Origin of the sequence: Pelomonas baiyunensis (assembly GCF_043555935.1) — a bacterium.
Taxonomy (GTDB): domain Bacteria; phylum Pseudomonadota; class Gammaproteobacteria; order Burkholderiales; family Burkholderiaceae_C; genus Pelomonas; species Pelomonas baiyunensis.
Genome location: NZ_JBIGIB010000009.1, coordinates 1 through 46,010 on the forward strand (window position 1 = coordinate 1; position 46,010 = coordinate 46,010).

General features: G+C 69.0%; 40 protein-coding genes and 1 pseudogene. 21 read left to right on the plus strand and 20 right to left on the minus strand.

The window, feature by feature from the left end; all coding sequences use genetic code 11:
• Positions 1-231 precede the first annotated feature (231 nt).
• Both ACG01O_RS21840 and ACG01O_RS21845 read left to right on the plus strand, forming a co-directional pair.
• A pseudogene (locus tag ACG01O_RS21840) lies at positions 232-435 on the plus strand (transposase); the annotation flags it as partial.
• A 388-nt stretch (positions 436-823) separates the two neighbouring features.
• Positions 824-1,189 carry a hypothetical protein gene (locus ACG01O_RS21845; protein ID WP_394387700.1) on the plus strand — a complete coding sequence of 122 codons (366 nt, stop codon included), beginning with the start codon at positions 824-826 and terminating at the stop codon, positions 1,187-1,189.
• A gap of 1,036 nt (positions 1,190-2,225) precedes the next feature.
• Here the strand turns inward: ACG01O_RS21845 and ACG01O_RS21850 are convergent.
• The 5 genes from ACG01O_RS21850 to dnaA form a co-directional block, all read right to left on the minus strand.
• Positions 2,226-3,176, minus strand: a complete 951-nt coding sequence (locus tag ACG01O_RS21850) for a phosphorothioated DNA-binding restriction endonuclease (protein WP_394387701.1) — start codon at positions 3,174-3,176, stop codon at positions 2,226-2,228.
• Position 3,177: 1 nt separating this feature from the next.
• Positions 3,178-3,558, minus strand: a complete 381-nt coding sequence (locus ACG01O_RS21855; RefSeq protein ID WP_394387703.1) for an HIT family protein — start codon at positions 3,556-3,558, stop codon at positions 3,178-3,180.
• 160 nt (positions 3,559-3,718) lie between these two features.
• A complete protein-coding gene (gyrB, locus tag ACG01O_RS21860; protein WP_394387704.1) occupies positions 3,719-6,235 on the minus strand; it encodes a DNA topoisomerase (ATP-hydrolyzing) subunit B in 2,517 nt (838 codons plus the stop codon).
• A gap of 81 nt (positions 6,236-6,316) precedes the next feature.
• Positions 6,317-7,429, minus strand: coding sequence for a DNA polymerase III subunit beta (gene dnaN, locus ACG01O_RS21865; RefSeq protein WP_394387706.1), 1,113 nt, complete (start codon positions 7,427-7,429; stop codon positions 6,317-6,319).
• Between the two features lie 281 nt (positions 7,430-7,710).
• Positions 7,711-9,186, minus strand: a complete 1,476-nt coding sequence (gene dnaA / locus ACG01O_RS21870) for a chromosomal replication initiator protein DnaA (RefSeq protein ID WP_394387751.1) — start codon at positions 9,184-9,186, stop codon at positions 7,711-7,713.
• 285 nt (positions 9,187-9,471) lie between these two features.
• Between dnaA and rpmH the strand changes: the two genes are divergently transcribed.
• The 4 genes from rpmH to yidC are packed head-to-tail and all read left to right on the plus strand — an operon-like array spanning position 9,472 to position 12,157.
• Positions 9,472-9,606, plus strand: a complete 135-nt coding sequence (rpmH, locus tag ACG01O_RS21875) for a 50S ribosomal protein L34 (RefSeq protein WP_054021782.1) — start codon at positions 9,472-9,474, stop codon at positions 9,604-9,606.
• A complete protein-coding gene (locus tag ACG01O_RS21880; protein ID WP_394387707.1) occupies positions 9,545-10,135 on the plus strand; it encodes a ribonuclease P protein component in 591 nt (196 codons plus the stop codon). Before rpmH ends, ACG01O_RS21880 begins: the two co-directional genes overlap by 62 nt.
• Positions 10,132-10,446: a membrane protein insertion efficiency factor YidD gene (yidD, locus tag ACG01O_RS21885; protein ID WP_394387708.1), complete on the plus strand. Its 315-nt coding sequence runs from the start codon at positions 10,132-10,134 to the stop codon at positions 10,444-10,446. The genes ACG01O_RS21880 and yidD overlap by 4 nt, the downstream gene beginning before the upstream one ends.
• The gene (yidC, locus tag ACG01O_RS21890) at positions 10,439-12,157 is read left to right on the plus strand and encodes a membrane protein insertase YidC (RefSeq protein WP_394387710.1); all 1,719 of its coding nucleotides are present in this window, start codon (positions 10,439-10,441) and stop codon (positions 12,155-12,157) included. The genes yidD and yidC overlap by 8 nt, the downstream gene beginning before the upstream one ends.
• 182 nt (positions 12,158-12,339) lie before the next feature.
• Here yidC and ACG01O_RS21895 read toward each other — a convergent pair whose 3' ends face one another.
• From ACG01O_RS21895 to ACG01O_RS21905, 3 genes are all read right to left on the minus strand, one after another.
• Positions 12,340-12,963, minus strand: a complete 624-nt coding sequence (locus tag ACG01O_RS21895; protein ID WP_394387711.1) for a hypothetical protein — start codon at positions 12,961-12,963, stop codon at positions 12,340-12,342.
• Positions 12,964-13,457: 494 nt separating this feature from the next.
• Complete coding sequence (locus tag ACG01O_RS21900; RefSeq protein WP_394387713.1) at positions 13,458-16,130, minus strand: serine/threonine-protein kinase; 2,673 nt, start codon at positions 16,128-16,130, stop codon at positions 13,458-13,460.
• A 33-nt stretch (positions 16,131-16,163) separates the two neighbouring features.
• The gene (locus ACG01O_RS21905; RefSeq protein WP_394387714.1) at positions 16,164-16,715 is read right to left on the minus strand and encodes an ECF-type sigma factor; all 552 of its coding nucleotides are present in this window, start codon (positions 16,713-16,715) and stop codon (positions 16,164-16,166) included.
• 46 nt (positions 16,716-16,761) lie between these two features.
• Between ACG01O_RS21905 and mnmE the strand changes: the two genes are divergently transcribed.
• A complete protein-coding gene (mnmE, locus tag ACG01O_RS21910; protein ID WP_394387715.1) occupies positions 16,762-18,126 on the plus strand; it encodes a tRNA uridine-5-carboxymethylaminomethyl(34) synthesis GTPase MnmE in 1,365 nt (454 codons plus the stop codon).
• 21 nt (positions 18,127-18,147) lie between these two features.
• On the opposite strand, the gene ACG01O_RS21915 is transcribed toward mnmE, so the two are convergent.
• The 7 genes from ACG01O_RS21915 to ACG01O_RS21945 all read right to left on the minus strand — a co-directional run bounded on the left by ACG01O_RS21915 (position 18,148) and on the right by ACG01O_RS21945 (position 25,807).
• On the minus strand, positions 18,148-18,654 hold the full coding sequence (locus tag ACG01O_RS21915) for a hypothetical protein (protein ID WP_394387716.1): 507 nt from the start codon (positions 18,652-18,654) through the stop codon (positions 18,148-18,150).
• Positions 18,655-18,662: 8 nt separating this feature from the next.
• Positions 18,663-19,043 (minus strand): hypothetical protein, encoded by a 381-nt coding sequence (locus ACG01O_RS21920; protein WP_394387718.1) that lies wholly within the window; start codon positions 19,041-19,043, stop codon positions 18,663-18,665.
• A 61-nt stretch (positions 19,044-19,104) separates the two neighbouring features.
• Positions 19,105-22,305 carry an efflux RND transporter permease subunit gene (locus tag ACG01O_RS21925; protein WP_394387719.1) on the minus strand — a complete coding sequence of 1,067 codons (3,201 nt, stop codon included), beginning with the start codon at positions 22,303-22,305 and terminating at the stop codon, positions 19,105-19,107.
• Between the two features lie 10 nt (positions 22,306-22,315).
• Complete coding sequence (locus ACG01O_RS21930) at positions 22,316-23,425, minus strand: efflux RND transporter periplasmic adaptor subunit (protein WP_394387720.1); 1,110 nt, start codon at positions 23,423-23,425, stop codon at positions 22,316-22,318.
• Positions 23,422-24,045: a hypothetical protein gene (locus ACG01O_RS21935; RefSeq protein ID WP_394387721.1), complete on the minus strand. Its 624-nt coding sequence runs from the start codon at positions 24,043-24,045 to the stop codon at positions 23,422-23,424. The genes ACG01O_RS21930 and ACG01O_RS21935 overlap by 4 nt, the downstream gene beginning before the upstream one ends.
• A complete protein-coding gene (locus tag ACG01O_RS21940) occupies positions 24,042-25,196 on the minus strand; it encodes a TolC family protein (RefSeq protein WP_394387722.1) in 1,155 nt (384 codons plus the stop codon). Before ACG01O_RS21940 ends, ACG01O_RS21935 begins: the two co-directional genes overlap by 4 nt.
• 227 nt (positions 25,197-25,423) lie before the next feature.
• Positions 25,424-25,807 carry a hypothetical protein gene (locus ACG01O_RS21945; protein ID WP_394387723.1) on the minus strand — a complete coding sequence of 128 codons (384 nt, stop codon included), beginning with the start codon at positions 25,805-25,807 and terminating at the stop codon, positions 25,424-25,426.
• 133 nt (positions 25,808-25,940) lie between these two features.
• Between ACG01O_RS21945 and ACG01O_RS21950 the strand changes: the two genes are divergently transcribed.
• Both ACG01O_RS21950 and ACG01O_RS21955 read left to right on the plus strand, forming a co-directional pair.
• Entirely contained in the window at positions 25,941-26,138 is a 198-nt protein-coding gene (locus ACG01O_RS21950) for a hypothetical protein (protein WP_394387724.1), read from the plus strand.
• 150 nt (positions 26,139-26,288) lie between these two features.
• On the plus strand, positions 26,289-27,563 hold the full coding sequence (locus tag ACG01O_RS21955) for an alkaline phosphatase family protein (RefSeq protein ID WP_394387726.1): 1,275 nt from the start codon (positions 26,289-26,291) through the stop codon (positions 27,561-27,563).
• A 21-nt stretch (positions 27,564-27,584) separates the two neighbouring features.
• On the opposite strand, the gene ACG01O_RS21960 is transcribed toward ACG01O_RS21955, so the two are convergent.
• From ACG01O_RS21960 to ACG01O_RS21980, 5 genes are read right to left on the minus strand one after another with little or no spacing between them, the layout of a single operon-like run.
• A complete protein-coding gene (locus ACG01O_RS21960; RefSeq protein ID WP_394387727.1) occupies positions 27,585-28,505 on the minus strand; it encodes an SMP-30/gluconolactonase/LRE family protein in 921 nt (306 codons plus the stop codon).
• Complete coding sequence (locus ACG01O_RS21965; protein ID WP_394387728.1) at positions 28,492-28,983, minus strand: acyl-CoA thioesterase; 492 nt, start codon at positions 28,981-28,983, stop codon at positions 28,492-28,494. Before ACG01O_RS21965 ends, ACG01O_RS21960 begins: the two co-directional genes overlap by 14 nt.
• 17 nt (positions 28,984-29,000) lie before the next feature.
• Positions 29,001-30,062 (minus strand): aldose epimerase family protein, encoded by a 1,062-nt coding sequence (locus ACG01O_RS21970; RefSeq protein ID WP_394387729.1) that lies wholly within the window; start codon positions 30,060-30,062, stop codon positions 29,001-29,003.
• A gap of 1 nt (position 30,063) precedes the next feature.
• The gene (locus tag ACG01O_RS21975; protein ID WP_394387730.1) at positions 30,064-30,204 is read right to left on the minus strand and encodes a hypothetical protein; all 141 of its coding nucleotides are present in this window, start codon (positions 30,202-30,204) and stop codon (positions 30,064-30,066) included.
• Between the two features lie 4 nt (positions 30,205-30,208).
• Entirely contained in the window at positions 30,209-30,976 is a 768-nt protein-coding gene (locus ACG01O_RS21980) for an SDR family NAD(P)-dependent oxidoreductase (RefSeq protein ID WP_394387731.1), read from the minus strand.
• A 220-nt stretch (positions 30,977-31,196) separates the two neighbouring features.
• Here ACG01O_RS21980 and ACG01O_RS21985 point away from each other — a divergent pair, with 220 nt between their 5' ends.
• The 12 genes from ACG01O_RS21985 to ACG01O_RS22040 all read left to right on the plus strand — a co-directional run bounded on the left by ACG01O_RS21985 (position 31,197) and on the right by ACG01O_RS22040 (position 45,421).
• Positions 31,197-32,126: a dihydrodipicolinate synthase family protein gene (locus ACG01O_RS21985; protein ID WP_394387732.1), complete on the plus strand. Its 930-nt coding sequence runs from the start codon at positions 31,197-31,199 to the stop codon at positions 32,124-32,126.
• A gap of 129 nt (positions 32,127-32,255) precedes the next feature.
• Entirely contained in the window at positions 32,256-33,197 is a 942-nt protein-coding gene (locus ACG01O_RS21990; protein WP_394387733.1) for an arabinan endo-1,5-alpha-L-arabinosidase, read from the plus strand.
• A gap of 16 nt (positions 33,198-33,213) precedes the next feature.
• A complete protein-coding gene (locus ACG01O_RS21995; RefSeq protein WP_394387735.1) occupies positions 33,214-34,305 on the plus strand; it encodes an ABC transporter ATP-binding protein in 1,092 nt (363 codons plus the stop codon).
• 622 nt (positions 34,306-34,927) lie between these two features.
• The gene (locus ACG01O_RS22000; RefSeq protein WP_394387736.1) at positions 34,928-35,824 is read left to right on the plus strand and encodes a carbohydrate ABC transporter permease; all 897 of its coding nucleotides are present in this window, start codon (positions 34,928-34,930) and stop codon (positions 35,822-35,824) included.
• A complete protein-coding gene (locus tag ACG01O_RS22005; protein ID WP_394387737.1) occupies positions 35,821-36,657 on the plus strand; it encodes a carbohydrate ABC transporter permease in 837 nt (278 codons plus the stop codon). Before ACG01O_RS22000 ends, ACG01O_RS22005 begins: the two co-directional genes overlap by 4 nt.
• Positions 36,657-37,985 (plus strand): extracellular solute-binding protein, encoded by a 1,329-nt coding sequence (locus tag ACG01O_RS22010; RefSeq protein ID WP_394387739.1) that lies wholly within the window; start codon positions 36,657-36,659, stop codon positions 37,983-37,985. Before ACG01O_RS22005 ends, ACG01O_RS22010 begins: the two co-directional genes overlap by 1 nt.
• The gene (gene arfA, locus ACG01O_RS22015) at positions 37,985-39,523 is read left to right on the plus strand and encodes an arabinosylfuranosidase ArfA (protein WP_394387741.1); all 1,539 of its coding nucleotides are present in this window, start codon (positions 37,985-37,987) and stop codon (positions 39,521-39,523) included. The genes ACG01O_RS22010 and arfA overlap by 1 nt, the downstream gene beginning before the upstream one ends.
• Positions 39,520-40,464, plus strand: a complete 945-nt coding sequence (locus ACG01O_RS22020) for a glycoside hydrolase family 43 protein (RefSeq protein WP_394387743.1) — start codon at positions 39,520-39,522, stop codon at positions 40,462-40,464. Before arfA ends, ACG01O_RS22020 begins: the two co-directional genes overlap by 4 nt.
• A gap of 8 nt (positions 40,465-40,472) precedes the next feature.
• A complete protein-coding gene (locus ACG01O_RS22025; RefSeq protein ID WP_394387745.1) occupies positions 40,473-42,368 on the plus strand; it encodes a glycoside hydrolase family 97 protein in 1,896 nt (631 codons plus the stop codon).
• A gap of 26 nt (positions 42,369-42,394) precedes the next feature.
• Positions 42,395-43,147, plus strand: a complete 753-nt coding sequence (locus ACG01O_RS22030) for a FadR/GntR family transcriptional regulator (protein ID WP_394387747.1) — start codon at positions 42,395-42,397, stop codon at positions 43,145-43,147.
• Between the two features lie 188 nt (positions 43,148-43,335).
• Complete coding sequence (locus ACG01O_RS22035; protein ID WP_394387753.1) at positions 43,336-44,325, plus strand: LysR family transcriptional regulator; 990 nt, start codon at positions 43,336-43,338, stop codon at positions 44,323-44,325.
• A 580-nt stretch (positions 44,326-44,905) separates the two neighbouring features.
• On the plus strand, positions 44,906-45,421 hold the full coding sequence (locus tag ACG01O_RS22040; RefSeq protein WP_394387749.1) for an ExbD/TolR family protein: 516 nt from the start codon (positions 44,906-44,908) through the stop codon (positions 45,419-45,421).
• The last annotated feature ends 589 nt before the right edge of the window (positions 45,422-46,010 follow it).

Consider the following 46,010-nt stretch of genomic DNA (forward strand, 5'->3'; position numbering starts at 1 on the left):
AAACGAGTCAGCGCCGATGATAGTGCGGATTCCCGTGTGAAAGTAGGTCATCGTCAGGCTATTTATTGAAGCCAACCCCCATCAGTGCAAACTGGTGGGGGTTTTGCTTTTGCGGCGCGGGAAATCACGGGCGGGGATATGGCATTCGCTGGGTGCACACATCCCTGACCTGCAACCCGCCACCCGTACCAAGGCAATAGAGAAGAATCCGCGCAACCGAGAGGAAGCGCGATGCGCGAGAGCAGATTCACAGTCGAGCAAGTCATCGGGTTCATCAAACAGGCCGACGCTGGCATGAGCGTGACGGATCTGTGCCGCCGAGAAGGGTTCAGCTCTGCGACCTTCTACAAGTGGCGGGCCAAGTTCGGCGGCATGGAGGCCAGCGACGCCAAGCGGCTGCGCGAGGTCGAAGCCGAGAACAGCAGGCATCGCCGTGCACCGACTCCGCGGTACCACCCACCGAGATTGGCGCGCGCACTGCCGACTATGCATTGCGTGGGTGGCTGGTTGTGTTGGTTGCCCCTGCTGAGTTCTCGCCATGCGACCACCGGCTTTCGCGACGCCCTCTGTCCGGCCCGGAATGCCGCTGGTGATCGCGCCTGCCCCGCCCATTCGTCATCGTCTCGTTGGGCGGTGACAATGCTTAAAGCCTTGGATGACCCGATGCGCAGGGCGCAATCCTGTTAGCGCTTGAGTTGAATGAAGCTCATGCACAGGGTGTGCACCATGGCTGGCGGTCACGCCTCGAGCAAAACTACTCCGCGATGACGAACCACACCGCAAGCGCCCGCTGACGCGAGTGCAGCGCCTGACTCTCACCGCCATGTCCTTTTCCGCATCTGTGCAATTTGACGCTCAAGGTGGGCTGACGCTGAGCTTTAGCGCGCCGTCGGGTTCCAAATTATTGAGCCTGGGTCCATTTCGCAGTGTTTGCCGCCTGGAGGAAGCAGTTGCTCGGCTCTTGCTCAGTGCCCGAGCCGGAGCGCCATTTGTCATCGGCAGCAACGATGGCCTGCTCTTCCTATCCGCCAGCAATCACCGTTGGCGCTTGCCTGTCAGCCATCACGATGCCTCGCTGCACCTCGCCCATTGGGCAACGGCACTGCCCATGCTTTGGCTGGCCGATCAACGGCCGCACGAGCGGCGCCGGTTCGATCTGAGCGGCCCCTTGGCGCGGTTGATGGCGTAGTCGAGGGCGGTCGATGTCCCAGGGGCTCGGCAAACGCGTTGGCGATGAGCTGTACCTGCACCACAGCGCCCTGGCCCTGCACCCCGACAACCAGCTCCGCGCCCTAGCGCAGTCGACCCTCGCGGCCATTCCGCCCTCGGGCCACCCGGCGCCAAACGTCTTTAAGGTCAACCAGCGCCTGGGCCGCGCGTCCTGGCTGGCCTACCCCAATTTCGAGAACGACCCCTTTCCCGCCCTGGCTGTCAGCTGGTCATTCCACTGCAACTCTTTGGCCCCGCCCGCACTGCGCATCTACAGCGAGGGCATCAACCCGCCCATCCTGCACCGCAAAGAGCTGCTCGTCCCGCCCGAGCACCCGCAGCGCGCCGACTGGGCGGCGCTCACCGCCGCCGCCGAATCCTTGGGCCTGTTCGACGACATCAGCACCATCGGCTTTCGGCTGAACTGGGACCAGCGCATCGCCGCCAAGGGCTACCAACTGCAGCGCGGCACCTTCGTTCCCTTGGGCAACGACGACAGCGCCGCCCCGGGCGGCACCGATGGTCTCGACGCCCCCGGCCCCGTGCGCCGGCACCTCACCGCCCTTACGCGCACCGGCTTGTCGGCACCCGTTCAGCTGCTCATCCGCCACGGCCTGCTCACCCCCGCCAAGCCCCTGTTCGACTACGGCTGCGGCAAGGGCGACGACCTCGCCAGCCTCCAAGCCGAGGGCTACACCGTCGCCGGGTGGGACCCGCATTACGCCCCCGACCGCCCGCGCCACGAGGCCCAAGTCGTCAACCTCGGCTTCGTGCTCAATGTCATCGAAGACCCCGCCGAGCGTGTTGAGGCGCTGGCCAACGCCTTTCGCCTAACCACCGGCGTGCTGGCCGTGGCCGTCATGCTGCCGGCCGGGCAGCCCGGCCGCCCCCGGGGGCGACGGCGTCATGACCACCCGCGGCATCTTCCTGATCTAGAGTATCAACACGCGTGCAAGCATGGCGCCGCAAACTGGCGCAGAACGTGCGGTAGCAACCCTAGGACCGCGTACTCGTCGTCAGTTGCAAATAGTCCACCAAGGCTTCTTGAACACCGAATTCATGTTCCAGCTAAGGTATTCCTGCGCGGGCCGGTGTTGCAAGTCCACAGGCAGATAAATAGCTTTGCCGTGGTGCTGCATCGCGCCGCTCAGCCCTCGTTCCCCCGATACAGCGTGCTGACTGAACAGTACCCGATATGAATTCGGTTCGACCGTAAATGCGCCAAGGTCGAATAACTTGTGGTGAAGCGCACAAAGCGATAAGCCATTTGGCTCGACATCAGGGCCCCCCACGTGATGCCACATGATGTGCGCTGCCTCGAGACCTGCGGGAATATGTCCGATGCGTAGGTCAAATCCACATACACAACAGCGGAACTCGTAGGCTCGAAGCACGCGGTCACGAAACTCTCCGCTCCGCCTCCGCTTGGCGGGCTGAGTTACCTGATAGGTTCCCGTTGCTTCGGCCACCCAAGAGGGCTCGTCGAGGTCCACCGCAGCTGCCGCCGCAATATCCTCACGAAGAGTCCCGGGAAAATACTTCTCGAGCACTTTGTGCGCACATGCAGCCACCAAACCAGGCGTAGATCGCAAGCAGGCGTCGACGTCGGGATGAAAACCTCCCGCAACACGATTTGCTCGCAACTCCCCGATATTGGGCGTATTCGCTGCGGGACGATTCAACAGCGCAGCAGGCCCGCTGAGATCCCACAAGGCACCGCCGAGGTCTGTGTGGAGGTGCCAAAAAGGTAGATGGCGCCTGCTTTCTGAGTTGGTTGGCCCGAACTCCAACAGCAGGTTCTTCAGCCGTTGCTCTATTTCGGTAAATTCAGCTAGCCGAGGCTCGCCTCGCTGCACCCGTCCCAGCGATAACAACAGCAATAGCGGCTTGTGCGGCTTATATCCATCGCCAGCTTGCGCAGGGCGAATGGCGTCGAAAGCATTGAGGACTTCAATCGGGCTCTTCACGTCAGCTTCGAGTCCAGTAGTCAGCGTATTCCGGTAATACCCATCGCACACCGCCCCGCGGGTCCGGAACGTCGCCGGCATAGCGAGGAATCAAATGGATGTGCAGATGCGTAACGGTTTGCCCAGCAGCCACGCCATCGTTGACACCAATATTGAAGCCGGCAGGCTGAAACTCTGCAATTGCGGCCGCCCGGGCAGTGTCAAGCAGCGTCATCAGTGCCGTCCGCTCATCTCCGGATGTTTCAAAGAACGAGGCCAGATGCCGTCGTGGGATCACAAGACTATGGCCGCGGGAGACGGGGAATCCGTCGCGTACCCAAACGGCATACTCGTTTTGACCGAGGATACGGCCCGCCGGCAAGTCACAAAAGACGCAGTTCACAGGCCCTCGCAAGCTTAAAGATCATCGCCCCTCGGTAGCAGTGGCAGCGACGTCCTAAAGCTACGGCCGCACGCCATCGGACGCAGGACAAGCGCCACGACTAGAAAGTCGTGGCGCTAGCAGCATGCGCACAATGCTTCCCGGCTCCGATACTGGCCGTTCAAACGTCGATGTTGCCCGCCCGCAAGGCATTGGTCTCGATGAAATCCCGCCGCGGCTCCACCTCATCGCCCATGAGCATCGTGAAGACCTTGTCCGCCTCGATGGCGTCTTCGATCTGCACGCGCAGCAGGCGGCGGACGGTGGGGTCCATGGTCGTTTCCCACAGCTGCTCGGGGTTCATCTCGCCCAGGCCCTTGTAGCGCTGGCGGCCGACGCTGCCTTCGGCCTGGCTCATCAGCCAGGCCATGGCGGCGCGGAAGTCGTCGACCTTGGCTTCCTTGGCCTTCTCGCCTTCGCCCTTGCGCACGACCGCGCCCGGCTTGATCAGGCCCTGGAAGCTCAGGCCGGCGTCGGCCAGCACTTCGTAGTCAGCGCCGTGCACGAAGTCGGCGCTGATGACGCTGGCACGTACGTTGCCGTGGTGGATGCGCGCGATCTTCAGGAACAGCTTGTCGGTGCGCGGGTCGGTTTCCACCGTGACCTCGGCGTTGTGCAGCGCGGCCTTGAGTGCAGCGGCGCTGGCCTCGGCTTCATCGCGCGCGTCGAGTTTCAGCGCCAGGCCGTTGGCCAGCACGTGCAGGGCTTCGATGTCCATCCAGTTGGACAGGCGCTCGATGACGCTCTGCGCGGTGACGTATTTGCGGGCCAGCGTGTCCAGCGCGTCGCCGGTCAGCGTGGTGCCGGCGCCGGTGTCGAGGTGGGCGTCTTGCAAGGCGACCTTGAGCAGGAAGGCGTCGAACTCGTGGCCGTCCTTCAGGTACTGCTCATGCTTGCCGACCTTGACCTTGTAGAGCGGCGGCTGCGCGATGTAAATGTGGCCGCGCTCCACCAGCTCGGGCATCTGGCGGTAGAAGAAGGTCAGCAGCAGGGTGCGGATGTGGGCGCCGTCCACGTCCGCGTCGGTCATGATGATGATGCGGTGGTAACGGAGCTTGTCGGGGTTGAAGTCGTCCGTGCCGGCGCCGCGGCCGATGCCGGTGCCAAGCGCCGTGATGAGCGTGATGATTTCGTTGCTGGTCAGCAGCTTTTCATAACGCGCCTTCTCTACGTTCAGGATCTTGCCGCGCAGTGGCAGGATGGCCTGGAACTTCCGGTCGCGGCCCTGCTTGGCGGAGCCGCCGGCGGAGTCACCCTCCACGATGTAGATCTCGCACTGGGCGGGGTCTTTTTCCTGGCAGTCGGCCAGCTTGCCGGGCAGGCCCAGGCCGTCGAGCACGCCCTTGCGGCGCGTCATCTCGCGGGCCTTGCGGGCGGCCTCGCGGGCGCGGGCGGCGTCGAGGATCTTGCCGCAGATGGTCTTGGCGTCGAGCGGGTTCTCGAGCAGGTAGTCGGTCAGCAGGCGGCTGACGATGTCTTCCACCGGCGCGCGCACTTCCGACGAGACCAGCTTGTCCTTGGTCTGTGAGCTGAACTTGGGCTCGGGCACCTTCACCGAGACCACGCAGGCCAGGCCTTCGCGCATGTCGTCACCGGCGACTTCGACCTTGGCCTTCTTGGCCAGCTCGTTGTCCTCGATGTACTTGTTGATGACGCGAGTCATCGCGGCGCGCAGGCCGGTCAGGTGGGTGCCGCCGTCGCGCTGCGGGATGTTGTTGGTAAAGCAGAGGACGTTCTCGTTGAAGCCGTCGTTCCACTGCATGGCCACTTCGACGCCGACCGTGGTGCCCTGCTCGGACACCTTCTCGCCCACGGCGTGGAAGATGTTGGGGTGCAGGGTCGTCTTGCCCTTGTTGATGAACTCGACGAAGCCCTTCACGCCGCCGGCGTAGGCGAAGTTGTCTTCCTTGTTGGTGCGTTCGTCGACCAGGCGGATCTTGACACCGTTGTTCAGGAAGGACAGCTCGCGCAGGCGCTTGGCGAGGATGTCGTAGTGGTAGTCGTTGTTCTCTTTGAAGATCTCGGTGTCGGGCAGGAAGTGGACTTCCGTGCCGCGCTTGTCGGTCTCGCCGATGACCTTCATGGGGCGCGTTTCCACGCCGTCGACCATGACGCTTTCGCCGTTCTGCGGGATGCCCTTGGCGAACTCCAGGAAGTGAACCTTGCCGCCCTGGCGCACGGTCAGGCGCAGGAACTTGGACAGGCCGTTCACGCAGGACACGCCCACGCCGTGCAAGCCGCCCGACACCTTGTATGAGTTCTGGTTGAACTTGCCGCCAGCGTGCAGCTCGGTCAGCGCGATCTCGGCGGCCGAGCGCTTGGGCTCGTGCTTGTCGTCCATCTTGACGCCGGTGGGGATGCCGCGGCCGTTGTCGATGACGGAGATGGAGTTGTCGGTGTGGATGGTGACGACGATGTCGTCGCAGTGGCCGGCGAGGGCCTCGTCGATGGAGTTGTCGACGACTTCGAAGACGAGGTGGTGCAGGCCGGTACCGTCCGAGGTGTCGCCGATGTACATGCCCGGGCGCTTGCGCACGGCCTCCAGGCCTTCCAGGATCTGGATGGAGCTGGCGTCGTAGGCGGCAGGCGCTTGCGGGGCCGGTGCGGGGACGTTCTCGGGGGTGGCGCTATCGCTCATCGGGGACTTTCAGGAAACTCTTGAAACGGCAAGGCGGGCCCCGTGGGCCCGCCTGCTAGGCATGCGGTCGTCTGGGTGGCGTCAGATCCGCATCGGCATCACGACGTACTTGAAGCCGGTGGTGTCGGGAATGGTGAGCAGCGCGCTGGAGGCGCTGTCGTTGAGGTCGATGCACACCATGTCCTGGCTCATGTTGGACAGCGCGTCCATCAGGTAGGTCACGTTGAAGCCGGTCTCGATCTTGTCGCCGCCGTAGTCGATCTCGATCTCTTCCTTGGCCTCTTCCTGCTCGGCGTTGCTGGACGCGATGGACAGCAGGCCCGGCTCGAAGGTCAGGCGCACGGCCTTGAACTTTTCGCTGGTCAGGATGGCGGCGCGCTGCAGGCTGGACAGCAGCGGTGCGCGGCCCAGGGTCAGGCGGAACTTGTGGTTCTTCGGGATGACGCGGTTGTAGTCGGGGAACTTGCCCTCGACCAGCTTGGTCACGAACTCCATGCCGCTGAACGAGAACTTGGCCTGGTTGCCGGCGAAGCGCATCTCGATCGCGTCGTCGTCCTTGCCGTCCTTCAGCAGGCGCTGCAACTCCAGCACCGTCTTGCGCGGCAAGATGACTTCCTGCTTGGGAATGTCGACCTCCAGCTCGGCCTGGGCCAGCGCCAGGCGGTGGCCGTCGGTGGCCACCAGCGTCAGGTTCTTGCCTTCGGCGACGAACAGGATGCCGTTGAGGTAGTAGCGGATGTCGTGCACCGCCATCGCGAAGTGCACCTGGTTGATCAGGCCCTTCAGCGCCTTCTGCGGCACGCTGAAGGCGGGGCCGAAGTCGGCGGCTTCCTGCACCAGCGGGAAGTCGTCGGCCGGCAGCGTCTGCAGCGTGAAGCGGCTCTTGCCGCCCTGCAGCGTCATCTTGTTCTGGTTGCTGGTCAGGCTGACCGTTTGGTCGCTGGGCAGCGCGCGCAGGATGTCGATCAGCTTGCGGGCGCCAACGGTGGTGTTCAGGTTGCCGGCGTCGCCATCGAACTGCACCGTGGTGCGCACCTGGATCTCGAGGTCGCTTGTGGTCAGCTCCACCTGGTTGCCGGTCTTGCGGATCAGCACGTTGGCCAGGATCGGCAGCGTGTGACGCCGCTCGACGATGCCGGACACCGCCTGCAACGCGGTGAGCACCTGATCCTGGGGAGCTTTCAAAACGATCATGGAGACCTCTTCGGAGGGGATCTGAGGGAAGAAACTTCGTCCAGGGCCTGGCCCTGAGACCGCGCGCGCGCGTGAGGCAGCGATTGTCGCCCGGAACCTGGGCCCTGCCGGGAGACATGCCAAAGCTGCAGGCTACGGGTCAACCCGAGTTTTTGGGCCGAGCGCCGGCCAGCTCCCAAACCGGCCCGTCTTGGCGGTGTGCTTGACGGTCCATCCGTCAAGCATCGCCGTCCCCCTCGGGGATCGTCCAAGGGACGCCTTGGACCCGGGGTTAACAGCCCTCAGCCCTTCAGCGTCTGTTCCAGCACGTGCAGCTGCTGGTTCAGCTCGGTGTTCTTCTGCCGCTCGCCGCCGATCTTGCGCACCGCGTGCAGCACCGTGGTGTGGTCGCGCCCGCCGAACAGCTCGCCGATCTCGGGCAGGCTCTTCTGCGTCAGCTCCTTCGCCAGGTACATCGCAATCTGGCGCGGCCGGGCGATGCTGGCCGGGCGCTTCTTGGAGTACATGTCGGCGACCTTGATCTTGTAGAAGTCGGCCACCGTCTTCTGGATGTTTTCCACACCGATCTGGCGGTTCTGGATGGACAGCAGGTCCTTCAGCGCCTCTCGCGCCAAGTTGATGCTGATCTCCTTGTGCGAGAACTTGGCGTAGGCCAGCACCTTGCGCAGCGCGCCCTCCAGCTCGCGCACGTTGGCACGCACGTTCTTGGCGATGAAGAAGGCCACGTCCTCGGGCATGGGCGTGCCCTCGGCCTCGGCCTTCTTGATCAGGATGGCCACGCGCATTTCCAGCTCGGGCGGCTCGATGGCCACCGTCAGGCCGGCGTCGAAGCGGCTGGTCAGGCGCTCGTCGATGTCCACCAGCCCCTTGGGGTAGGTGTCCGACGTCATGATGATGTGCGCCCGCTTGGCCAGCAGCGCCTCGAAGGCGTTGAAGAACTCTTCCTGCGTGCGGTCCTTGCCGGCGAAGAACTGCACATCGTCGATGAGCAGCAGGTCCAGCGAGTGGTACTTGGCCTTGAGCTCGTCAAAGGTCTTGCGCTGGTAGTTTTTGACGACGTCCGAGATGAACTGCTCGGCGTGCAGGTAGAGCACGCGGGCGTCCGGCCGGTCCTTCAGCAGTGCGTTGCCCACGGCGTGGATCAGGTGGGTCTTGCCCAGGCCCACGCCGCCGTAGATGAACAGCGGGTTGTAGGTCACGCCCGGCGCGCCGGCCACGTGCAGCGCGGCGGTGCGGGCCATTTGGTTGGCGCGGCCGGGCACCAACGTGTCGAACGTCAGTTGCGGGTTGATGCGGTGCTTGGCCGAAGCCGGCGCCTGCGACGGCAGCACGATGGCGCTGGCGCTGGCGGCGGCCGCCGCGGCAGGCTTGGGGCCTGGGCCGGCCGGTTCGATGGGCAATGCGGCTTGCTGCGGCAGGGCTGCAGGCGCCGCAGCTGCCGGTGCAGCACCGGCACTGCCGGGCTCGCGGGCGGCCAGGGCCAGTTCCAGCCGCGTCGGGCGGCCGGCCAGGTCGGTCAGGATGGCTTCGATGCGCGGCGCGTACTGGCGGCGAATCCAGTCGCGCTTGAAGTGGTTGGGCACCTTCAGCGTGGCCACCAGCACGTCGCCGGCGGCTTCGCCGGACACGGTGGCCGCCGGCAGGGGCCGGATCCAGGTGTTGAACTGCTGCTCGGGCAGCTCCGTAGCCAGGCGCTCACAGCCGCGCCGCCACAGGTCGGCCGCCCAGTCCACCGAATGCGCGCCGCCTGGCTGCATCCCGTCCGCCCCGTTCTGTTCTTGTAGGCTCATTGTGGAAAACTTGTTTCTGAGCACCCGGATTGTACGGAAGAGGCGCCCCCTGAGGCGAGGTTATCCACAGATTTCGGAAGGGGGTCAATCCCTGGCAAACCCGCCTTGAGACTCGGGAGTTATTGACCGCCGGCGCGGCATCTGATGTAATCGCGGGTTTTCGCGCACTGGCGGCCATTTGACGCTGTGCGCTTTTTTGTCGGGCGCCAACCGCTGTGCCCGGCCAGCACACACCCTCAAGAGAGGTATCCCATGAAGCGTACTTACCAAGCCTCCAAGACCCGCCGCGCCCGCACCCACGGTTTCCTGGTGCGCATGAAGACGCGTGGCGGCCGTGCCGTCATCGCTGCTCGCCGCGCCAAGGGCCGCAAGCGTCTGGCTGTCTGAGCCTCGTGACGACGCCTGGCGCGTCGTCGCCTCCGGGCACCCCATGATCGGCAAGCTGCAACGCCCGATCGATTTCGAGCGCGTGCTCGGCCATCCCAGCCGGGCGCGCAGCGCGCACTTCGCGTTGCATCATCTGCCCGCCAACCCGGCGCCCAGCGCCTGGCACGCGGCGCAGCTGAAAGCCGATCAGGCCAAGTTATCAACAGGCGAGTCACAGCCTGTCCACAGCGCTGTGGAATCTTCCCCGCCCCGCGGGCCGCAAGGCTGCTGGGTGGGCATGGTCGTTCCCAAGCGCCATGCGCGCCGTTCGGTGACGCGCCAGCTCTTGAAGCGCCAGATTCGCGCCGCATTTGCGGAGCGGCCCGGCGTTCCGCCCGGGATGTGGGTGGTGCGTTTGCGTTCGCCGTTTGACCGTCAGAAGTTCCCCAGCGCGGCGTCCGACGCGCTGCGTGCCGCGGCGCGCGCCGAGCTGGCCCAGTTGCTGGACCGCGCGCTCAAGCCCCGGCCGGTGGTTGAGGCGGCCGCATGAGCGCCAGCTTGCCGGCGCGTGCGCTGATGGCGCTGGTGCGCGGCTATCGGCTGTTGCTGAGCCCCTGGCTGGGCAATGCCTGCCGGTTCGAACCCACCTGTTCTCGCTACGCGCTGACCGCGCTGGAGCGCCACGGCGCGCTGGCCGGCAGCGGCTTGACCGTCTACCGGCTGCTGCGCTGCCACCCGTTCTGCGCAGGCGGGCACGACCCGGTGCCTGACAATCCGCCGCGGCTGTTTTCGCGCCTGCTCTCTCCGGTCTCCCCGGCGCCCTGTGCGCCGTCCTCTTCTCCCGAGTCCCCTCATGACTGATATTCGCCGCACCGTGCTGTGGGTGGTGTTCACCGCGTCCCTGTTCCTGCTGTGGGATGCCTGGCAGAAGCACAACGGGCATCCCTCGATGTTCAGCCCCGCCCCGCGCGTGAGCGCTGCTGCGGCTGCGCCGGGTGCCTCGGCCGCGACGGGCGTGCCCGCCGCCACGGTGGCTGGCGCGGCCAGCACCGCGGTGGCCGCTGCACCGGCTGCGGCACCGTCGGAGCAGGTCACGGTGAAGACAGACGTGCTGACGGTGACCGTGGACACGCTGGGCGGCGACATCGTGCGCGCCGAGCTGCCCCAGTACCTGACCTCGCCGGACCCGACCGTCACCGATCAGCTGCTGCAGATGGTGCACCTCAAGCAGCCGGCGCCGTTCACGCCCGAGCCGGTGGTGCTGTTCAACGCCGCGCAGCACTACCGCGCGCAGACCGGCCTGGTCGGTGCCCAGGGCCCGCTGCCCACGCACACCACGCCCATGACGGCGGTGGCCGGCGAGCGTGAACTGAAGGACGGCCAGGACGAAGTGAAGCTGCGCCTGGAGTCGGCCGAAGTCGGCGGCGTCAAGCTGATCAAGACCTTCACCTTCAAGCGCGGCGCGTACACCGTGGGCGTCACGCACGAGGTGGTCAACGCCGGCACCGCGCCGGTCACGCCGCAGGTCTACCTGCAGCTGGTGCGCGACGGCTCCACCGTCACCGGCGGTGCCGCCTTCACGCCCAGCTTCACCGGCCCGGCCGTCTACAACGACAAGACCAAGTTCAAGACCCTGAAGTTCGAAGACATCGACAAGGGCAAGGTCGACATCGAAAAGACCGCCAACGACGGCTGGGTTTCGATGGTGCAGCACTACTTCGCCAGCGCCTGGCTGGTGAACGAGCCGGGCAACCGCGAGTTCTTCGTGCGCAAGCTGCCGGGTCAAGCCGGCGTGCGTGCCGACACCTATGCCAGCGGCATGGTGTTCACGCTGCCGACGCTGGCGCCGGGTGCCAGCACCACGCAGTCCGCCACGCTGTTCGCCGGCCCGCAGGAAGAGAACAAGCTTGCCAAGCTGGCTCCGGGCCTGGAGCGCGTGAAGGACTACGGGATGCTGACCATCCTGGCCGAGCCGCTGTTCTGGCTGCTGGACAAGTTGCACGGCTTCATCGGCAACTGGGGCTGGACCATCGTCGCGCTGGTGCTGTTGCTCAAGATTGCCCTGTACGGCCTGAATGCCAGCGCCTACAAGTCCATGGCCAAGATGAAGGCCCTGGCGCCGCGCATCAACGACCTGAAGGAGCGCTACAAGGACAAGCCGCAAGAGATGCAGCAGGAAATGATGCGCATCTACCGCGAAGAGAAGGTCAACCCCATCGGCGGCTGCCTGCCCATCTTCCTGCAGATGCCCATCTTCATGGCGCTGTACTGGGTGCTGCTGTCCACGGTGGAAATGCGCCAGGCGCCGTGGATTTTCTGGATCACCGACCTGTCGGTGCGTGACCCCTACTTCATCCTGCCGCTGCTGATGATGGCGTCCAGCCTGTTCCAGGTCTGGCTCAACCCGCCGGCCGCCGACCCCATGCAGCAGAAGATGATGTGGATCATGCCGGTGGCCTTCGGCGTCATGTTCTTCGTGTTCCCGGCCGGCCTGGTGCTGTACTGGCTGACGAACAACATCCTGTCGATCGCCCAGCAATGGATGATCAACCGGCAGCTCGGTGTGAACTGAGTCACGCCGGCTGAAGCGGCCCCCGCTCGCGGGGGCTTTTTTTCGTCCGTGCGCAGCGCTTCAATGCAGGGGCGGGGGCAGCACCACGGCCCCGCGCGGCCTCATGAGAGCGCTGCGCGCCGGGCCTCCCCCCGCGCCGCCGCCCCGGGTTGGGCCCGGGCGGCGCAGACTCGCTGCAGGCGTCAGCCCTGCACGAAGGCGAACACGTTCACCGTGCCGTCGGGCTTGGTGGCCCGGTGCACGATCACCTGCTTGATCAGCGCGCCCGCCGGCACCGCGTACAACGTCCAGCGGATCACCGTGCCGTTGCCCAGCGTCAGGCCGCTGGTGCTGAAGGCCTGCTGCACCTGGGCGGTGGTGAACGGGGTGACCGAGTTGTCGGTGGCGTCCTGCACGTTGGCAGATTTGTCAGCGCCGAACGTGAGTTGCGTGGCGCCGCTGGCCACGCCGCGGGTCGCGTCGCACTCCATCGACTGGAAGGCCACCGCATTGGCCACCATCACCGGCGCCATGGCCGGGCTGAACACGGTGGCGCCGGTGTCCGAGCGCACGGCCAGCGCGCGCGCCTTGTCCGACCCCTGCACGCAACTCAGCAGCAGGTTCTGCGCGAAGCGGGCCGATGCGTTGCCGTTGAGTGCTGCGCCAGTGCTGTCGGCCCAGGCGATGTTGGCGAAGCTGTCGGTGGTGGTGAGCTGAAACGTGCTGCTGACGGCAATGCACTGGCTGGCCGCCGAGCTGCTGGCGCCGTAGTAGGTGGCCGAGCGCGGCGTGGCGGCGATGGAGCCGCTGGCGTAGACGTCGTACATCGGCGTGAGCCACGAGCTGCCGCTGCACAACGACGGCGCGGGGGAGGGGGCCGGGGCCGGTGTGGGCGCCGGTGCCGGCGCAGGCGTGGGGGCCGGCGTCGGTGCAGGAGCCGGAGTCGGTGCCGGAGTGGGGGCGGGCGTGGGCGCTGGGGTGGGTGCCGGAGCGGGTGCTGGCGTTGGGGCTGGCGTCGGTGCAGGAGTCGGCGCGGGCGTTGGCGCGGGTGTTGGCGCCGGGGCCGGGGTGGGTGCCGGAGCGGGCGTGGGCACCGGCTCGGGTGTCGGAGCCGCATCGCTGCCGCCGCCGCCGCACGCCGCCAAGGCCGCCGCCATGCCTACGCTCCAGGCCAGGTTTGAAATCTTCTTCATTGCCAGTTCTCCTTGATTGCACGAGGCGGCCCTGGCGGGATTGCCAGGGCCTTCAGCTGCATTCACGAGATCCGGCGCCGAGAAGCGCCATGGCGTTTGAAAAAAATCCTGCCCGCCGGGCGCGCAGCTCAGGGCGTGCCCAGCAGGCCCAGCGGGGTGGTCCAGTGCGTCGAGCCGCCGGCACGCTGCAATTGCGCCCGCAGGCGCTCGGCGCTGGCGAGGTCGTCCGCCGTCAGGGCCTGGGCGGCGCGCAGTTGGGCGAAAGCCTGGGCGCGGGGCGTGACGATGCTCGGGTCGTCCAGCCGCAGCACCTGGCGCCACTGCGCGGCCGCCTCGTCGCGGCGGCCTTGCGCCGCCAGCCACTCCCCCTCGCGCAGCGCAATCGCCGCATGCCGCGCGGGCACCTGGGCGAAGAACTTCTGGGCCACGCCGCGCGCCTGGTCCAGCAGGGCGCGGGCGCGGTCCAGGTCGCCCCGGTGCACCGCGTCAGCGGCGCAGGCCTGTTGCAGGCGCAGCCGCAGCGCCGGTTGCGGGGCCTGGACGTCCCGGCCCCAGCGCTCGCAGCCCCGGTGCAGGGTGTCCCAGTCGCCGGACTGCTGGGCCACATCCAGCGCCGTGGCCTCCACCGTGAGTGCGAACGCCGCCATCGCCTGGTTGGCCGGCAGGGTGGTGATGCGGCGGGCCTCGGCCACGTGGGCGCGGGCTTCGTCCACCTGGCCCGCGGCCATGGCCAGCAGCGCGAGATTGGCCTCGCCCCGGGCCAGGATCACCACGTCGGGCCCCATGGCCTTGCGCAGCACCTGCAGGCCGTGGCGAATCAAGGTGCCCGCCTCGGCGGGGCGCTGCGTGAACAGCGCGACTTGGCCCACCTGGTCTTCCGACGCCGCGGTTTTCCAGTCGTCCGCGCCCCGCTGGGCCCGGTTGGCCTGCACGCCTTGCATGCCGGCCTGGTAGGCCGCTTCCATCTCGCCCCGGCCCAGGTGCGCCACCAGCAGCTGCTCGTACACGGTGCCCAGCAGGTTGGGGCCGGGCAGGGGTTGCAGCAGGCGGGCGGCGGTGGTCAGGTGCTCGATGTCGGCCGCCTCGGGCGCGTGCATGCGGGCGCTGAAGCCGCCCAGCGTCAGGTGCGCCAGCGCCAGCCGCTGCGGGTCGGTTTCGCCCAGGGCCTGGTAGATGGCCAGCGCTTCGGTCGCGGCCTTCAGGCCGTCGGCGTAGCGGCCGGCGCTTTCCCACAGGTCCCGCTGGCCGAGCAGGGCGTCGGCATAGGCGCGGCTGCGGGTGCCGTGCAGCCGCTCGGCCTGGTGCACGCGCTCCTCCGCCAGCTGGCGAGAGAGTTCCGGCAGGCCCAGCTGCTGGGTCAGCGTGCCCAGGTCCACCAGCAGTTGCTCGCGGGCCAAGGGTTCGTCTTGCAGCGAGCCGAGCACGCGCCGCGCGCCGTCTTCAATCAGCTGGCGGGCGGGCACGTCGCGGTGCCGGGTGTCCGGCTGCGCTTCCCGCAAGGGGTTGAACAGCCCGGTCAAGAATTCCACCATCGCCCCCGAGCGCCGCGCCTCCTGGCGGGCGTCGCTGGCCGCGCGCAGCGCCCAGCCCGTGGTGCCCACCAGGGCCAGCACCGCCAGCGTGGAGGCGCCCACGGCCCAGCGGTGCCGGGCGATGACGCGGCCCGCGCGGTAGCGCCAGGACGGTGGCCGGGCCAGCACCGCCTCACCAGCCAAGTGGCGGCGCAGATCGGCGGCCAGCGCGTCCATCGTGGCGTAGCGGCGTGCGGGTTCCTTGGCCAGCGCCTTCCGCACGATGGCGTCCAGGTCGCCTCGCAAGGCCTTGCGCGTGGCCGCATCACGCGTGGCGGTGGACGGCGCAGGCGGCTCGGCCTCCAGCACCGCGCGCTCCAGCGCATGGCGCGAGGCCGGCGCGGCAGCCGCGTAGGGGCTGGCGCCGCTGAGCAGCCGGTAGGCCAGCACGCCGAAGGCGTACACATCGCTGGCAATGCCGGGCTCCTCGCCGCGCACCTGCTCGGGCGAGGCGTACTCGGGCGTCATGGGGCGCTGGCCCAGCTGCGTCAGCGCGGTGGCGTCTGTCTCGGCGGCCAGGCTGCGGGCGATGCCGAAGTCCAGCAGCCGCACGGCGCCGTCGTCCTGCACCATCACGTTGGCGGGCTTGATGTCCCGGTGCAGCACCAGGCGGCTGTGGGCGTACTGCAGCGCGTCGGCCACCTGCAGCAGCAGCGCCACGCGCTCGGGCACGCTGGCGTGGCGCGCCTCGCACCAGCCCAGGATGTCGCGGCCGGCCACGCACTCCATGGCCAGCCAGGGCAGGCCTTGGGCGTCCACGCCGGCGTCGTACAGCCGCGCGATGCCGGCGTGCTGCAGGCGGGCCAGCAGGTCGCGCTCGCGCTTCAAGCGCTCCAGCCAGCCGGGGGCCGGGCTGTGCGGCAGCTTGAGGGCCACCTCGCGCTGGAAGTCGCCGCTGTGCGGGCGCGCCCGCCACACGCTGGCCATGCCGCCGCGGCCGAGTTCGTCCATCAACACCCACGGGCCCACCTGCTGGCCGGTTTGCCAGGGCGGGTTGCCACCGCCCTCGGGGCCTGTCGTGCCGCCCGCCAGGCTGGCGGGTTGGCTCAGGAAGCCGGCGTCGGCAGCCGCCAACTCGGCCTGCAGCAGGCGCTCCAGTGTGGCGCGCCAGCGCTGGTGCTCGGGCGGCAAGGTGTCCAGAAACGTCGGGCGGTCGGCCGGCGGCAGGGCCAGGGCAGCGTCCAGCAGCGGCTCAACGGCCTGCCAGTCGGCGGCGGATAAAGCGGTCATGGCAAGGAGGGGGGCGGCAGCGCCCCGGCAAGGTCAGTCGTTCAGAGAGGCCCACAGCAGGGCGCGGGCCTTTTGCCAGTCGCGTTGCACCGTGCGGCGCGACTGGCCCAGCGCCTCGGCGCATTCGGTCTCTTCCAGGCCGACGAAGAAGCGCAGCTCGACCAGCCGGGCCAGGCGCGGGTCTTGCCGCTCCAGCTCCGCCAGGGCGTCGTGGATCTGCAGGTACTCGTCGTCCCGGTGGGCCAGCGTGGGCAGTTCGTCCAGCGGCACGTGGGTAGCGCCGGCGCCGCGCTGCTGGGCCTGGCGGGCGCGGGCGTAGTCCACCACGATGGAGCGCATCACCGTGGCCGCGTAGGCCATGAAGTGCGCGTGCGTCATGCCGTGCCAGCCGGCCTGGTGCGCCAGCTTCAACCAGCCCTCGTGCACCAGGGCCGTGGTGTCCAGCAGCGTGAGCGGGCCGCTGCGGCGCAGGCGCTGGCGGGCCAACTGGCGCAGTTCGCGGTACAGGGCCTCGCGGTGGGTGGGGTCCAGCACCAGGGCGGCGGCCGGTGGGGCGCAGTCGGGGGCAGATTCGGTCGGGGTCACGGGCAGAGGGTGGGCTTCGGGGCGGCAGAGGTTCGACAATGCCGCCATGCTGTCTCGCCATGCCGACCCCATCGCCGCCATCGCCACCGCTCCCGGCCGCGGGGCGGTGGGCATCGTGCGCGTGTCTTCACCGCAAGACCTGACCCCATTGATCTTAGCCCTGTGCGGCCGGGAGCTGCGCGCCCGCGAAGCGAGCTATTTACCGTTTCGCGACGCCGCCGGCCAGCCCATCGACCATGGCCTGGCGCTGCACTTCCCGGCGCCACATTCCTACACCGGCGAGCACGTGCTGGAGCTGCAGGCGCACGGCGGCGCGGTGGTGATGCAGCTGCTGCTGGCGCGCGTCATCGAGGCGGGCCTGGATGTGCGGCTGGCCGAGCCCGGCGAGTTCACGCAGCGCGCCTTCCTGAACGGCAAGCTCGACCTGGCGCAAGCCGAGGCCGTGGCTGATCTGATCGACGCCAGCACCGAGGCCGCCGCGCGCAGCGCCAGCCGGGCGCTGGGCGGCGCGCTCAGCCACGAGGTGGGCGTGCTGCGTGACCAGCTGATCCAGCTGCGCATGCTGGTGGAGGCCACGCTGGACTTCCCCGAGGAAGAAATCGACTTCCTGGAAAAGGCCGACGCCTTCGGCCGGCTGGACCGCCTGACCGCGCAACTGAGCGCCGTGCAAGCCCGCACCCGCCAGGGCGCGCTGCTGCGCGACGGCCTCAAGGTGGTGCTGGCCGGCCAGCCCAACGTGGGCAAGAGCTCGCTGCTCAACGCGCTGGCAGGGGCGGAGCTGGCCATCGTCACGCCCATCCCCGGCACCACGCGCGACAAGGTCAGCCAGACCATCCAAATCGAAGGCGTGCCGCTGCACATCACCGACACCGCCGGCCTGCGCGACGAGACGGCCGACGAGGTGGAGCGCATCGGCGTGTCGCGCAGCTGGGACGCGATTGCCGACGCCGACGTGGTGCTTTTCCTGCACGACCTGGGCCGCGTGGGCGAGGCCGGCTACGAGGCCGAGGACGAACGCATTCGCGCGCGGCTGGCCGGGGTGGACGCGGGCCGCATCGTGCAGGTGTTCAACAAGACCGACCTGGGCACCGCGCCGGCCGGCGAGATTGCGCTGAGCCTCAAGACCGGCGCGGGCCTGGAGGCGCTGCGCCAGCGCTTGCTGGCCACCGCCGGCTGGCAGGCCGTGCCCGAGGGTTTGTTCATTGCCCGCGAGCGCCACGTGCAGGCCCTGGCGCGCACCGCCGAGCACCTGGCGCTGGCCCGCGAGATCGCCCAGCAGCGCGACGCCGCGCTGGACCTGCTGGCCGAGGAACTGCGCCTGGCGCACGACGCGCTGGGCGAGATCACCGGCGCCTTCTCGGCCGACGAACTGCTGGGCGTGATCTTCAGCAGCTTCTGCATCGGCAAGTAGCGCGCCGGGTTCGAGGGGGCCTCAGGGCTGCCCGCCGTGTCGCACCAGTCGCTTGTAGAAACCGGTCACGGTGAGCGTCACCGACACCGGGGTGGTGCCGCGGTTTTTCCAGAACCAGCCGTGCGTGCCCGCGAAGGGCGGCAGCAGCGTGCCGGCACCCTCGCGCTGCGCGGCCTCGATGTCGTAGCTGGTGTACTCGGATTGCGCGTCGGGGCGCTCGCCGTGCAGGTCCACCGCCACGTCGGCACTGGCCTGCCAGTGAAACACCAGGCCTTGGCCGCCGTCCATCTCGGCCTGCACCTCGGCGCCCTTGCCGGGCTTGAGCGTCACGGTCACGGTCTCCGTGCGGGGGGCCGTGGCGGCGGGCTTGAGGGCCTGGGCGTCAAACGACTGGCCGGCTTGGGGGCCGAACACCGCATGGGCTTTGGCCGTGAGCGCGGCGTTGGTGCGGGGGGCTTCGTCCGCCGCGGCGAGGGTGCTGGCCGAGAGCAGGCAGGCCGCAGCGGCCAGGTGCAGGCAAGGGTTCATCAGCCGCCTCACTTCACGGTGAACCGCACGGTGGCGGTCTTGCCTTCGACGTTCTGGAGCACCGCCACGACTTTGGCGCCCTTCTCGATCTTCACGCCGGTGGCGCGCAGCTTGTTGCCGTCGGTGGCCTTGAGGTCGACCTCGGTTTTCTGCGCGCCGTTCAGCACGGTCAGCTTGCCGGAGATGCCCTTGGAGGGCATGTCTTCGTCGTGGTCCACGAGGTAGAGGGTGGCGCCATCGGCCTCCACCACCAGTTCGAAGTTCACGTCATTGGCGACCTGCACGATGCCGCCGTGGCGTGGGGCCGACGAGCCGTGCGCCATCACGGGGTTCGCCCCCAGGGCGCACGCGGCCAGCAGGGCGGCGATCAGGAGTTGCGGTGTCTTCATGGGTTCTTCTCCACTTCATGCGCGGCGCGCTTGCACAGGCGGCGCCGCTGGGCCCTGGGGTTCAAAACGCGTCCTGGGATGCCGCAGCCGGGTCGGCAGCGTCCAGCGCCAGCAGTCGTTGCAGCGGCTTCTCGCCGACCCGCCAGAAGATGACCGGCGTGAGCACGGTGTCCAGCAGTGTCGAGCTGATGAGGCCGCCGAAGATGACCACCGCGACCGGGTGCAGGATTTCCTTGCCGGGCTCGTCGCTGGCCAGCAGCAGCGGCATCAGCGCAAACGCGGCCACCAGGGCGGTCATCAGCACCGGCGTGAGCCGTTCCAGCGAGCCGCGCACGATCATGGCCTGGCCGAAGCGCTCGCCCTCGAACCGGCACAGGTTGATGTAGTGGCTGACCTTGAGGATGCCGTTGCGCGTGGCGATGCCAGCCAAGGTGATGAAGCCCACCATCGTGGCCACGGACAGCGTCACGCCGGCCACCCACATCGCCGCCACGGCACCGATCAGCGCGAGCGGGATGTTGGCCATGATGACGCCCGCCAGCCGCGCCGAGCGGTAGCGCGAGTACAGCACCAGGAACATCAAGGCCAGCGACACGGCCGACAGCGCCGCGATGAGCCGGGTCGCCTGTTCCTGCGCCTGGAACTGGCCCTCCAGGCTGACGAAGGCGCCCGTGGGCAGGGCGGCCTTGTCGATCACCGCGCGGATGTCGGCAATCACCCGTCCCATGTCGCGGCCATCGGTGTTGGCGTACACGACGATGCGCCGCCGGCCGTTCTCGCGGCCGATCTGGTTCGGCCCGTCGGCCTCTTCCACGGTGGCGATGCTGGACAGCGGCAGCCGCCCGGCCGGCGTGTCGATGAGCGTGCGGGCCAGGTCCTGCGGGCTGCGCTGGTGGTCGGGCAGCCGCAGCACCAAGTCGTAGCGGCGCGGTCCGTCCACGATCTGTGCGCCGTGGGCGCCGTCGGTCAGGGTCTGCAACACGCGCACGGCTTCGCCGGGTGACAGCCCGGTCTGGGCCAGCCGGCGCGGGTCCAGCCGCACGGCGATCTGCGGAATGAGCACCTGCTTCTCCACCGTCAGGTCCACCAGGCCGGGCACGCCGCTCAAGCCGGCACGCATCTGCTCGGCCAGGCCGCGCAGCGTGTCGGTGTCGTCGCCGTAGATCTTCACGGCGATTTGCGCGCGCACGCCCGAGAGCAGGTGGTCCAGCCGGTGCGAGATGGGCTGGCCGATGGCCACCTGCGCCGGCAGCGTGGCCAGTTGGGCGCGGATGCGGGCCATCACGGCTTCGCGGTCCACCGGCCGGCCGCTGCGGCGCAGGTCGACATCGATCTCGGTCGAGTGCACGCCCTCGGCATGCTCGTCCAGCTCGGCGCGGCCGGTGCGCCGGCCCACCTGCGTCACCTCCGGCACCTGGGCGATCAGCGTCTCGGCCAGCGCGCCCATGCGGTTGGCCTCGGCCAGCGAGGTGCCCGGGTTGAACATCAGCGACAGCACCAGCGAGCCCTCGTTGAACGCGGGCAGGAAGGCCCGTGGGAAGAAGGGCACGCTGGCCGCGGCGGCGGCCACGGCCAGCACCGCGCCGCCGAGCAGCAGCCGGGCGCGCGGGAACGACCAGGCCAGCAGCCGGCCGTCCCAGTCCTTGAGCCACGTCACCAGCGGGCTGTCGCCATGCTGCAGCCGTTTCATGCCCGGCAGCAGGTAGGCGCTCAGCACCGGCGTGACCGTCATGGACACCAGCATCGACGCCAGGATGGACACGATGTAGGCGATGCCCAGCGGCGTGAACAGCCGCCCCTCGATGCCCGGCAGCGCGAACAGCGGCACGAACACCAGAACGACGATCAGCGTCGCGTAGACGATGCCCGTGCGCACCTCCACGCTGGCCTCGCGCACCACCGCCAGCACGGGGCGCGGCTCGGGCAGCGCGCGGTTCTCGCGCAGGCGGCGCTGGATGTTTTCCACATCCACCACCGCATCGTCCACCAGCTCGCCCACCGCAATCGCCAGGCCGCCCAGGGTCATCACATTGATGGACTGATCGAGCAGCCGGAACACCAGCGCCGTGACGGCCAGCGACAGCGGAATGGCGACCAGCGAGATCAGGGTGGTACGCGCCGACAGCAGGAAGGCGAACAGCACGATGGCCACCATGATGGCGCCGTCGCGCAGCGCGCCCGTCACGTTGGAGAGGGAGGCCTCGATGAAGTCCGCCTGGCGGAACAGCACCCGCGGCGCGCTCAAGCCCTGGGGCAGGCCGGCCTTCAGCTCGCCCAGCGCGGCCTCGATCTGACGGGTCAACTGCACCGTGTCGGCCGCCGGGGCCTTTTGCACGCTGACGATGACGGCCGGTGCGCCGGCGTAGCCCGCATCGCCCCGTTTGAGGGCCGGCGCGAAGCGCACCCGGGCCACCTGCTCCAGCAGGATGGCGCGGCCGTCCTTGAAGGCCACGGCCACGCCTTGCAGGTCGTCCACGCGGTTGGTGCGGCCCAGGTGGCGGATCAGGTATTCCCGGCGGTTCAGGTCGATGAAGCCGCCGCCGGCGTTGCTGGCAAAGCCACGCAGGGCTTGCTCGACCTGCGTCAACGACACACCGAGATGGGCCATGCGGGCGGTGTCGGGTTCCACGCGCAGCGTGCGCACCTCGCCGCCGATGGGAATGACCTGGGACACCCCGTGGATGGCCAGCAGGCGCGGCCGCAGCACGAAGTCAGCGTACTCGCGCGCCTGCATCGGCAGGGTGCCGGGCCCCTCTCCGGGCCTGCTGGGCAGCGGCCCGGTGCCCGGCACCGCGCCGGGCCCAGGCGCCGCGGGCGCCCCGCTCAGCGGCAGCGCGATCAGCATGACCTCGCCCATGAGGGACGACACCGGCCCCATCACCGGCGTCACGTCGCCCGGCAGCTGGCCGCGCAGCTGTGCCAGCCGCTCGGCCACCAGCTGGCGGTTGCGGTAAATGTCGGTGCCCCAGTCGAACTCGGCGTAGACGATGGACAGGCCCACACCCGAGGTGGAGCGAACGCGCGTGATGCCCGGCATGCCGTTGAGCGCCGTCTCCAGCGGCACGCTGACGAGCTGCTCCACCTCTTCGGGCGCCATGCCGCCGGCCTCAGTCAGCACGGTGACCAGGGGCTTGTTCAGGTCGGGGAAGACGTCAACCGGTGTGCGCCACGCGATGTGGCCCCCGTAGGCCATCAGCAGCGCGGCAATGGCCAGCACGAAGAGCCGGTTGCGCAGGCTGGTGAGAACGATCCAATTGAACATGGCCGTCTCCTCAGCGGATCTGCGCGATCAACGGCGCACCCTGCACCACGACCCGGTTGTCGGCCGCCAGGCCGCGGGTGACCAGCACGGTCTTCGCGTCCAGCGGCAGCACCTGCACCGGCTGCGGCACGTAGCGCTCGGCGCCGGTCTTGATCCAGACCACCGGCTCGTTCACCGGGCTGCGCACCACCGCCTCGGCTGGCAGCACGATGCCCGGGCGGCGCTCGTTCAGCGCGACGATGACGCTCACCGTCTGGCCCACCGCGAGCGGCACGGCCTGCTCGCCCCGCACGCGAAAGCTCAGCGGCAGCGTGCCATCGCGCAGCGCCCGCGGCACACCGGCCAGTTGAAGGGTCACGCCGCTCACGCCAGCCAGCGCAGCGCTGGCGATGCGCGAGCCCAGGGTGACGTCGGGCGTCTGTGCCTCCACCATCAGCCGCGTCGGGTCGACGATCTCCACCAGCACATCACGTGCATCGATGACCTGGCCGGCCACCAGTTCGGTGCGGGCGATGACGCCGGACACGGGGGCCCGCAGCGGCTCGCGGGCGTCCAGGCTGGCGGCGATGCTGCGCTCGCGCGCGGCCCACGCATCGGCCTCCAGGCGGGCCGCGTCGATCTCCTTGCGCGGCACCGTGCCTTCCAGCCCCTCCAGCCGCTTCAAGCGCTGTTCGGCCAGCTGTCGGCCGGCACGCAGCTCGGCGCGCTGGGCCTCCTGGTTGGCTTGGGAGAAGGGGTCGGCATGGTGGTGCAGCCAGGCGAGGATGTCTCCCTGGCGCACCGCCTGGCCGGGCACCGGCAGGCCCTGGGGGCCGGGCGCGATGCGGCCGCCATGGCTGGCCTGCACGCGGCCGCTGGCGTTCGGGTCTTGCACCACGCGGCCGGGCAGCTCCAGCGTGGCGGCGGCTTGCGTTTGCGGCGCCAGCAGCGTGCGCACGCCCAGTCGTCGCTGCGCCAGCTTGGGCACGTTGACGCTGCCGTCGGGCAGGCGGGCCAGCCCCGAGGCGTTGGCGGCGCCGGGGGCGTCGAGGTGTTCACCGTTGGGGCCGTGGGCCCCGGGGCCGGCCCCGGCGGCGAGGGCGGCCAGCAGCAGGCCGAGGGTGATGAGCGGGCGCTTCATGCCTGGCCTCCTTGCCCAGTCATGGCGCCGGTGCGACGGCGCCATGCGGCGAGGGCGACGAACACCGCCGAAGCGATGCCCACGCCCGTCCAGAACTTGCGTGAACCGCTGACGTGTTCGTGCGCGGGGTCGTGGTCGTCCTCACCGGCGTGCTCGTGCGGCGCTTCGGTGGCGGCGTGGGCCTGTGCGGCACTCACCTTCAGGGTGGCGTCCAGCAGGTCGGTCTCGTCGCCGTGGATGACGGTGATGACGAGCGGGTGCTCGCCCGGCGAGGCCAGCAGTTTCAGCAGGGCCTCGTCGGCGACGGCGTAGTCGCCGATGTCGTCGTGGAAGGGCGCGGGGGCCTTGAGACCGCCGCTTTCCACCTCCACCCGGGCTTTGAGCACCGGCTCGTTGGTGGCGAAACGGTCGATGAGCATCGAGAACTCGCCGCCGCCGAGGCTGCCGACGAGCTCGAACTGCTCGGTTTTGGCTTCGATGCGCGGGCGGCTGTGGGCGGGCGCGGCTGCGGTGGCTGGGGCGTCCAGATGTTCACCGTTGGGGCCGTGGGCGCCCGGGCCGGCAAAGGCTGTGGCGCAGGCCGTCAGGGCGAGGGCGGCCATCCGTTGAGGGCGTGTCATGGGAGCAGTCCTTGGGCTTGTAGGAGGCGGGCTTGCGCCAGGCGCAGTTGCACCGCCTGGCGGTCGCGGGCGGCTTCGGCCTGGGCGGCGGCGTCGAGCGCGCGCAGCAGTTCCGGCAGCGGGGCTTCGCCCGCCTGGAAGGCCTTGTCGATGTGCTGGGCCCGGGTGCGCAGCAGCGTGGCGCGCTGGGCTTCCAGCTGCGTGAGGGCTTGGGCGGCGTGCCACTGGCCGCGGGCCAGTGCCAGGTCGGCGGCCAGGCGGTCACGGGTGCGTTGCTGGTGTGTCAGCGCCAGGTCCACCTCGGCCAGCGCCGCGGCGATGCGGGGCTGCGCCTGCGCACCCGCACCGAACGGCAGGCGCAAGGCGATGCCGACGCTGTGCTGCGTGGGGCTGCCCGTGCCGGGCCGCTCCTGGCGCAGGTGCACCCCGAGCTCGGGGTTCTCGCCGCGCTGGGCTTGCACCAGGGCGAGCTTGCGCTGCGCGCGTTCGACGGCGCGGGCTGTCAGTTGCAGCTCGGGGTGGGCATCGTCCAGCGGCGCGCCGGCATCGGGCCGTTCGGGCTCAGGCTCGGCCGCGAGGGCCCAGCCGGTCAACAGCTGCCACTGGGCCTGCTGCTGGCGCAGTTTCTGCTGCGCGTCCGCCGCCTGGGCCTGGCTGGCCAGCCATTCGGCCCGCGCAGCCAGAGCATCGGCCGGTGCCAGGTCACCGGCCTGGACGCGGCGGTCCACGTCGTCCGCCAGGCGCTGCAGCAGTTGAGCGCGCAGCGTCGCGAGGCCTTGCTCCGCCTCCAGGCTGAGGAGCAGCCCCAGGGCTTCACGCACCTCGCCGGCCAGGCGCAGGCGTGCGGCCTGCTCGGCCGCCTGGGCCCAGTCCAGCTCGGCCTGGGCGGCGTCGCCCGCTGTGGCACGGGCACCCAGGCGCCACAGCGGCAGGGCCACGCCCACTTCGGTTTCGCGCTGGCCGTCAGCGGCGGGGCCGCGGCCTTGCCGCTGGGCCACCTGCAGGGCTGGCGGGGCCGCGAGCCAGCTGCGGGCAGCCGCTTCGTCGGCGCGGGCCACGCGCTGTTGGCCTTGGGTTTGCGTGGCGTCGAGGGAGCGCTGCCAGGCGGCGTCCAGCGCCTGCGCGAGGCTGGGGCGTGTGGCTGCGGGCACCGCGGATGGAACAGAGGGAGCGGGCTGGGGCGGGGCGGCATAGCCGGGCAGGTTGGCGGCCAAGGCGCCACCAACGAGCCATGGAACAAGCCATGGATGAAGTTTCACGAGAGTCCTGATGCAAGAAGACAGCAATGCACCCGGAGCCGGCACAGGGCCGGTCGGGTCACGGTGTGCAATGCCCGGGCCACAGACGGCTGCGCGTCACGCGCCGGCTGCGGTCGGGATCAGGACCGGTGTTTGGGGGGGCGTTCAGGCCCGGCCAGGCAGGCCGAGGGGGGCGTGGCCGCAGGGGCGGCGGCTGGCATCTGCGGGGGCAGCGAGGGCAGCGTCAGGTCCGTGACGCCCAGCAGTGCCGGGGCGCACAGGCTGGCATCGTTGGCCAGGTGCTGGGCGGATGCCAGCGAGTGGTCGGCGTGGGTCGCGTCGGAGGCGTCACCGTCGTGACCGGTGTCGTGGTCGTGGTGGTGGGCCTCGCCCTCGAAATGCATCACGGCGTGTTCGTGCTGCGGTTCTCCGGCGTCGGTCATCAGCACGGCCACGCCGGCATGCGCCAGTGCCTGCCAGCACAAGCACAGCATCAGCAGAATGGTCGTGAACCCCCGGCGCATGCCGACAGTCTAGCGGTCGCGCCCCGCGCGTGGGCGGCCGAGGGGGGCCGTCCGGTCATCCGCTGGCCGCGCCGCTGCGTTCTGGAGGGGCCGCGGGCCACCGCGGCGTGGTCCCGATGCACGAGGAGCTTGCATGCGACGCCTGTCTCACTTCAGCTTTGCGGCGCCGGCAGTGGCGCCCCGCCCGGCACGGTCCGCAGCGTTGGCCGCCGCGGCGGCAACCGGGGCGACGGTGCCGGTGGCCGTGTCGCCGGGCGACGCGATGTGGCGCTCGCGGCGGGTGGCGTCGGGCTCGGACTGGATGGGCGCCTGGGTGCGCAAGCGGGGCTGAGCGAGGGCGCCAGGGGGCTGCTGCGCCGCGTTGGCCCGGGGGCCGGCGCTACAGTGAGGCTTTGACCTTGCCTGGCCTCACCGCATGACGAGCCCCGACCTCCGCCGTACCTGGCTGCGGCTCCCTTCCGCCGCTGCATTCGCTGGCCTCGTGGCCACCATCCTGGCCGCCACCTTGGCCGTGACCGGTTGCAGCACCGCGCCCTCGCGTGAGTCGCCCGCCACCCCCCCGGCGGCGGCCGCTGAGCAGCGCGCGCCCGTGACGGTGCTGGTGTCCATCGACGGCTTCCGGGAAGACTACCTGCGCCGCGGCGTGACGCCCACGCTGACGCAGCTGGCCGCCGGCGGCGTGTCGGCGGTCATGCACCCGTCGTTCCCGGCCAAGACCTTTCCCAACCACTGGACGCTGGTGACCGGCCTGCGCCCGGACCGCCACGGCATCGTCGGCAACCGCATGGAGTCGCCCGAGCGCAAGGCGCCGTTCACCATGGCCACCGACGACCCCTGGTGGTGGAACGCCGCCACGCCGATCTGGGTGGACGCCGAGAAGGCCGGCCTGCGCACCGCGGTGATGTTCTGGCCGGGGGCCAACGTGGCCATCGGTGAGCTCATGGGCGACGACGGCCACAAGCAAGCCCCGGGCACGCGCCCGTCGGACTGGATGCAGTACCACCAGGCCATCACCAACGTGCAGCGTGTGAACACCGTGCTGGACTGGCTGCGCCGCCCCGCCGACATCCGCCCGAAGTTCGTGACCGTGTACTTCGACGAGGTGGACACCGCCGGCCACGAGCACGGGCCGGACAGCCCGGAACTGAACCAGGCGGTGGCGCGGGTGGACACGGCGCTGGGCGCGCTGCTGGCGGGCGTGAAGGCGCTGGGCCAGCCAGTGAATTTGGTGGTGGTGGCCGACCACGGCATGGCTGCCACCCACAGCGATCGCACGATCGCGCTGGACACGCTGCTGGACCCCAAGCTGTACCACCTCGTCGAGACCGGCACCTTCGCTAGCCTGGCCCCGCTGCCGGGCATGGAGGCGCAGGTGGAAAAGGCGCTGCTCAAGCCGCACGCGCACATGGAGTGCTGGCGCAAGGCCGACATTCCGGCCCGCTTCCACTACGGCAGCAACCCGCGCATTCCGCCCCTGCTGTGCCTGGCCGAGCCGGGCTGGCTGGTGCAGGCCAGTGCGCCGCGCAAGCCCTTCCAGGGCGGCAACCACGGCTACGACAACATGGCCCCGTCGATGAACTCGCTGTTCATCGCCCACGGCCCGGCTTTTGTGGCCGGCCGCGTGCTGCCGGACTTCGAGAACATCGAGGTCTACCCGCTGGTGCGCCAGCTGATGGGCCTGCCCGCCGCCCCGGCGGTGGACGGCCAGGGCACGGTGTTCCGCAGCGCGTTCACGGCGCCGGCTGCGCCGCGCTGACCGCCGACGCGCGGGCCTGGATCAGGCGTCGTTGAACAGCGCCTCGGGCAGGTAGAGCCCAGGCGCCACGCCCATGCCGAACAGGCTGCCCGAGAGCGGGCGGGCCATCAGGTCGGCGCTGCTCAGGCCCTCGCGGGCGGTGGTGACGAGCAGCTGGTCGCCCGCCGGCCCGCCCAGCGCGGGGCAGGTGGTGTTGGGCACGGGCACGGTGTAGCGGCCCATCAGCCGGCCGTCCGGCGCGTAGTGGGCCACCGTGCCGGCGCCCCATTCGGCATTCCAGAGGTGGCCCTGCGCGTCCACGCAGGAGCCGTCGGGGTAGCCGTGGCTGGCGTCTTTGTGCACGAACACGCGCGGCTCGCTGACGCGGGCGCTGGCGCTGTCGTAGTCGCACACCCGGATGCGGCGGGTGGGCGTGTCGCAGTAATACAGGCGCCGGCCGTCCGGGCTGAAGCACAGGCTGTTGGCAATCGCCACGCCGTCCAGCGCCAGCCGGCGCAGGCCGCGGGCCGGGGTGTATTGGTAGAAGCCGCCAATCGTCTGGCGCGGGTCGGCCTCGTCCAGCGTGCCGAAGACGAAGGCGCCGCTGCGGTCGCAGCGGCCGTCGTTGGCGCGGGTGGTGGGCAGGTGGGTTTCCAGCGGCGCGAGCGTTTCCACGTCCGCCTCGATCACGCCCGTGGCCTGCAGGTCGGGCAGCGTGAGCCGGGCCACGCGCTTGGCCAGCGCGAGGATGAGCGCGCCGGAGCGGGCGTGCACGAAGCAGCCCACGCGGTCGGGCAGGCGCACCTGCAGGCTGGCGCTGGCGCCGGGCGTCCAGGCGTGGATGCAGCGGCCTTCGATGTCCGTCCACCACCAGCGGCCGCTGGGGGCGTGCCATTGCAGGCCCTCGCCCAGGAAGTTGGCCTGGGCCAGGGCGAGGGTGAAGGGATGTTCAGGCGTGCTCATCGGAGGGGGCGGCGGGGTCGGGTCGGGCGTCGAGTTGGGCGCGGGCTTGCTTGCGGGCAATGGCCGCGGCGTGGCGGCTGCGCTCCTCGGGGGTGAAGGGCCGCAGCGGCGGCACCGGCACGGGCTTGTTGTCGTCACCCACGGCCACCATGGTGAAGTAGCAGCTGTTCACGTGGCGCTTTTGCTGGGTGCGGATGTTCTCGGCCACCACCTTGATGCCCACCTCCATCGACGAGGTGCCGGTGTGGTTGATGCTGGCCAGGAAGGTGACCAGCTCGCCCACGTGGATGGGCTGGCGGAACATGACGCGGTCCACCGACAGCGTGACCACGTAGCGACCGGCATAACGGCTGGCGCAGGCGTAGGCCACCTGGTCCAGCAGCTTGAGGATGTTGCCGCCGTGCACGTTGCCGGAGAAGTTGGCGGTGTCCGGCGTCATCAGCACGGTCATCGTCAGTTGGTGGGCGGGCAGGTCCATGGCGTTCTCGGCAGCAGTCAGGAGAAGCGGTGGATTGTGGTGCTGCGCCACACCTCGCCGGGCCGCAGCACGGTGCTGGGCCAGTCGGCGCTGGCTTCGTGGTGCGGCGAGTCGGGGTTGTGCTGGGTTTCCAGGCACAGGCCGTCGCCCTGGCGGTAAATGCGCCCGCCGGGGCCGGCGAGCGTGCCGTTGAGGAAGTTGCCGGAGTAGAACTGCAGGGCCGGCTCGGTGGTGCGCACGTCCATGCAGCGGCCGGAGGCGGGGTCGCGCAGCGTGGCGGCGGGCCGCAGGCCGTCGGCCTCGGGGGCGCCGTCCAGCAGCCAGTTGTGGTCGTAGCCCTGGCCGCGCAGCAATTGCGGGTGCCCCTGCCGGATGCGCGCAGCAATCGCCGTGGGCACTCGGAAGTCGAACGGCGTGCCGCTCACCGGCGCGTGGCGCTGCGGAATGAGGTGCGCGTCGACCTCGCTGTAGCGCGAGGCGGGGAGGGTCAGCTCGTGCCCGAGCGCGCTGCCGTCACCGGCCAGGTTGAAGTAGCTGTGGTGCGTGAGGTTCACCACTGTGGCGCGGTCGGTGGTGGCTTCGTAGTCGATGCGCCAGGTGTTCTCGGTCGCGCTCAGCGCGTAGCGCACCGTCACCTGCAGCGCGCCCGGGAAGCCCTGGTCGCCATGCGGGCTGGTGAGCGTCAAGCGCAGCGCCTCGGCTTCGCCCGGGCGGGGCTGCGCCGGCTCGGCCTGCCACAGCCGGTGGCCGAAGCCCTCGGTGCCGCCGTGCAGGCAGTTGGGGCCGTCATTGCGGGCCAGCGTGTGGGTTTCGCCGTCCAGCGTGAAGCTCGCCCCGGCGATGCGGTTGCCGTAGCGGCCCACGATGATGCCGAACGACGGGTTGCGGTGGGCGTAATCGTCGAGGTTGTCAAAGCCCAGCACCACGTTGGCCGCAACGCCTTGCGCATCGGGCACCCACAGGCCGGTGACGATGCCGCCCAGCGTGAGGGCGGTGAGCGTCAGGCCCAGGCCGTTGGTGAGGGTGTACTCATGCACCACCCGCCCGTCGGGCAGCGAACCGTAATCTCTACGTTCCATCTCAGACAGTCCGGGCTGTGTCGCGTGACACGCCCTGCGCAAAAAGAAGTTTTTTCCAGCGGCCGCCGTGGAACTGGCTCTGCCAGGCCACCAGCGGCGCCCCCTTGAGGGGGCCGGCGAAGCCGGTAGGGGGTGGGCTCATCGCTTCAGATCCAACCGCCGTCGACGATGAAGTCCTGGCCGGTGCACATGGCCGAGTCGTCCGCGGCCAGGAACAGCGCCATGCGGGCGATGTGGTCGGGCATCAGCGGGGCGTTGATGCACTGGCCCTTGGCGATTTCTTGCTTGGCTTCTTCGGTGACCCAGAGCTTGAGCTGCTTCTCGGTCATCACCCAGCCCGGCACCAGCGTGTTCACGCGGATGCCGTGCACGCCGAAGTCGCGCGCCAGGCCGCGTGTGAGGCCCTGCACCCCGGCCTTGCTGCTGGTGTAGGCCGGCATGCCGCCCTGCTTGAGGTACCAGCTGACCGAGCCGAAGTTCAGGATGCTGCCGCCGCCCAGCGCCTTCATGTCGGGCAGCACGGCCTGCGCCGCGAAGAACTGGTGCTTGATGTTGACGGCCACGCTCGCGTCCCAGAACTCGGGCGTGGTGTCTTCCACCGCGTGGCGTTTGTCGTTGGCGGCGTTGTTCAGCAGCACGCTGAACGGGCCCAGCGTGGCGCGCAGCGCGGCGATGGCGGCGCGCAGCGCGTCCACCTGGGACAGATCCGCCGCCACGAACTGCGGCGCGTGGCGCGAGGTGGCGGCCAGGCGCGCGGCCAGGGCCGTGCCTTCCTCGGCGGCGAGGTCGATGAATCCCACCTTGGCGCCTTGTTCGGCGAAGGCGGTCACCAGCGTTTCGCCGATGCCGGTGGCCCCGCCGGTGATCAGGACGGCGCGGTCCTGGAGGCTGGGGTAGCGGGCGTAGGACGTCATGAACTAGGTCTCCGTGCAAGCGCGGCCCGGCGACATGGGCCGGGCATTCACGCCATTATTAGTCATACTTTTTTAAATGCAAACCGGCGGAATTTCGGGTTAACCCCGATGATCGACGATAAATAGTCATACTTTAATGAAGGCCTGCCGGCGGCCACAGCCGGCCATGCGCCGCCCGCCGGCGCTGCATCACAACCCCATCGAGACAAAGGCCTGCCCCATGAGCGCCTCCACCACCCGGCCGTACCGCGGCGTCTTCCCGGTCGTGCCGACCATCTTCCACGCCGACGGCACGCTGGACCTGCCTGGCCAGCTGCGCTGCGTGGACTTCATGATCGACGCGGGCTCCACGGGTCTGTGCATCCTGGCCAACTTTTCCGAGCAGTTCGTGCTGTCGGACGCCGAGCGCGAGACGCTGACGCGCGCCATCCTCGGCCACGTGGCTGGCCGCGTGCCGGTCATCGTCACGACGACGCACTACTCGACGCAGATCTGCATCGAGCGCAGCCAGCTGGCGCAACAGCTCGGCGCAGCGATGGTGATGGTCATGCCGCCGTACCACGGTGCCACGTTCCGCGTGTCGGAAGGCCAGATCGAGAGCTTCTACCAGCGCTTGAGTGACGCGATCTCGATTCCCATCATGATCCAGGACGCCCCGGTGGCCGGCACGCCGCTGTCGGTGCCGCTGCTGGCGCGCATGGCGCAGAACATCGCAAACGTGAAGTACTTCAAGCTGGAGATGCCGCAGGCGGCCGCCAAGATGCGCGAGTTGATCCGCGTGGGCGGCGCGGCGATTGAAGGCCCGTGGGACGGCGAAGAGGCCATCACGCTGCTGGCCGACCTGGACGCCGGCGCCACCGGCGCCATGACCGGCGGCGGCTTCCCGGATGGCATCCGCAAGATCTTCGACGCCTTCCACGCCGGTGACCGCGAGACCGCCGTCATCGAGTACGGCCGCTGGCTGCCGCTCATCAACTACGAGAACCGCCAGGGCGGCATCCTGACCGCCAAGGCGCTGATGAAGGCCGGCGGCATCATCGAAAGCGATGCGCCGCGTCATCCCTTCCCCGAGATGAGCCCCGAGACGCGCGCTGGCCTGCTGGACGCGGCGAAGCGTCTCGACCCGCTGGTCCTTCGCTGGAGTCGGTAGCCCACCCCCTACCGGCTGCGCCGGCCCCCTCTAGGGGGCGCCGCTGGTGGCCCGGCAAAGCCGGTTCCACGGCGGCCGCGCGATGGCCGGCGCCCTGCGTCGCCGAATTCGGTGCTTTGAGAGGTGCACGTGTTGCGATTGCTACTCATCCTGTTCTCCGCATGGTTCCTGGCTGGGAACGCGCGCGCGGTCGAGCCGCCCCAGGCCGAGCCCGGCGCGCACGACCCCACGCTGCTGATCCGGGGCGACCGCTGGTTCGTGTTCACCACGGGCCCGGGCCTGCAACGCCTGTCGTCCAGCGACCAGGGCATGACCTGGCACCGCCTGGCGCCGGTGTTCACGCAGCCCCCGGCCTGGTGGGCCGAGGCCGTGCCCGAGCACCGGGGCCTGGACGTGTGGGCGCCCAAGCTCTTCGAGCACCGCGGCCGGGTGTGGGTGCTGTACTCCATCTCCACTTTCGGCAAGAACCGCTCGGCCATCGGCCTGGCCAGCAGCGACCGGCCCGACGGCGAGTGGCGTGACGAGGGGCGGGTGGTGCAGAGCGTGGCGAGCGACCGATTCAACGCCATCGACCCCGACCTGTTCGTGGACCGCGACGGGCGCCTGTGGCTGAGCTACGGCTCCTTCTGGGACGGCCTGCGCCTGACCGAGCTCAGCGCCGACACGCTGCGCCCCGTGGGCGACACCCGCTTCATCGCCCAGCGCAAAGCGGGCCTGGAGGCGCCCACCCTCGTGCGCCGCGGCGAGTGGGTGTACCTGTTCGCGTCGTACGACCTGTGCTGCCGGGGCGCAGACAGCACCTACAACGTGCACGTGGGCCGCGCCCGCAGCGTGGCCGGGCCGTTTGTGGACCGTGATGGCCGCGACCTGATGGACGGCGGCGGCACGCCCGTGCTGGTGGGCGGCGCGCGCTGGAAGGGCCCCGGCCACCAGGACGTCGTCTTGGACGCCTCGGGCGACTGGCTCGTGCACCATGCCTACGACAGCACGCACGGCGGCAAGCCGCACCTGCGCCTCAAGCGCCTGCGCTGGAGCGACGACGGTTGGCCCGTGCCCCTGCAAGAAGAATGAACCGGAGACTGCTCACGTGGCTGGCCTGAAGTTGGAGCACATCTGCAAGCGCTACGGCGCGGTGCAGGTCATCGAGAACCTGTCGCTGGATGTGGCGCCGGGCGAATTCGTCGTTTTCCTCGGCCCCTCGGGCTGCGGCAAGACCAGCCTGTTGCGCATGATTGCGGGCCTGGAAGAGGTGACCGGCGGCCGCATCCTCATCGGCGACCGCGACGTGACCACCGCCGCGCCGGGCCAGCGCAACCTGGCCATGGTGTTCCAGCACTACGCGCTGTACCCGCACATGACGGTGCGCGACAACCTGGCGTTCGGGCTGAAGAACATCGGTGTGCCGGCGGACGAGATCGCCCGGCGCATCGCCGAGTCGGCCCGCATGCTGGAGCTGGACGCGTTGCTGGACCGCAAGCCGGGGCAGCTGTCTGGGGGCCAACGTCAACGGGTGGCGATTGGGCGGGCGGTGGTGAAGGAGCCGGGCATCTTTTTGTTCGACGAACCGCTGTCCAACCTCGACGCTGCCCTGCGCGGACGCACGCGGCTGGAGCTGGCGCAGTTGCACCAGCGCCTGGGCGCGACCATGGTGTTCGTCACACACGACCAGATCGAGGCCATGACGCTGGCCACGCGCATCGTGGTGATGAAGGGCGGCGCCATCGAGCAGGTGGCCACACCGGCCGAGCTGTACCGGCGGCCGGCGACGAAGTTCGTGGCGAGCTTCATCGGCACGCCGGGCATGGGCTTTGTGCCGGTTGAGCGGGCTGCCGATGACGGCGGCTGTGCCGTGGTCACGGTGCCGGGGGGGGCGTCGATGACGACGCGCGTGCCGGTGGGCGGGTTGCCATCGCAAGGCCTGGTGTTGGGCGTGCGGCCGGAGAACCTGCGGGTGGCCGAGACGGGGCCGTTGCGGGGGCGGGTGGAGTTGGTGGAGTTCCTGGGCGAGCGGACGTTGGCGCATCTGAAGCTGGAGGGCGAGTCGCCGTTGATCGTGACGGTGCCGGCGGGGGTGTCGCCTCGGTTGGGGTCGTATGTGGCGGTCAGCGTGGATGTGGCGGAGGCGCATTTGTTCGATGCGGAGGGGCGGGCGCATCATGCGAAGGAGGCTTTGTCGTGAGGCGCGGCTTGTCGCGGAGGCCCATGCCGGGAGTTCGCCCCGGCGGGCGACCTACTTTCTTGCGCGCGCAAGAAAGTAGGCAAAGAAAGCGCCCCTGTTCCGTCGCCCCTTCGCGGTGCGAAGGGGTGCCCTGCGATGCTCGGAGCCCGAGGCCCGCGCAGAACTCCCTTCGTTCGCTGCGCTCACTGCGGTCAGACAACTGCGCGGAGTCAGTGGTTGAAGTGCGCTTCGCGCACGCCTCGGGCTCCTGCGCTTCTCCGCTCCTCCAAAGGGGAACCCCGGAACAGCCAAAAACCAAACAGCCAACAGCCAAACCCTCAAGCCGGCTGGCGCCGGCTGTTCGGGTTGCCCCCTTTAGCACCGCCGAGCAGCGCAAGGGCTTGAGGGCGTTCGCGCAGCGAACTTCAAGAACTGACTCCGTGCGGCTGTCTGACCGGAGCGTAGCGAAGGGAGTTCCGCACGGGCCCTCAAGGCCTGAGCAGCACAGGGAACCCCTCGCAACGCGAGGGGCGGTGCGGCCGGGGGGAGCTCTTTGCTTACTTTCTGGCGGCCCAGAAAGTAAGTCGCCCGCCGGGGCGAAATCCCGGCACCACTCTCGGCGCCAACCCCAAGGTGCACAACCATGAGCACCGCCCCCACCGTCGGCCTCCGCGCCAGCCGCCCCGCCCACGCCCTCTTCGTCCTCCCCTTCGTGACGATGTACGTCCTCATGCTCCTCTGGCCGCTGGCCAAAGGCATCTGGATCAGCTTCCACGACCACGACCTGTTGTCCGACGACAGCTTCTGGGTAGGCCTGGCCAACTACGCGGAACTCTGGCAAGACGAGGTCTTCCAGCAAGTCGTCTGGAACACCCTGCGCTTCGTCGCCATCAGCACGCCGATCTTCGTGGTGCTGTCACTCACCCTCGCGTTGGCCCTCAACCGCCCCGGCAAGCTCGCCACCTTCCTGCGCGCCACGTTCTTCTGCGCGTCGGTGTTCTCCGTCACGCTGATCACGCTGGTGTGGAAGCTGGCGCTGATGCCCGAGCGCGGGCTCATCGCGCAGATGTTCACGGCCCTCGGCATCCCCGAACTGCCGCTGCTGACCAGCGACCACCTCGCGCTGCTGACCATTGCGCTCGTCACCGTGTGGTGGATCATCGGCCTGCCGATGATCATGTTCCTGTCGGCGCTGCAGCAGATCCCGGGCGACATCTACGAGGCCGCGGCCCTCGACAACACGCCCAGGTGGCGCGTGCTGACGCACATCACGCTGCCCAGCCTCAAGCGCGCCGTCATCCTCGTCACGTTGATCGAGGTGATCCGCCAGTTCCAGGTCTTCCCGCAAATCATGCTGATGACCAACGGCGGCCCCAACAACACCACGCGGTCCATCGTGCAGTTCACCTACGAGCAGGCCTTCATGCAGCTCTCGCTGGGCTACGCCACGGCGGCCTCGCAGATCCTGCTGGCCATCATGCTCATTGGCGTGTCCGCCCAGCTCTGGCTGGAGCGTGACCGCAAGGGAGGTGCGCGATGAACCCCTTGCTCCGCCGCGGTTGGTTCGACCGCATCGTCATGGCCAGCCTCACGCTGCTGGCCCTGGCCTGGATGGCGCCCCTCTTGTGGGTGCTGGCGCTGTCCTTCAAGCCCAACGAATTCCTGCTGCGCCACACCGACGTGTTCCTGGCGCCACCCTTCACGCTGGCCAACTACCTGGACATCCTGCAGACCTCGCAGGTGTTCCGCTGGCTGGGCAACAGCGCGCTGGTCGCCTTGCTGCAAACGGTGGGCGTGTTGGTGCTGTCGTCGCTGGCGGGCTACGGCTTTGCGCGCTGCGAGTTCCCGGGCCGGCGCGTGCTGTTCGCCCTCGTCATGTTCGGCCTGGCCGTGCCGGCGCAGTCGGTGTTCATCCCGCTGCACCGGCTGTTCTCGGAGTGGAACCTGCAGAACACGATCGCGGGCCTGGCGCTACCCGGCCTGGCCGCGCCCTTCGGCGTGTACCTGATGACGCAGTACTTCAAGGCCATCCCGGCCGAGCTGGAGGAGGCGGCGATGCTGGACAACGCGTCGCGCTTCAAGACCTTTCTCACCATCATCCTGCCGCTGACGCTGCCCGCACAGGCCACGCTCGGCATCTTCACCTTCCTGGCCTGCTGGAACGACTACCTGTGGCCCTTGGTGATCGCCACGCAGCCCGACATGTACACGCTGACCCGCGGCCTGGCCTCCACGCAGACCAACTTCGCGCAGTCGGAGGGGCTGGGCTTCCTGATGGCGCAAGCCGTGTTCGCCGGCGTGCCCGCGCTGATGCTGTATCTGTTCTTCCAACGCCATCTGGTGACGGCCGTCGCCGGAACGGGCAAGTCATGATGAAGCGCGCTGCTCTCCTTCTCTCCGTCGCGCTGCTCGCCGCCTGCGGCCAGAGCGCGAAAGATCCGGCCAAGACCGAGATCACGCTGATGCGCTTCTTCGGCAGCTGCGAGTCGCAGTTCGGCCAGGTGAACAAGGCGTCCGAAGGCGTGGGCGAGTGCGGCATCGTCACCGCGCTGGTCAACGAGTTCAACGCGACCCACCCGGACATCGTCGTGCGCACGCAGATCGGCGAGTGGGGCCCGTACTACGACCAGCTCACCGCCCGCCTGGTGTCCAAGGACATCCCGACGGTGGCCGTCATGCATGAGTCCGCGTTGGGCGACTACGTGCGCCGCCAGCTGGTGCTGCCGCTGGACGAGGAGTTCCAGCGCATCGGCATCCCGGTGGACGACTTCACCGAGCACGCGCGCAAGGGCACCACGTTCAACGGCCACACCTACGCGCTGCCGTTCGACACCTGGGCCTGGCTGTGGCACATCAACACCCGGCTGATGAAGCAAGCCGGGCTGACCGATGCCCATGGCCAGCCGGTGCTGCCGCGCTCACCTGACGAACTGCTGGCGCAGGCGCGGCAGTTCAAGCAACGCACCGGCAAGCCCTTCTTCGCCTGGGCCGTGGCCAACGAGACGGCGGCCAACGACCGCACCTTCCAGACACTCGTCGCCCAGCAAGGCGCGGCCCTGTTCGCGCCGGACGGCAAGCGCATCCACATGCATCAGCCCGCCGTCACGAACGCGCTGACGCTGATGCAGACCCTCTACCGCGAAGGCCATGTGCGGCCCAATCTCGACTACGCCGCCGCCAACCAGGCCTTCCTGAACGGCGAGGCGGGCGTGGTGGTGGTGGGCACCTGGACCATCGACCAGTTCCTGCGCGAGTCCCAGAAGCCCGACTCGCCGCTGCAGGGCGGCTACGCGGTGCGCCCCTTCGCCCAGTTGTACGGCCAGCCGGCCGTGTTTGCTGACGGCCACTCGTGGGCGCTGTTCAAGGGCGGAACGAAAGACGCGAAAGGCCACGAGGCCGCGCTGGCCTTCCTGAAGTTCGTGTGGGCCCGCACGGCCGAGTGGTCGCGCACCGGCCACCTGCCGGTCAGCCAGACCGTGGCGCAGAGCGAGGCCTTCCGCGCGCTGCCCCATCGCGCCGCGCTGGCCGAGATCACCCGCACCGGCGCGTCCATGCCGGGCAACGTGCCCACGCAACGCAACATCGAACTGCTGATCGGCGAAGACGTGGCCAACCTGCTGCTGTCGGGCAAGCCCGTGGCCGAGGTGCAGGCCAGCGTCGAGAAGCGCGTCAACAAGGCTCTTGCAAAGGCTCGCCGCTGATGACCTTCCAAGCCTCCCTCACCGTCGACCGCGACTTCCCCCTCGCGCCGCTGGACCGCCGGCTGTTCGGCGTGTTCGTCGAGCACCTGGGCCGCTGTGTGTACACCGGCATCCACGAGCCCGGCCACCCCACCGCCGACGAGCACGGCTTTCGCGGTGACGTGGCCGAGTTGACCAAGGAGCTGGGCGCCACCATCGTGCGTTACCCCGGCGGCAACTTCATGTCGGGCTACAACTGGGAAGACGGCGTGGGGCCGAAGGACGCGCGCCCGCGGCGTCTCGACCTGGCTTGGTTCTCCACCGAGACCAACCAGGTCGGCACGCATGAGTTCATGCACTGGTGCCGCAAGGTCGGCATCGAGCCCATGTTCGGCGTCAACCTCGGCACGCGCGGGCCGGACGAAGCGCGCCACTACCTCGAGTACTGCAACCACCCCGGCGGCACGGCGTTGTCAGACCTGCGCCGCAGCCACGGCGTGGAAGAGCCGCTGGGTGTGAAGTTCTGGTGCCTGGGCAACGAGATGGACGGCCCCTGGCAGATCTGCCAGAAAACGCCCGACGAGTACGGCCGCATCGCCAAGGAGACCGCCAAGCTGATGCGCTGGGTGGACCCGACGATTGAACTCGCCGCCTGCGGTTCGTCGGCCTACGACATGCCGACCTACGGCGTGTGGGAAGACCGGGTTCTCGAGCACTGCTTCGAGTTCGTGGACTACCTGTCGCTGCACAGCTACTTCGTGAAGCCGCCGCCCGCCCAACCCGGCGACACCAGCACCGAGGCCTTCTTCGCGCAGATCGAGACGAATGCGCGCTACATCGAAGACACCGTGGCCATTGCCGACGCGGTGGCCACGCGCAAGCGCTCCTCCAAGCGGCTGATGCTGAGCTTCGACGAGTGGAACGTCTGGTACCGCGCGCGCCACGGCGAGCACCTGAAGCAGCCGGGTTGGCCCGAGGCACCACGGCTGCTGGAAGAGGTCTACACGGCCGAGGACGCACTGCTCATCGGCGGCATGCTGACCATGTTCATGAACCATGCCGACCGCCTCAAGGTGGCCTGCATGGCGCAGCTGTGCAACGTCATCGCGCCCATCATGACCGAGCCCGGCGGCCCGGCCTGGCGGCAAACCATCTTCCACCCCTTCGCGCAGGCCGCGCGCTGGGCGCGGGGTGAGGTGCTGCGCCCAGTGGTGAAGTCGCCCGGCTACGCCAACGCGAAGCACGGCGAGCTGCCGTACCTGTGCGCCAGCGTGGTGGACGACCCGGCCACCGGCCAGACATCGGTGTTCCTGCTGAATCGCCACCTCACCGACGCGATGGACCTGACCGTCACGCTGCGCGGCTTGGGCCGGGAGCGCCAACTCGTCAGCGCCGAGCAGCTGCATTCGGCCGACCTCAACGCCACCAACACCGCCGACGCGCCCGACCGCGTCGCGCCACAACCGCTGGATGGCATTGCCCTCGACGGCGAGCGGCTGCGCGTGACGCTGCAGCCCGCGTCGTGGAACGTCATCGTCACGAAAGCCCTGCGCGCATGAGCACCGCCTGGAACAACCCCCTCATCGAACAGCGCGCCGACCCGCAGATCACGCGCGTCGATGGCCGCTACTGGTTCACCGCCTCGGTGCCCAGCTATGACGCCATCGAGATCCGCAGCGCCGACAGCATCGCCGGCCTGAGCTCCGCCACGCCGAAGGTGATCTGGCACAAGCACGACAGCGGCCCCATGAGCTTCCACGTGTGGGCGCCGGAGCTGCACCGCATGGCCGGCCGCTGGTATGTCTATTTCGCGGCCAGCGAGCGCGACGACATCTGGAAGCTTCGGATGTACGTGCTGGAGTGCCAGGGCGACGACCCGCTGACCGGCGAATGGATCGAGCGCGGCCAGATCGCCACGCCCGAAGAAGGCTTCTCGCTGGACGCCACGCCCTTCGAGCACGGCGGCCGCCGCTTCCTGTGCTGGGCGCAGAAAAGCCCGCCGACGGAAAGCAACCTCTACATCGCCGAACTCGCCAACCCGTGGACGTTGGCGACCGAGCCGGTCGTCATCACGCGGCCCGAGCTGGCCTGGGAGCGCATCGGCTTTCACGTCAACGAAGGCCCCGCCGTGCTGAAGCGCCACGGCCGCGTGTTCATCGCCTACTCCGCCGCCGCGACGGATGCGAACTACTGCATGGGCCTGTTGTGGGCGGACGAACACGCTGACCTGCTGGACCCGGCCAGCTGGCACAAATCACCCACGCCGGTGTTCGCCACCGACGAGGCTGCGAGCCAGTTCGGCCCCGGCCACAACAGCTTCACGACGACGCCGGACGGTGCGACGGACCTGCTGGTCTATCACGCCCGCAACTACCGCGACCTCATTGCCGACCCGCTGAACGACCCCAACCGCCACACCCGCGTGCAGGCCTTTGGCTGGCGGACCGATGGCTTCCCCGACTTCGGCACGCCGGTGGCCGACGGCCTCTACGCCTTGTGAGATCGACCATGCGCTTCATCGCGTCGTTCCTGATTGCACTGCCCGCCCTTGCCCATGCCCTCAGCAGCCCGGACGGCCAGCTGCAGGTGGACGTGTCGGTCAACGCCCAGCAGCAGCTGGTCTACACCGTGCAGCGCGCAGGCGAGCCGGTGCTGCTGCCGTCACGCCTGGGCCTGGTGCTGGCGCAGGGCGACTACGCCCACGGGGTCAAGCTCGTGTCAGCGTCCAAGGTCAAGCCCCACCGCGAGCAGTACACGCTGGCGGCCAGCAAGAAGCGTCGCGTGGATGTGCGCGCCAACGAGCAGACCTTCTCCGTGGCCAACGCGGCCGGCCAGCCGTTCAGCGTCACGTTGCGCGCCTTCAACGACGGCCTGGCGCTGCGCTACACGGTGCCGGGCGCTGGCCGCAAACAGTTCCAGGACGAGCTGACGAGTTTTGCCTTTCCGCCCGACGCGCGGGCCTGGCTGCAACCCATGTCCGTCGCCAAGACGGGTTGGAAGCGCACCAACCCGTCGTACGAAGAGCACTACCAAATGGACATCCCGGCGGGCACCCCGGCGCCGTCGCACGCGGGCTGGGTGTTCCCGGCGCTGTTCCGCTCGGGGGCGAACTGGGTGGCGCTGACCGAGGCCGGCATGGACGGGCGCTTTCACGCCTCGCGCCTCGCGAGCGATTCGACCGGCGGTACCTACCGCATCGGCTTGCCGGAGGCGAGCGAGGTCAACACGCATGGGCACCTGCTGGCGCAGGTGGATGGCCCGCTGACCACGCCCTGGCGCGTGCTGGCCATCGGCCCGCTGAAGACGGTGATGGAGTCCACGCTCGGCACCGACCTGGCCGCACCGGCCGTGGCCTTCGACCCAGCCAAGCTCCAACCCGGCCCGGCGTCGTGGAGCTGGGCGCTGCTGAAGGACGAGGGCACGGTGTTCGAGGTGCAGAAGCGCTTCATCGACCACGCCGCCGACATGCACTGGCCCTACACGCTGGTGGACGCCGACTGGGACCGCAAGATCGGCGACGCGAAGATGAAGGAGCTGGCCGACTACGCCCGGGCCAAGGGCGTGGGCCTGCTGGTTTGGTACAACTCCTCGGGTGCCTGGAACGACACCGAGTACAGCCCCAAGAGCGCGCTGCTGACCCCTGCCGACCGCGCCCGCGAGTTCGCCCGTGTGAAGGCCATCGGCATCCGCGGCTTGAAGGTGGACTTCTTCGGCGGCGACGGCGCCTCCATGCAGGCCTATTACCTGGACCTGCTGAAGGAAACCGCCGCCGCCGGCCTGCTGCTGAACTTCCACGGCGCCACGCTGCCGCGTGGCTGGAGCCGCACCTTCCCCCACCTGATGACGGTGGAAGCCGTGAAGGGCTTCGAGTTCGCGACCTTCACGCAGGAGGACCAGGACGCCGTCGTGCGCCACGCGGCCATGCTGCCGTTCGCGCGCAACCTGTTCGACCCCATGGACTTCACGCCCGTGGTGTTCCACGACATCCCCAACATCCAGCGCGCCACGCGCAACGGCTTCGAGCTGGCCGAAAGCGTGCTGTTCCTGTCGGGCATCCAGCACTACGCCGAAACGCCCGAAGGCATGGCCACCGTGCCGGCTGACGTGAAGGGCTTCCTGCGTGAGCTGCCGCGCCGGTGGGACGAGGTGCGCTTCCTGGCTGGCGAGCCCGGCCGGTTCGTGGTGCTGGCCCGCCGCGCCGGCACGCAGTGGTTCGTGGCCGGGCTGAACGCCGACGACACGCCGCGCGAGGTGCCACTGGACCTGGCCTGGCTGGGCCGCCGCCGCGGCGAACTCATCACCGACGGCGCCGGCCCGCGCGAGTTCGCGTCCGGCCGCTTGGCCGCACCGGCGGCCACGGTCACACTCGCGCCCCACGGCGGCTTCGTCGCGCGCTTTCGATAATGAAGTTTTCAGCCCCCCAGGCCCCGATGCGAACCCGAGCGGACCACTCCACCTACAGCGCCCCAGCCGAAGGCAAGAGCCAGCACGGCCGCATCGTCAGCGAGCTGGGCCTGGCCATCGTCGGCGGCCAACTGCAGCCCGGCGACAAGCTGCCGCCCGAGCCCCAGCTGCTGGAGCGTTATGAGATCAGCCGCCCCGTGCTGCGCGAGGCCGTGCGCGTGCTGGTGGCCAAGGGCCTGGTGGTGTCGCGCCAGCGGGCCGGCGCCATCGTGCGGCCGCGCAACGAATGGCACCTGCTGGACCCCGACGTGCTGTACTGGCTCATCCAGGCGCAGCCCCAGCGCGACTTCGTGGGCACGCTGCTGGAAGTGCGCCGCATCTTCGAGCCCGCCGCCGCCGCGCTGGCTGCCAAGGCCGCCACCGATGAACAGCTCACGGCCATCGCCGCCGCCTACGAGGGCATGGCCGCCGCCAAGACCACCGAAGAGCTGCTGGAGCCGGACCTCGCCTTCCACCGCCGCATTGCCGAGGCCACGGGCAACGACCTGCTGGCTTACATCGGCAACATGCTGTCGCTGGCGTTGCGCGAGTCCATCATCCTCAGCAGCCAGCTGCCCAACACGCACGAGCTCTCGCTGCCCCGCCACAAGGCCATCCTGACCGCGCTGCAAGCCCGCGACCCCCTCGGCGCCCGCCAGGCCACGCTGGTGCAGCTGGAGGAAACGGGCGACGACATCGACACCGTGCTGGCCGCTGACGGCCGGGTGAATCTCGCCTGAGATGTTTGAGCCCCTCGCCCAGTCTTGCCGCGCTGAACGCGGGCAATCCCGGTCGGTCCCCCGAGGGGACGGCGATGCATGCGGCATGGAGCCGCATGCACATCGCCAGACCGGGCCGGCTTGGGGCGGCCCGGCGCTCGGCCCGATGCAATGCACGACGGCCGCCACGAACGCGGAATGGATGAATGATGGCCCGTGACAACGACAACCACGACGATGACGCGGGCGGTCTGACCGACGCCAGCCCCAACCCGAATTGGTTCCTGCGTGCGCGGCTCAAGACGCGCCAGTTGCTGCTGCTCATCGCGCTGGACGACGAGCGCAACATCCACCGCGCCGCCGAAGTGCTGTGCATGACGCAGCCCGCCGCGTCCAAGCAGCTCAAGGACCTGGAGGACATGCTGGACGTGAAGCTCTTCGACCGCCACCCGCGCGGCATGGAGCCCACGCTGTATGGCGAAACCATGATCCGCCACGCACGCATGGCGCTGACCTCGCTCTCGGCCGCGCACGACGACATCGTGTCGCTGAAGAATGGCCTTTCGGGGCAGGTGGAAGTGGGCGTCATCATGACCCCCGCCATGGGCCTGCTGCCGCGCGCCATCTCGCGCATCAAGCTGCAGGCGCCCAAGCTGCGCATTGGCGTGCACATGGAAAGCAGCAAGCAGCTGCTGGACCTGCTGCAACGCGGCACGCTGGACTTCATGATCGGCCGCATCCTGGAAGACGACAGCGCCGCCGGCCTGCACTACGAGGAGCTGACCGTGGAGCCCGCCTGCGCCGTGGCGCGCGTGGGCCACCCGCTGCTGAAGGCCGACAACCTCAAGCTCGGCGACCTGGCCGACCAGCCCTGGATATTGCCGCCGCCGGGCAGCGTGTTGCGCCACCGCTGGGAGCTGATGTTCCGCCGCGCCGCGCTGGAGCCGCCGGGCAATGTGGTGGACACAACGGCCTTGCTGCTCATCACCGCGTTGTTGCAGCAGACCGACTCCCTGCACGTGATGCCGGTGGAGGTGGCGCGGTATTACGCGTCGCTGAAGGTGCTGGCGATCCTGCCCATCGAGCTGCCGTGCCACATGGATGCGTTCGGGATCATCACGCGTGAGGGGCATTTGATGTCGCCGGGGGCGAGGCAGTTGCTGCATGAGGTGAGGTTGGCGGCGCGGGATTTGTATTGACCGCTGTGGTTCGGGCATGCTGGCCTGCGACGCCTTCGGCCGCTTTTGCGGGAAGCCTTTCGACTCGGTGCACCGAGCCGGGAGTCCCGCCCGGCGGCGGGGTAACTTTCTTCTGTCTTGCCAGAAGAAAGTCACCAAAGAAGAGGCGCTGAACCGCACGCCATCGGGCTTCGGCACAAGCTCACGCGCGAAAACTGCCGCTCATGGGGTTCGCCGAAGCGAGCCGCTGTGCTCTCGCGGCTGACTTGTCACCCGCACCCCTCATCGCACCGGCACTCCGTTCAACGCGCGGCTGCACGCCGTGCTCATCAGCTGAATGCCAATGCAGCGCCGCTCGGGCGGCGCGGTGCCTGCGTTCGGCGTTGCGGGCCTCGTTTCACGCGTAGGTTGGGGTGAACGAAGTGAACCCCAACAACCGGCCATGGCGGCGCTGGGGTTCGCGGCGCTTACCCCAGCCTACGTGCTGCCTGTCGCTGGCGGCGGCTTCGCGGTACGCTAAGCACATAGGGCTGCACGCTTGCGATACACGGACGACTCATCAAGTATCTTCTCTACGCTGGGCGACCGGCCATCACGGGGCATGAGCGCAGACACCTCCGAATACTGGGGCAGCGAGTCGTTGTCGCCACCGCTTCGCGGCGCCGTTGCGTCCCTGGCAGCCGTCATCCTGTCATTGGTGGCGTTGTGGGTCACAGCAATACCGAACCCAACGCATTCCATTGCCGTTGATGTCGGAGGCTGTCACCGTTCCATTGAACACCGCGCTCAGAAGACGGCTGTCCACACCGTTTCGGTGGACTTTGACGACGTCACGTGGTGGGACGGCGAGCTGGTCCATGGGCGTGCTGGCTTGGACGCGCGGATGCTGGCCATTGGCAGCGAGCCGTGGGATGGGCAGGCAGAGGTTCGTATACGACCCAGCCAAGTTGCGAGCTACGGCGCCGTTCTTGCCGTGATGGCCTCGGCCCAGCGCCACAACGTTCGCAAGTTCGGCGTGATTGCTCAAGCGTCGTTCACCTCAGATGGATCTTGCCCGATAGAGATACCTGAGCTCGTGATGTATGACCCGGTGTATCGCGCCCCTTCAACCAGGTGACCGTCGTGTCCCCGCAAAACTGCAGCAATCGGACAGGATCTGTCACCCGCAGACGTCGGGTTTGCGGCAGCCAGCAACCCCAACGTGGATTCGGGCACCCGGTCGCGCTGGGGCCGATTCCTCCGTTGCGCCGACCTCCAGCAGGTCGCAGGTTGGGGTGAACAACGTGAACCCTAACGTTGTTGGTGCACAAACGCTGGGGTTCGCGATGCCCATCCCAGCCTACACAACCGTCGCGTCGCCCGAGCGACGCTGACTTGCTATCGCCGGTGAGCCCGGCGTGCAGCCGGCGTTGAGCGGCGTGACGGGGCGCTGGATGGTGCTCGTGACAAAGACAGCGGCGAGAGCGGAGCGGCTCGCTTCCGGCCACCTACCTGCCAGTTGTTCTCGTGCGCCGCTGACGGGCACGTCTCGATGGTGTGCGGTTCAGGGCCTCTTCTTTGGTGACTTTCTTCTGGCCCGGTGTTTAGACCGGAGACATGGGTAACGGGTGTGCCAGCACATGGGTAACGCTTTCGGGGTTTCGAAGCCCCGGAAGAAGCCCATGGTCTGGATGGAGAAGAGCACCGTGTCTCAGCGTCAAGAGTTC

Bases quoted from the DNA above. Each gene is read 5' to 3' on its own strand.
- ACG01O_RS21965 (WP_394387728.1), bottom strand. From the start codon at position 28,983: ATGGACCTGCCCGCCCACCAACTGACGATGACCGTGCTGATGACGCCG.
- ACG01O_RS22000 (WP_394387736.1), top strand. From the start codon at position 34,928: ATGAGCACCGCCCCCACCGTCGGCCTCCGCGCCAGCCGCCCCGCCCAC.
- ACG01O_RS21945 (WP_394387723.1), bottom strand. From the start codon at position 25,807: ATGCGCCGGGGGTTCACGACCATTCTGCTGATGCTGTGCTTGTGCTGG.
- ACG01O_RS22020 (WP_394387743.1), top strand. From the start codon at position 39,520: ATGAGCACCGCCTGGAACAACCCCCTCATCGAACAGCGCGCCGACCCG.
- gyrB (WP_394387704.1), bottom strand. From the start codon at position 6,235: ATGAGCGATAGCGCCACCCCCGAGAACGTCCCCGCACCGGCCCCGCAA.
- ACG01O_RS21895 (WP_394387711.1), bottom strand. From the start codon at position 12,963: ATGTACGACGTCTACGCCAGCGGCTCCATCGCCGCCACGCCGCGCTCG.
- ACG01O_RS21950 (WP_394387724.1), top strand. From the start codon at position 25,941: ATGCGACGCCTGTCTCACTTCAGCTTTGCGGCGCCGGCAGTGGCGCCC.
- ACG01O_RS21960 (WP_394387727.1), bottom strand. From the start codon at position 28,505: ATGAGCACGCCTGAACATCCCTTCACCCTCGCCCTGGCCCAGGCCAAC.
- ACG01O_RS22030 (WP_394387747.1), top strand. From the start codon at position 42,395: ATGCGAACCCGAGCGGACCACTCCACCTACAGCGCCCCAGCCGAAGGC.
- ACG01O_RS21915 (WP_394387716.1), bottom strand. From the start codon at position 18,654: ATGAACCCTTGCCTGCACCTGGCCGCTGCGGCCTGCCTGCTCTCGGCC.
- ACG01O_RS21980 (WP_394387731.1), bottom strand. From the start codon at position 30,976: ATGACGTCCTACGCCCGCTACCCCAGCCTCCAGGACCGCGCCGTCCTG.
- dnaN (WP_394387706.1), bottom strand. From the start codon at position 7,429: ATGATCGTTTTGAAAGCTCCCCAGGATCAGGTGCTCACCGCGTTGCAG.
- ACG01O_RS22025 (WP_394387745.1), top strand. From the start codon at position 40,473: ATGCGCTTCATCGCGTCGTTCCTGATTGCACTGCCCGCCCTTGCCCAT.
- ACG01O_RS21935 (WP_394387721.1), bottom strand. From the start codon at position 24,045: ATGACACGCCCTCAACGGATGGCCGCCCTCGCCCTGACGGCCTGCGCC.
- ACG01O_RS21985 (WP_394387732.1), top strand. From the start codon at position 31,197: ATGAGCGCCTCCACCACCCGGCCGTACCGCGGCGTCTTCCCGGTCGTG.
- ACG01O_RS21930 (WP_394387720.1), bottom strand. From the start codon at position 23,425: ATGAAGCGCCCGCTCATCACCCTCGGCCTGCTGCTGGCCGCCCTCGCC.
- yidD (WP_394387708.1), top strand. From the start codon at position 10,132: ATGAGCGCCAGCTTGCCGGCGCGTGCGCTGATGGCGCTGGTGCGCGGC.
- ACG01O_RS21920 (WP_394387718.1), bottom strand. From the start codon at position 19,043: ATGAAGACACCGCAACTCCTGATCGCCGCCCTGCTGGCCGCGTGCGCC.
- ACG01O_RS22035 (WP_394387753.1), top strand. From the start codon at position 43,336: ATGGCCCGTGACAACGACAACCACGACGATGACGCGGGCGGTCTGACC.
- ACG01O_RS21925 (WP_394387719.1), bottom strand. From the start codon at position 22,305: ATGTTCAATTGGATCGTTCTCACCAGCCTGCGCAACCGGCTCTTCGTG.
- arfA (WP_394387741.1), top strand. From the start codon at position 37,985: ATGACCTTCCAAGCCTCCCTCACCGTCGACCGCGACTTCCCCCTCGCG.
- mnmE (WP_394387715.1), top strand. From the start codon at position 16,762: ATGCTGTCTCGCCATGCCGACCCCATCGCCGCCATCGCCACCGCTCCC.
- ACG01O_RS22005 (WP_394387737.1), top strand. From the start codon at position 35,821: ATGAACCCCTTGCTCCGCCGCGGTTGGTTCGACCGCATCGTCATGGCC.
- ACG01O_RS22010 (WP_394387739.1), top strand. From the start codon at position 36,657: ATGAAGCGCGCTGCTCTCCTTCTCTCCGTCGCGCTGCTCGCCGCCTGC.
- ACG01O_RS21845 (WP_394387700.1), top strand. From the start codon at position 824: ATGTCCTTTTCCGCATCTGTGCAATTTGACGCTCAAGGTGGGCTGACG.
- yidC (WP_394387710.1), top strand. From the start codon at position 10,439: ATGACTGATATTCGCCGCACCGTGCTGTGGGTGGTGTTCACCGCGTCC.
- ACG01O_RS22040 (WP_394387749.1), top strand. From the start codon at position 44,906: ATGAGCGCAGACACCTCCGAATACTGGGGCAGCGAGTCGTTGTCGCCA.
- rpmH (WP_054021782.1), top strand. From the start codon at position 9,472: ATGAAGCGTACTTACCAAGCCTCCAAGACCCGCCGCGCCCGCACCCAC.
- ACG01O_RS21900 (WP_394387713.1), bottom strand. From the start codon at position 16,130: ATGACCGCTTTATCCGCCGCCGACTGGCAGGCCGTTGAGCCGCTGCTG.
- ACG01O_RS21970 (WP_394387729.1), bottom strand. From the start codon at position 30,062: ATGGAACGTAGAGATTACGGTTCGCTGCCCGACGGGCGGGTGGTGCAT.
- ACG01O_RS21975 (WP_394387730.1), bottom strand. From the start codon at position 30,204: ATGAGCCCACCCCCTACCGGCTTCGCCGGCCCCCTCAAGGGGGCGCCG.
- dnaA (WP_394387751.1), bottom strand. From the start codon at position 9,186: ATGCAGCCAGGCGGCGCGCATTCGGTGGACTGGGCGGCCGACCTGTGG.